Annotated in this window: 59 protein-coding genes and 2 tRNA genes (2 of these 61 cut by a window edge); 30 read left to right on the top strand and 31 right to left on the bottom strand. The window is 68.8% G+C overall.

The genetic code is table 11. The features are described from left to right. Positions 1 to 198 carry the 3' end of a helix-turn-helix domain-containing protein gene (locus MB1_RS15145; RefSeq protein ID WP_066908863.1) on the top strand. 819 nt of this gene lie to the left of the window's left edge, so the window shows 198 of its 1017 coding nt (coding positions 820–1017); its start codon lies off the left edge, out of view; its stop codon occupies positions 196 to 198. On the opposite strand, the gene MB1_RS15150 is transcribed toward MB1_RS15145, so the two are convergent. The 7 genes from MB1_RS15150 to MB1_RS15180 form a co-directional block, all read right to left on the bottom strand. Then, positions 146 to 838: an alpha-ketoglutarate-dependent dioxygenase AlkB family protein gene (locus MB1_RS15150; RefSeq protein WP_066908866.1), complete on the bottom strand. Its 693-nt coding sequence runs from the start codon at positions 836 to 838 to the stop codon at positions 146 to 148. The genes MB1_RS15145 and MB1_RS15150 overlap by 53 nt on opposite strands. Next, a complete protein-coding gene (locus tag MB1_RS15155) occupies positions 838 to 1380 on the bottom strand; it encodes a TetR family transcriptional regulator C-terminal domain-containing protein (RefSeq protein ID WP_066908869.1) in 543 nt (180 codons plus the stop codon). The genes MB1_RS15150 and MB1_RS15155 overlap by 1 nt, the downstream gene beginning before the upstream one ends. An 11-nt stretch (positions 1381 to 1391) precedes the next feature. Beyond that, complete coding sequence (locus tag MB1_RS15160; protein ID WP_157084095.1) at positions 1392 to 2606, bottom strand: low temperature requirement protein A; 1215 nt, start codon at positions 2604 to 2606, stop codon at positions 1392 to 1394. Beyond that, positions 2603 to 3241, bottom strand: a complete 639-nt coding sequence (locus tag MB1_RS15165) for an NAD(P)H-binding protein (protein WP_169801671.1) — start codon at positions 3239 to 3241, stop codon at positions 2603 to 2605. Before MB1_RS15165 ends, MB1_RS15160 begins: the two co-directional genes overlap by 4 nt. A gap of 100 nt (positions 3242 to 3341) precedes the next feature. After that, complete coding sequence (locus MB1_RS15170) at positions 3342 to 4262, bottom strand: alpha/beta fold hydrolase (protein WP_066908874.1); 921 nt, start codon at positions 4260 to 4262, stop codon at positions 3342 to 3344. 84 nt (positions 4263 to 4346) lie between these two features. Then, entirely contained in the window at positions 4347 to 5270 is a 924-nt protein-coding gene (locus tag MB1_RS15175) for an alpha/beta fold hydrolase (RefSeq protein WP_066908877.1), read from the bottom strand. Between the two features lie 61 nt (positions 5271 to 5331). Continuing rightward, on the bottom strand, positions 5332 to 6234 hold the full coding sequence (locus MB1_RS15180; protein ID WP_066908880.1) for an alpha/beta fold hydrolase: 903 nt from the start codon (positions 6232 to 6234) through the stop codon (positions 5332 to 5334). An 87-nt stretch (positions 6235 to 6321) separates the two neighbouring features. Between MB1_RS15180 and MB1_RS15185 the strand changes: the two genes are divergently transcribed. After that, positions 6322 to 6933 (top strand): TetR/AcrR family transcriptional regulator, encoded by a 612-nt coding sequence (locus MB1_RS15185; RefSeq protein WP_066908883.1) that lies wholly within the window; start codon positions 6322 to 6324, stop codon positions 6931 to 6933. A gap of 66 nt (positions 6934 to 6999) precedes the next feature. Here the strand turns inward: MB1_RS15185 and MB1_RS15190 are convergent, their stop codons facing one another. After that, positions 7000 to 7416, bottom strand: a complete 417-nt coding sequence (locus MB1_RS15190; protein ID WP_066908886.1) for a DUF302 domain-containing protein — start codon at positions 7414 to 7416, stop codon at positions 7000 to 7002. 248 nt (positions 7417 to 7664) lie between these two features. Here MB1_RS15190 and MB1_RS26065 point away from each other — a divergent pair, with 248 nt between their 5' ends. Next, entirely contained in the window at positions 7665 to 8540 is an 876-nt protein-coding gene (locus MB1_RS26065) for a TetR/AcrR family transcriptional regulator (RefSeq protein WP_084351845.1), read from the top strand. A gap of 110 nt (positions 8541 to 8650) precedes the next feature. Here MB1_RS26065 and MB1_RS15200 read toward each other — a convergent pair whose 3' ends face one another. Continuing rightward, positions 8651 to 9406, bottom strand: coding sequence for a CPBP family intramembrane glutamic endopeptidase (locus MB1_RS15200; protein WP_066909151.1), 756 nt, complete (start codon positions 9404 to 9406; stop codon positions 8651 to 8653). 161 nt (positions 9407 to 9567) lie between these two features. Here MB1_RS15200 and MB1_RS15205 point away from each other — a divergent pair, with 161 nt between their 5' ends. Both MB1_RS15205 and MB1_RS15210 read left to right on the top strand, forming a co-directional pair. Then, on the top strand, positions 9568 to 10866 hold the full coding sequence (locus MB1_RS15205) for a citrate synthase (RefSeq protein ID WP_169801672.1): 1299 nt from the start codon (positions 9568 to 9570) through the stop codon (positions 10864 to 10866). A 215-nt stretch (positions 10867 to 11081) separates the two neighbouring features. Continuing rightward, entirely contained in the window at positions 11082 to 11441 is a 360-nt protein-coding gene (locus MB1_RS15210) for an FKBP-type peptidyl-prolyl cis-trans isomerase (RefSeq protein WP_066908894.1), read from the top strand. A 51-nt stretch (positions 11442 to 11492) separates the two neighbouring features. On the opposite strand, the gene MB1_RS15215 is transcribed toward MB1_RS15210, so the two are convergent. Beyond that, positions 11493 to 13379 (bottom strand): propionyl-CoA synthetase, encoded by a 1887-nt coding sequence (locus MB1_RS15215; RefSeq protein WP_066908897.1) that lies wholly within the window; start codon positions 13377 to 13379, stop codon positions 11493 to 11495. Between the two features lie 200 nt (positions 13380 to 13579). Between MB1_RS15215 and MB1_RS15220 the strand changes: the two genes are divergently transcribed. After that, the gene (locus MB1_RS15220; RefSeq protein WP_066908900.1) at positions 13580 to 14422 is read left to right on the top strand and encodes an aldo/keto reductase; all 843 of its coding nucleotides are present in this window, start codon (positions 13580 to 13582) and stop codon (positions 14420 to 14422) included. A gap of 85 nt (positions 14423 to 14507) precedes the next feature. Here MB1_RS15220 and MB1_RS15225 read toward each other — a convergent pair whose 3' ends face one another. Then, a complete protein-coding gene (locus MB1_RS15225; protein ID WP_066908903.1) occupies positions 14508 to 14888 on the bottom strand; it encodes a hypothetical protein in 381 nt (126 codons plus the stop codon). Positions 14889 to 15166: 278 nt separating this feature from the next. On the opposite strand from MB1_RS15225, the gene MB1_RS15230 reads away from it, so the two are divergent. The 4 genes from MB1_RS15230 (at position 15167) to MB1_RS15245 (ending at position 19103) form a co-directional block, all read left to right on the top strand. Further along, positions 15167 to 16144, top strand: coding sequence for a siderophore ABC transporter substrate-binding protein (locus tag MB1_RS15230; protein WP_066908906.1), 978 nt, complete (start codon positions 15167 to 15169; stop codon positions 16142 to 16144). Between the two features lie 124 nt (positions 16145 to 16268). Next, positions 16269 to 17318 (top strand): ABC transporter permease, encoded by a 1050-nt coding sequence (locus MB1_RS15235; RefSeq protein WP_084351849.1) that lies wholly within the window; start codon positions 16269 to 16271, stop codon positions 17316 to 17318. Continuing rightward, positions 17311 to 18351 carry an iron chelate uptake ABC transporter family permease subunit gene (locus MB1_RS15240; RefSeq protein ID WP_066908912.1) on the top strand — a complete coding sequence of 347 codons (1041 nt, stop codon included), beginning with the start codon at positions 17311 to 17313 and terminating at the stop codon, positions 18349 to 18351. Before MB1_RS15235 ends, MB1_RS15240 begins: the two co-directional genes overlap by 8 nt. Further along, a complete protein-coding gene (locus MB1_RS15245; protein WP_066908915.1) occupies positions 18348 to 19103 on the top strand; it encodes an iron ABC transporter ATP-binding protein in 756 nt (251 codons plus the stop codon). The genes MB1_RS15240 and MB1_RS15245 overlap by 4 nt, the downstream gene beginning before the upstream one ends. A gap of 47 nt (positions 19104 to 19150) precedes the next feature. Here the strand turns inward: MB1_RS15245 and MB1_RS15250 are convergent, their stop codons facing one another. Beyond that, positions 19151 to 20329 carry an FAD-dependent oxidoreductase gene (locus MB1_RS15250; RefSeq protein ID WP_084351851.1) on the bottom strand — a complete coding sequence of 393 codons (1179 nt, stop codon included), beginning with the start codon at positions 20327 to 20329 and terminating at the stop codon, positions 19151 to 19153. A 102-nt stretch (positions 20330 to 20431) separates the two neighbouring features. Here MB1_RS15250 and MB1_RS15255 point away from each other — a divergent pair, with 102 nt between their 5' ends. From MB1_RS15255 to MB1_RS15285, 7 genes are all read left to right on the top strand, one after another. Beyond that, complete coding sequence (locus MB1_RS15255; RefSeq protein WP_066908918.1) at positions 20432 to 20623, top strand: antitoxin; 192 nt, start codon at positions 20432 to 20434, stop codon at positions 20621 to 20623. Between the two features lie 172 nt (positions 20624 to 20795). Beyond that, positions 20796 to 21530 (top strand): enoyl-CoA hydratase, encoded by a 735-nt coding sequence (locus MB1_RS15260; protein ID WP_066908921.1) that lies wholly within the window; start codon positions 20796 to 20798, stop codon positions 21528 to 21530. 105 nt (positions 21531 to 21635) lie between these two features. Continuing rightward, positions 21636 to 22763, top strand: coding sequence for an MBL fold metallo-hydrolase (locus tag MB1_RS15265; RefSeq protein WP_157084096.1), 1128 nt, complete (start codon positions 21636 to 21638; stop codon positions 22761 to 22763). An 85-nt stretch (positions 22764 to 22848) separates the two neighbouring features. Continuing rightward, positions 22849 to 23049, top strand: coding sequence for an antitoxin (locus MB1_RS15270; protein ID WP_066908930.1), 201 nt, complete (start codon positions 22849 to 22851; stop codon positions 23047 to 23049). Between the two features lie 8 nt (positions 23050 to 23057). Beyond that, a complete protein-coding gene (locus tag MB1_RS15275) occupies positions 23058 to 24341 on the top strand; it encodes an alpha/beta hydrolase (protein WP_066908933.1) in 1284 nt (427 codons plus the stop codon). A 124-nt stretch (positions 24342 to 24465) separates the two neighbouring features. After that, positions 24466 to 24846, top strand: coding sequence for a DUF485 domain-containing protein (locus MB1_RS15280; RefSeq protein ID WP_084351853.1), 381 nt, complete (start codon positions 24466 to 24468; stop codon positions 24844 to 24846). Then, complete coding sequence (locus MB1_RS15285) at positions 24843 to 26480, top strand: monocarboxylic acid transporter (RefSeq protein ID WP_066908939.1); 1638 nt, start codon at positions 24843 to 24845, stop codon at positions 26478 to 26480. The genes MB1_RS15280 and MB1_RS15285 overlap by 4 nt, the downstream gene beginning before the upstream one ends. A 65-nt stretch (positions 26481 to 26545) precedes the next feature. On the opposite strand, the gene MB1_RS15290 is transcribed toward MB1_RS15285, so the two are convergent. The 5 genes from MB1_RS15290 to MB1_RS15315 form a co-directional block, all read right to left on the bottom strand. Then, positions 26546 to 27283, bottom strand: a complete 738-nt coding sequence (locus MB1_RS15290; protein ID WP_066908942.1) for an energy-coupling factor transporter transmembrane component T family protein — start codon at positions 27281 to 27283, stop codon at positions 26546 to 26548. Further along, positions 27280 to 29586 (bottom strand): ATP-binding cassette domain-containing protein, encoded by a 2307-nt coding sequence (locus MB1_RS15295; RefSeq protein WP_245650210.1) that lies wholly within the window; start codon positions 29584 to 29586, stop codon positions 27280 to 27282. The genes MB1_RS15290 and MB1_RS15295 overlap by 4 nt, the downstream gene beginning before the upstream one ends. 48 nt (positions 29587 to 29634) lie before the next feature. Then, on the bottom strand, positions 29635 to 30249 hold the full coding sequence (locus MB1_RS15305) for a TetR/AcrR family transcriptional regulator (protein WP_169801673.1): 615 nt from the start codon (positions 30247 to 30249) through the stop codon (positions 29635 to 29637). Between the two features lie 73 nt (positions 30250 to 30322). Then, on the bottom strand, positions 30323 to 30484 hold the full coding sequence (locus MB1_RS15310) for a rubredoxin (protein WP_066908951.1): 162 nt from the start codon (positions 30482 to 30484) through the stop codon (positions 30323 to 30325). A 17-nt stretch (positions 30485 to 30501) separates the two neighbouring features. Beyond that, entirely contained in the window at positions 30502 to 31737 is a 1236-nt protein-coding gene (locus MB1_RS15315) for an alkane 1-monooxygenase (RefSeq protein ID WP_066908954.1), read from the bottom strand. A 151-nt stretch (positions 31738 to 31888) separates the two neighbouring features. Between MB1_RS15315 and MB1_RS15320 the strand changes: the two genes are divergently transcribed. Continuing rightward, complete coding sequence (locus MB1_RS15320; RefSeq protein ID WP_084351912.1) at positions 31889 to 32377, top strand: thermonuclease family protein; 489 nt, start codon at positions 31889 to 31891, stop codon at positions 32375 to 32377. Between the two features lie 55 nt (positions 32378 to 32432). On the opposite strand, the gene MB1_RS15325 is transcribed toward MB1_RS15320, so the two are convergent. Next, positions 32433 to 33023, bottom strand: coding sequence for a MarR family winged helix-turn-helix transcriptional regulator (locus MB1_RS15325; RefSeq protein ID WP_066908960.1), 591 nt, complete (start codon positions 33021 to 33023; stop codon positions 32433 to 32435). A 90-nt stretch (positions 33024 to 33113) separates the two neighbouring features. On the opposite strand from MB1_RS15325, the gene MB1_RS15330 reads away from it, so the two are divergent. From MB1_RS15330 to MB1_RS15350, 5 genes are read left to right on the top strand one after another with little or no spacing between them, the layout of a single operon-like run. Further along, on the top strand, positions 33114 to 34052 hold the full coding sequence (locus MB1_RS15330) for a VOC family protein (RefSeq protein ID WP_066908963.1): 939 nt from the start codon (positions 33114 to 33116) through the stop codon (positions 34050 to 34052). Next, positions 34049 to 34690: an alpha/beta hydrolase gene (locus MB1_RS15335; RefSeq protein ID WP_066908965.1), complete on the top strand. Its 642-nt coding sequence runs from the start codon at positions 34049 to 34051 to the stop codon at positions 34688 to 34690. Before MB1_RS15330 ends, MB1_RS15335 begins: the two co-directional genes overlap by 4 nt. Beyond that, entirely contained in the window at positions 34687 to 35853 is a 1167-nt protein-coding gene (locus tag MB1_RS15340) for an LLM class flavin-dependent oxidoreductase (RefSeq protein ID WP_084351859.1), read from the top strand. Before MB1_RS15335 ends, MB1_RS15340 begins: the two co-directional genes overlap by 4 nt. Next, positions 35850 to 36110 carry an AbrB/MazE/SpoVT family DNA-binding domain-containing protein gene (locus tag MB1_RS15345; protein WP_066908969.1) on the top strand — a complete coding sequence of 87 codons (261 nt, stop codon included), beginning with the start codon at positions 35850 to 35852 and terminating at the stop codon, positions 36108 to 36110. Before MB1_RS15340 ends, MB1_RS15345 begins: the two co-directional genes overlap by 4 nt. Positions 36111 to 36115: 5 nt before the next feature. After that, on the top strand, positions 36116 to 36508 hold the full coding sequence (locus MB1_RS15350; protein ID WP_169801674.1) for a putative toxin-antitoxin system toxin component, PIN family: 393 nt from the start codon (positions 36116 to 36118) through the stop codon (positions 36506 to 36508). Positions 36509 to 36588: 80 nt separating this feature from the next. On the opposite strand, the gene MB1_RS25165 is transcribed toward MB1_RS15350, so the two are convergent. Continuing rightward, entirely contained in the window at positions 36589 to 36978 is a 390-nt protein-coding gene (locus MB1_RS25165; protein ID WP_174531966.1) for a hypothetical protein, read from the bottom strand. Positions 36979 to 37240: 262 nt separating this feature from the next. On the opposite strand from MB1_RS25165, the gene MB1_RS25680 reads away from it, so the two are divergent. Beyond that, positions 37241 to 37753 (top strand): hypothetical protein, encoded by a 513-nt coding sequence (locus tag MB1_RS25680; protein ID WP_157084098.1) that lies wholly within the window; start codon positions 37241 to 37243, stop codon positions 37751 to 37753. A 439-nt stretch (positions 37754 to 38192) separates the two neighbouring features. On the opposite strand, the gene MB1_RS15360 is transcribed toward MB1_RS25680, so the two are convergent. From MB1_RS15360 to MB1_RS15390, 7 genes are all read right to left on the bottom strand, one after another. Beyond that, positions 38193 to 38265, bottom strand: a tRNA-Arg gene (locus MB1_RS15360). A gap of 32 nt (positions 38266 to 38297) precedes the next feature. After that, positions 38298 to 38777 carry a DUF4334 domain-containing protein gene (locus tag MB1_RS15365; RefSeq protein ID WP_066908977.1) on the bottom strand — a complete coding sequence of 160 codons (480 nt, stop codon included), beginning with the start codon at positions 38775 to 38777 and terminating at the stop codon, positions 38298 to 38300. Between the two features lie 58 nt (positions 38778 to 38835). Beyond that, a complete protein-coding gene (locus tag MB1_RS15370; RefSeq protein WP_066908979.1) occupies positions 38836 to 39576 on the bottom strand; it encodes a TetR/AcrR family transcriptional regulator in 741 nt (246 codons plus the stop codon). 397 nt (positions 39577 to 39973) lie between these two features. Then, positions 39974 to 40044, bottom strand: a tRNA-Cys gene (locus MB1_RS15375). Between the two features lie 76 nt (positions 40045 to 40120). Next, the gene (locus tag MB1_RS15380; protein WP_066908982.1) at positions 40121 to 40600 is read right to left on the bottom strand and encodes a hypothetical protein; all 480 of its coding nucleotides are present in this window, start codon (positions 40598 to 40600) and stop codon (positions 40121 to 40123) included. Further along, entirely contained in the window at positions 40597 to 41073 is a 477-nt protein-coding gene (locus MB1_RS15385) for a dihydrofolate reductase (protein WP_066908985.1), read from the bottom strand. The genes MB1_RS15380 and MB1_RS15385 overlap by 4 nt, the downstream gene beginning before the upstream one ends. Further along, positions 41070 to 41873 carry a thymidylate synthase gene (locus MB1_RS15390; protein WP_066909163.1) on the bottom strand — a complete coding sequence of 268 codons (804 nt, stop codon included), beginning with the start codon at positions 41871 to 41873 and terminating at the stop codon, positions 41070 to 41072. Before MB1_RS15390 ends, MB1_RS15385 begins: the two co-directional genes overlap by 4 nt. A 149-nt stretch (positions 41874 to 42022) precedes the next feature. Here MB1_RS15390 and cobF point away from each other — a divergent pair, with 149 nt between their 5' ends. From cobF to MB1_RS15405, 3 genes are read left to right on the top strand one after another with little or no spacing between them, the layout of a single operon-like run. After that, positions 42023 to 42820, top strand: coding sequence for a precorrin-6A synthase (deacetylating) (cobF, locus tag MB1_RS15395; protein ID WP_084351863.1), 798 nt, complete (start codon positions 42023 to 42025; stop codon positions 42818 to 42820). Beyond that, positions 42817 to 43686 (top strand): SGNH/GDSL hydrolase family protein, encoded by an 870-nt coding sequence (locus MB1_RS15400; RefSeq protein ID WP_084351865.1) that lies wholly within the window; start codon positions 42817 to 42819, stop codon positions 43684 to 43686. Before cobF ends, MB1_RS15400 begins: the two co-directional genes overlap by 4 nt. Before the next feature lie 43 nt (positions 43687 to 43729). Beyond that, positions 43730 to 44599: an Fpg/Nei family DNA glycosylase gene (locus MB1_RS15405; RefSeq protein WP_066908991.1), complete on the top strand. Its 870-nt coding sequence runs from the start codon at positions 43730 to 43732 to the stop codon at positions 44597 to 44599. Positions 44600 to 44615: 16 nt separating this feature from the next. Here MB1_RS15405 and MB1_RS15410 read toward each other — a convergent pair whose 3' ends face one another. Beyond that, positions 44616 to 46214 (bottom strand): carboxylesterase/lipase family protein, encoded by a 1599-nt coding sequence (locus tag MB1_RS15410; protein WP_084351867.1) that lies wholly within the window; start codon positions 46212 to 46214, stop codon positions 44616 to 44618. Between the two features lie 115 nt (positions 46215 to 46329). On the opposite strand from MB1_RS15410, the gene MB1_RS15415 reads away from it, so the two are divergent. Then, positions 46330 to 47085: an SDR family oxidoreductase gene (locus tag MB1_RS15415; RefSeq protein ID WP_066908994.1), complete on the top strand. Its 756-nt coding sequence runs from the start codon at positions 46330 to 46332 to the stop codon at positions 47083 to 47085. Positions 47086 to 47136: 51 nt separating this feature from the next. On the opposite strand, the gene MB1_RS15420 is transcribed toward MB1_RS15415, so the two are convergent. The 3 genes from MB1_RS15420 to MB1_RS15430 all read right to left on the bottom strand — a co-directional run bounded on the left by MB1_RS15420 (position 47137) and on the right by MB1_RS15430 (position 50755). After that, positions 47137 to 48681 carry a hypothetical protein gene (locus MB1_RS15420; RefSeq protein WP_157084099.1) on the bottom strand — a complete coding sequence of 515 codons (1545 nt, stop codon included), beginning with the start codon at positions 48679 to 48681 and terminating at the stop codon, positions 47137 to 47139. After that, positions 48678 to 50339 carry a glucose-6-phosphate isomerase gene (gene pgi, locus MB1_RS15425; RefSeq protein ID WP_066909000.1) on the bottom strand — a complete coding sequence of 554 codons (1662 nt, stop codon included), beginning with the start codon at positions 50337 to 50339 and terminating at the stop codon, positions 48678 to 48680. The genes MB1_RS15420 and pgi overlap by 4 nt, the downstream gene beginning before the upstream one ends. A 128-nt stretch (positions 50340 to 50467) precedes the next feature. After that, entirely contained in the window at positions 50468 to 50755 is a 288-nt protein-coding gene (locus MB1_RS15430) for a chorismate mutase (RefSeq protein WP_157084100.1), read from the bottom strand. 317 nt (positions 50756 to 51072) lie between these two features. Between MB1_RS15430 and pcrA the strand changes: the two genes are divergently transcribed. Continuing rightward, complete coding sequence (gene pcrA / locus MB1_RS15435) at positions 51073 to 53559, top strand: DNA helicase PcrA (protein ID WP_084351869.1); 2487 nt, start codon at positions 51073 to 51075, stop codon at positions 53557 to 53559. Positions 53560 to 53705: 146 nt separating this feature from the next. On the opposite strand, the gene MB1_RS15440 is transcribed toward pcrA, so the two are convergent. After that, a complete protein-coding gene (locus MB1_RS15440; protein ID WP_084351913.1) occupies positions 53706 to 54572 on the bottom strand; it encodes a M23 family metallopeptidase in 867 nt (288 codons plus the stop codon). Positions 54573 to 55643: 1071 nt separating this feature from the next. On the opposite strand from MB1_RS15440, the gene sucC reads away from it, so the two are divergent. Then, positions 55644 to 55929: the start of an ADP-forming succinate--CoA ligase subunit beta gene (gene sucC / locus MB1_RS15445; RefSeq protein WP_066909006.1), read on the top strand. Its footprint extends 878 nt past the window's final position; only the first 286 of its 1164 coding nucleotides appear in the window; its start codon is at positions 55644 to 55646; its stop codon lies off the right edge, out of view.

The following is a 55929-nucleotide window of genomic DNA, read 5'->3' on the forward strand; positions in this document are numbered from 1 at the left end:
GTCGCCGATATCGGCGAGACCCTCGGCTTCGACGACGCCGCCAACTTCTCCGGCTACTTCCGCCACCGCACCGGCATGAGCCCCGGCTCCTTCCGCCGCGCCCAATCCGGCGACGATCCGGAACGCGCAGCCGCGCTCAGCGCGGCTAACGGTGCCGGATCGTCGGCGCATCGGTCAGGCCGGTCATACGGAGGGTGAGGTTGATGCGGCCGCCGGGGAGGCCGCAGTCGGCGGGGGCGGTATGCGGAAAGATCTTGGGGACACCGTGATAGGCCAGGCGCGACGGGCCTCCGAAAACGAACAGGTCGCCGGACTCCAGACGGATATCGCGGTAGGGCCTGGTGCGCGTCTCGGTATTGCCGAAGCGGAAGGTGCACGCGTCGCCGATCGACAGCGACACCACCGGGGCGAGGGAGTCCTCGTCCTTGTCCTGGTGCATCCCCATCCGGGCGTCGACGTCGTACCAGTTGACCAGCACGGCGTCCGGTGTGTACGCGGCGACCACGTCATCCTCCCAACCGGCGGCCGCGAGCGCCTTGCGGCCGAGCCGCACCATCCAGTCCGGGACATCGAGGACCCGCCGGCCGTTCACGTCGACCGCGGTGCGGGTGTATTCGTAGGGGCGCCAATGCCATCCGAGGCAGACGGTCTTGACGCTCATCTCGTGGCCGCGCACCTTCGCCCCGCGCGGCGGCACCGGCCCGGCCACCCACTCGTGGAATCGGGCGACCAGCCACCGCTGGCCCGCGGCGTCGAGCCAGCCGGGCACCCAGTGCGAGCCCGGAGCGATCTCCTCGGGTGCCCGCTCGTCGGGCTCCGCATCGAACAGGGTGTCCATCAGCGGTGACGCTCGACCAGGGCGGCAAGCGCCGCGTCGGACATATCGCTGCCCAGGACGAACCGAGTGAAGAAAATCGGCCCGACCAGGGCGGCCAGACGTTCCGGATCGGGGTCGCCGCCGACCCGTTCGGCGAGGTGGCCGGCCCGGGCGAGCGAGAGGGCGACGAGCGCGTCGGCGGCCGCCGGGTCGCCCACCGCGGCATCGATCAGGTGGGCGAGCGCGGCGGACACCACCGGGTCGCGAAAGCTGTCCCGCACGTCGGTCACGAAGGCCATCAGCGGATCGGTGGCGACATCGGCCGATCGAACGGGGGCGGTGTGGTGGGCGAGCAGGAAATCGCCCACCATCCGCGCGGGGGTGTCCCAATGTGCGTAGAGGGTCTTGCGGGCGATCCCGGATATCCGCGAGATCACCGAGAATGTCGGCGCTTCACCCGGTGTGGTGCCCAGGATCTCCCGGAGCGCACCGAAGGCGTTGTCGCGCGTGCGGGTGATCCGCGGATCGGTGATGTCCGCTTCCGTTCCGCGTGGCTCCGACATAGCTCACGACCCTAGCCGGGCACCGCGGCGGTGCCTTCCGTGCGTGCGGTGCTCGTCGATGGGGCGCGGCGCCGGGTGGCTTCGAGCAGCAGGACCACCCCGACGCCGCAGGTCGCCACGACATATGCGGCCCCGGGCAGCAAAGCGCTTGCCGCCATCACGGCCGCCAGGGTCACCACGGCGGCGCTTGCCGCGGTGGGAAGGGTCGGGCGCAGCGCCAACCACCACACCCCGAGAAAGAAACAGGCGACCGGCACCGTCAGCGTCGCCCGCGCCGCCACCACGCCGAGCGAGCCGTGTTCGGCGAACGAGCCGACCGCCACCTCGATACCCGCCGAGAACGCCCCCGCCGCCGCGAAGATCACGTAGTGGAAGTACCCGAACACCATCGCCGGGCCGAGCCCGCGACCGATCCGCGACGACATCGGCCGTGCGAAGTAGGTCCACCACATCGTCGTGACGATGATCAGCCCACATACCGCCAGCGCCAACAGGTTCGGGACGTGCTCCCCGGAGTCGAGAGCCTCGATGATCGCGTTGGCCGACGCCAGGATCGACTCGCCCAGCAGAATCAGGGTGAACAGCCCGAAGCGCTCCGCGATGTGGTGCGGATGCAAGGGCGTCGCCCGCGCCCGCTCGGCGAAGGCGGGCACCGCCAGTTCGATCGCGATGATCGGCAGGAAGATCCACAGCCGCCCGGTCGCCTCCACGGTGACCAATGCGATCAACCAGAGCGTCTGCGCCACAGTGATTCCGATGATGTAGCGCACCGCGGTCCGGCGGTATCCCGGGTTGGTCGCCGCCACCCGCGCCCACTGCGGCAGTGCGGCCAGACGCATGATCAGGTAGCCGATCACCACCCGGGTCAGGTCGCCGTGCTCCATCGCCGCGGGCGCCCCGGCGGCGATCACCAGAGCGCCCGCCATCTGCACGAAGGTCGTCACCCGGTAGAGCCAGTCGTCGGTATCGAAGGATGTGCCGAACCAGGTGAAGGTCATCCAGGCCCACCAGATCGCCGCGAAGACGATGCCGTAGCCGAGCACCCCCTCCGCCAGGCGTCCCTCGGCCTCCAGGTGATGCAGCGTGACCGACGAGATCGACACCGCCACAACGAAGACCAGGTCGAAGAGGAGTTCCAGGTTGCTGGCGGCGCGGTGCGGCTCGGCCGGGTCGCGCGGCAACATCGCGGGCAGCCCGAATCTCCGCCCGGCGGTGGTTCCGCTCATGTGTAGAGGTGCACGACGGCGCCGACGTGGTCGCGCGAGGCGACATCGTCGAGCAGGAAGGCGGCGACGTCGGCGCGGGTCAACGGGCCCATCTTCTCCGTGCGCCCCAACTCGACCGCCGCCTTCACGGGGCGGTCCTGTGGCTTGGCCACCAACACCGCCGGGCGCACGATCGTCCAATCCAGCCCGGACGTCTCGATGACCTTCTCCTGACGCTCCTTGTCCGCGTAGACCCCACGCAGGATGGTGGGCCGCACCAGGGCGTCGTACCAGAGCGGACCGTGCCCCCGGCTCGAACCCGCGCCCATGCCGGTCACGCAGACCAACCGTCGACAGCCGGACCGCCGCATCGCCTCGACGACAGCGCGGGTGCCCTCCTCGAGCAGGTGCTTGTCGCCGCGGCCCGGTCGGGAACCGAGGACCGAGATCACCGCGTCCACCCCGTCGAGGGCCGCGAGCAGTGAGTCGCCGTCCAGGACGTTGCCCTGCGCCACATCATCGGTCACCCCGTCCAGTGCGGCGGGCGTGCGGGCGAAGGCGCGCACGGTCGCCCCGACGTCTGCGGCTCGTTTCAGTACCTCGCGGCCCATCGGACCGGTCGATCCGATCACCAGGGTGCGTCCGGGAACGCCCATCACCATCTCCATCTCTGCGTAACAAGTAGTTACTAAGTAACGGAGTGTAGCTTAATTGAGTGGTCGAGGGGAGGCGAATGCGGGTGGAGCGGGCGAGCGACTACCCCGCTTCGTGGTAGTCGATGAACGCCAGAACGCGGGTCATTTCCCGGTCCGGGTAGGCGTGGTAGAAGGAGTGGCCACCGGGCCGCATGTCGACCGTGACCCGCGGGATCGCCTGCTCGGCGCGGCGGGCCGCCTCGACGGGGTCGAACTGTATCGGGGCCTCACACAGCATCACGAGAGTCGGTGCGTGGATGCGGGCCAGTTCGCTGTCGGTCAGCATGCCGACGATCAGACAGTTCGACGCCACGGGAGTCACGAGCCGCTCCAACTCGAGGGTCTCGTCGACCTCGAGGTCCGGCAACTCGTAGTCGACCCCTCCGAGCCACCTCTGGAGGGCCCGCCTACGCTCGCGCCGGGCGGCCGGGTCCTTGGTCATGCGTATCCGCGCTTGCTGGTAGGCGATCCGCAGCAGGTGCTTCCGACGCATAGTGGCAAGCGACCAGCCGTCGTCCACCGTGGTCACCGTCGCCACCCGTTCGGGATGCTGTGCCGCGGTGAACAATGCCAGGTATCCACCGTCGATGAAGCCGACCAGGTGGACGCGATCCAGGTGAAGCGCGGCGAGCGTCTCCGCGAGCCAGACGCCGCGGTCGCGGGGAAGCCACATCGGCTCGGTCTGCACGCTCTTGCCGGGCGTCCCGAGGATGTCGATGGCAAAGACCGGGTGCTTCTGCGTCAGTGGGCCGACATACGGTGCGAGTCCGGCGGAGGCGCCGCCGATCGCCGGGTGCAGTAGGACGATCGGCGTGCCTTCGGCGGGCCCGGTCCGGTACACCCGAGTGCTCCCGAAGCGTCCCGGCAGATCCATCTCGGACCGAGCGCCGGGCCAGTCGCGTTCGAGGACTTTGTCGTAGAGCTGTTCGAAAGCCTCTGCTCTGCTCTTTTTTTCGAAGATCGCGTACCTGTTGTCGTCCACGCTGAAGCCCCCCGCCGGCGCCGGTCGTATCCCACCCTGTGCGGCGCAGCCTAGTGGGCGATCGGACCGGTCGGGAGCCGCCGGTCAGCGGGTGACGCGCCCGCGTTCGTGATCGGCGATGAACGCCAACACACGGGCCATCTCCTCCTCCGGGCGGGCGTAGCCGAAACCGTGTCCGCCGGGCCGGATGTCGACGGTGACCTCGGGGAGCAGTCGGCGGGCCCGGCCGGCGACCTTGTGAGCGTCGAACAGCCGTGAGGAGTCACCGAGCATCAGATGGGTGGGCATGGTGATGCGGCGCAATTGGTCATCGGACAGTTTCTTCGGCAGGCCGGTGGTCTGGCGGAAGGTCATCGCCAGCGGGACGAGGTCGAGAACGTCGTCCGTCGATTCGTAGCCGTCGCCGTTGAACCACCGGCTGAACTCGCGCATCCTCTCCTTGCGCTTCGCCGCGTTGCGCGCCGTCATCAGCGGAATCATCTTGATCAGCATGCCGACGAAGGACGACGTGCGCATCGTCGCCAGCGCGCCACCGGGTTCGAGCAGGGTCACCGTGGCGAGGCGTTCCGGGCGGGCGGTCATCGACGCGTTGAGCAGGGCCATGTAGCCACCCTCGGAGTAGCCGGCCAGATGCACCCGATCGAGCCCGAGGGCGTCGAGGGTCTCGTCCAGCCAGGTCACCCAGTCCTGCGGTGGTTGCATCGGCGCGGTTTGCACGCTGCGGCCCGGCGTTCCGATCACATCGGGGGTGTACACGCAATGGTGTTGTGCCAGTGGTCCGATGAAGGGGGTCAGGCCGATCGAGCCGCCCTGGGTCGGGTGGAGCATCACGATCGGCGTGCCTTCGGCGTACCCGGTGCGCCGGACCCGGGTGGTGCCGAAGCGTCCCGGAATGTCGATCTCCTCGTGCGCGATGGTCGGCCAGTGTTCTTCGAGAATGCGGTCGTAGAGCCGGTAGTAGGCTTCGGCGTCTTCGGGCTTGCGGAAGTCGGCGAGTTTGTCGGCCATGGTGCCTCCTCGGTCGGTGTCGGGGTGAAACCTGTGGGAACGCGGGTAGGGGTGTGCTCCGCTACCGGGTGGCGCGTCGGCGGTCGTGCCGGTCGATGAAGTCGAGCATTCGGGCCATGACCTGTTCGAGATGGTCCACGGCGAATCCGTGTCCGCCCGACCAGATCTCGACGGTCGGGTTCGCAAGCAGTCGCCGCGCCTGCCTGGCCACGGTGCGCGGGCTGTAGAGCCGGGATTGCTCGCCGAGCATCACCAGGGTCGGCATGGTGATGCGCCGCAATTGATCGTCCGAAAGCTTGGTCGGAGTGGGAATCTGGGTGGCGGTCGCCGCCATGATCACCATCTCCAAGGCTTCGCGCGGCAGATCGGTGGAGCTGCCGTTGAAGCGATGGCTGACCTTCTGCATCGCCGCCGGCTTGTCCCGAGCGGCGAGCACTTTCAGTCCGGCGACGATCATGAAGGGGATGACTCCGCGGCGGATTCTGGTGATCGCTCCACCGGGATCGAGCAGCGTCAGCGTCGCGAGCCGTTCGGGCCGGGCGGCGAGAACCGCGGCGATGAACCCGCCCTGCGAGTAACCGGCCAGGTGGACCTCGGCGAGGCCCAGCCCGTCGAGTGTCTGGTCCAGCCACGAGGCGAGGTCATCGACCGTCTGCATCGGCGCGGTTTGGGTGTTGTAGCCGGGACCGCCCATCGTCTCCGGCAGGTACAGGGTGTGGTCGCGCGTAGCGGGCCCGACGAACCCGTACAAGGCGGCCGAACTGCCGGGAAACGGGTGAACCATCACGATCGGCGTGCCGCCGGCGGTGCCGACGCGGCGTACCTGCGTTGTGCCATAGGAGGTTTCAACGTGGAGCGTCGTGCGCGGAACATCGGGCCATCGCATGTCGATCAGTCGTTCGCCCAGCGCGCGATAGCGCGCGGTTTCCTCCGGGGTGCGGAATCGGCTGATCGTGCGCTTCATGGACACTCCCTTCGTTGTACGAACGTACTATAAAACGATCGTAGTACGGTTGTACAGCGAACGAGGCGGGAGGAGTGCGCGGACGTCATGCCGAAGCAGGTCGATCACGATGAACGCCGTCGCGAGATCGCGGGGGCCGTGGCGCGGTTGGCGGGCAAGCGCGGCCTGGCCGCGGTCACCTTCCGTGAGGTGGCGGCGGAGGCCGGGATGTCGGTTGCCTTGGTGCAGCACTACTTCGGGAGCAAGCAGAACCTGCTGCTGCGTACCGTCGACATCGTGTCGGGTCGGATGGCCGAGCGCTTCGCCGCCCGATTGTCCGCGCTCGGGCCGGGGGCCGGGGCGATCGACCGGATGCGGGCGGTCGGGGTGTCGTTCCTGCCCACCGACGAGGACAGCCGCGAGATGATGGTGCTCTACCACGCGGTCGGCGCGGTCGGGCTGACCGATCCCGAGATCCGCGGCGCGCAGGCGCACCACAACCACGGGGCCTTGATCTCGCTGCTGGCCGGGTTGCTCGACGCCGGCCGGGCGGCGGGGGAGATCGCCGAAGATGTCGAGGCGGTCGCCGAGGCGCGGATGTTCACCGCGGCGGTCACCGGTCTGTCGGCGGCGGTACTGCTCGACGCGATGTCGGCCGACGAGGCGATCGACGCCATCGACGCGCACCTGCGCAGGTTGGCGGCAACGCCCCACCGCTGACGCGCGGCCGCCCCGCGGCGGACCCGTTGCAGGGAGTGGGCGATCGGCGGGGAGCGGGTGGGACGGTCAGGCGGTGAGGCCGGCGATCGCGGTGGTCAATCGGGTGCCGGCGTCGGCGGCCACGGCGGCGAGGGCTTCGTCGTCGGTGACGCGGACCATCAGGTTCGGGTTCATGGCCTCGACGTGGATCAGCGTCTCGTCCTGCGGGTCCTGTCGCACCACGACATTGCACGGCAGCAGTAGGCCGATCTGCCGGTTCGCGGTGACGGCGCGGTGGGCCAGCGGTGGGTTGCAGGCGCCGAGGATGACGTACGGCTCGACGTGCGCGCCGATCTTCGTCTCGAGGGTGCTCGACAGGTCGATCTCGGTCAGAATCCCGAAACCCTGCTCGGCCAACGCGGCGCGGGTGCGTTCTAGCGCGTCCTCCATCGAGGTCTGCAGGGCGGTGGCGATCGCCAGGGCGGTCGTGGTTTCTCCGGACATGGGGGCACCTTTCTCTGGGGCAATCCAGCGCCGATTGTATACCCCCATGGGTATATGGAGGATCTGCCGGCGTCGTCGCCTCGGGTGGGCGTCGGCTGGGTGCGGCCACAAACCGGCGCTCTCGGGCAGGCGGCGACAACTATCTCCTCGCACCCCTCCGAAACGGGGTGGTTGTGGACGCCGCGAGACGGGTCGCCGCTCCCGCCGATCTGCGAGCAGCGCTCTCGGAAAGCTCTAGACTGACCGGCATGACTACCGCGCGCGCCCGAGCCCGGGCGGAGATGACCGCCGACATCCTGGCCTCCGCGCGGGGGCAGTTGGCCGTCGTCGGCCCCGCGGCCCTGTCGCTGCGGGCGGTCGCCCGCGATATCGGGGTGGTCTCGTCCGCGGTCTACCGCTACGTCGCCAGTCGCGACGACCTGATCACCGCGCTGTTGGTGCAGTGCTACGGCGAACTGGGCCGGGCGGCGGAGGAGACGGACGTCGTCGCCCGCGGCCTCGACGCGGCCGAGGGGGTCGTCCCGCGCCGGCGCTGGCGCACCGCGTGTGCGACCGTGCGGCAGTGGGCGCTCGACCATCCGCACGAGTACGCGCTGCTCTACGGATCGCCCGTGCCCGGCTACCGGGCCCCGGCCGATACGGTGCCCGCCGCCTCGCGGGTGACCCGGGTGCTGGTGGGGGCGGTGGTCACCGGGTGGTTGGCCGGCGACGAGAAGCCGGCAACCCCGGCCGGGATGGATGCGAACCGGGGGACCCCAGCGGCGGAGGCGGGGCCGCCCGACGCGGACGGAGCGGACTCGGCCGACGTGGACGATTCGGACTCGACCGACGCGGTTGGGGTGGAATCGACCGAGGCGGTCGGGGTGGAATCGACCGACGCGGTCGGGACGGGGCTGACCGACGCGGTCCGGGAGTTCCTGCTCGAAGAGGCCGAGGGGAGGTCGCTGCGGCTGGACGAGCGTCGGATCGAGCAGGCCGTCATCGCGTGGAGTTCGGTCTTCGGGCTGGTGTCGTTCGAGCTGTTCGGCCACTTCGTCGGATCGGTCATCGACGCTCCGGCCTTCTTCGGCGCGGCCGTGGAGCGAATCGCGGACGATCTGGACCTCGCCCCCGACGGCCCTTAACTACGGGCCCTCAACTGCGGGCCGTCAAATACGACCGAGCGTTCGGTACGTACGCCGACGAGATGGCAACCGATCGGCGGAGGTGGCTGCGGCCCGATCGGCCGGCGGGATCAGGACATGGTCAGGTGCCACACCGCGACCGCGGCCAACGCCCCGGCGCCGTTGATCGCCCAGTGCAGGCCGATCGGTGCCAGGATGCTGCCGCCGCGCTGACGCAGCCACGAGAAGATGATCCCGGCGGTTGTGGTGGCCACCAACGCGACCGCCACGCCGGCGAGTTGCCCCGCCAGCCCGGTGCCCACCAGACGGCCGAATCCGACGTTGCCGGCGCTCATTCCGGTCGCGGTGGCGATGTGCCAGACGCCGAAGAGGGCCGACGAGCCGATTGTGACCCACTTCACGTCGAAGCGTCGAGCCATCTTGGCGTGCAGGACGCCTCGAAAGGCGATTTCCTCCGGAATGACCGTTTGGAGCGGAATCAGAACGAAGACCGCCAGCAGGGTCGCGCCGACGTTCACCCCGTACCGCTCGTTGAGGAAGGCCGGCTGGGCCATCGGCAGCAACGCGATCGCCGTGACCGCTGTGACGGTGATCGCACCGGCGACCAAACCGTGCTTGGCACCACGTGAGAGGTGACTGCGCGAAAAACCCAGCTCCGACCAGCGAACTCCGCGAACCCGGGCGTAGGCCAACACCAGCGCCGCGCCGACGGGAACCGCACCGATCGCAACCGCCGTGGGCGCGAATGTGGCAACCAGATTGGCACCCGCCAACGTCGCGATAACAACCACGATGTCGATCACCGTCGAGTCGATCCATCGTCGAGACTGTTGAGTCGCTGCGAGCGCACCAGCTTCAGTAGACATCGATTGCATAGTAGCCGGCGGAAATGGACACCCGGTGGCCCGAAGATGGCATCACAAGGCACAATCGGAAGGCCATCAGCCCGATAGGCTGCGGCGGAAACGCGCATTTACGACTAGATTTTGGGCAACACATTCACCGCGCTGCCGAGAGGGACAGAACTGTGTCCGATGACAACGACGCTCGAGCCACACTCACGTACCCCGGTGGGACCCTGGATCTGCCAATCGTCCACGCGACGGAAGGCAACGACGGAATCGAGCTGGGCAAGCTGCTTGCCGCGACCGGCCTGACCACCCTCGACAGTGGATTCGTCAACACCGCATCCACCAAGTCGGCGGTCACCTATATCGACGGGGCGGCGGGCATCCTGCGGTACCGGGGTTACCCGATCGAGCAGCTCGCGGAACGCTCGACCTTCCTCGAGGTCAGCTACCTGTTGATCTACGGCGAGCTGCCGACCGCCGATCAGCTCGAGACGTTCACCGACAAGATCCGCCGACATACCCTCCTGCACGAGGATCTCAAGCGGTTCTTCGACGGGTTCCCGCGCGACGCCCACCCGATGCCGGTCCTCTCCAGCGCGGCGAATGCCCTCTCGGCGTACTACCCGGACTCGCTCGACCCCGATGACCCGGAGCAGGTGGAGCTCTCGACGATCCGGTTGCTGGCCAAGCTGCCGACGATCGCCGCCTACGCCCACAAGAAGTCGACCGGACAGCCGTTCCTGTACCCGGACAACTCCAAGTCCTATGTGGAGAACTTCCTGCGCATGACGTTCGGTCTGCCCGCCGAACCCTACGAGGCCGATCCCGAGATCGTAGCCGCCCTCGACATGCTGTTCATCCTGCACGCCGACCACGAGCAGAACTGTTCCACCTCGACCGTGCGCCTGGTCGGCTCCTCGGACGCCAACCTGTTCACCTCGGTATCCGGCGGCATCAACGCGCTCTGGGGCCCGCTGCACGGCGGCGCCAACCAGGCCGTGCTCGAGATGCTCAACCAGATCAAGGCCAACGGTGGCAACGCCGCCGAGTTCGTCAACAAGGTCAAGAACAAGGAGGACGGGGTCAAGCTCATGGGCTTCGGCCACCGCGTCTACCGCAACTATGACCCGCGCGCCGCGATCGTCAAGAAGACCGCCGACACCATCCTGCAGAAGCTCGGCACCCAGGACGAACTGTTCGACATCGCCAAGGGCCTCGAAGAGGCGGCGCTGACCGACGACTACTTCATCGAGCGCAAGCTGTACCCGAACGTCGACTTCTACACCGGCCTGATCTACCGGGCGATGGGCTTCCCGACCCGCATGTTCACCGTGCTCTTCGCGCTCGGCCGGCTGCCCGGCTGGATCGCGCACTGGCGGGAGATGCACCAGGACCCGACCACCAAGATCGGCCGTCCGCGGCAGATCTACACCGGCTACACCGAGCGGGACTACGCGGCCCTCGAGGGTCGCTGATCTTCTCGACACACCACCGGCCGGGCACCCGAAGGTGCCCGGCCGGTGGTGTGTCCGGGCCGTCCCGGTCGAACGAGGCTGCCGGCGGCACGATTCCGGGCCGGGACCCGTACCGCCCGATTGCGGTCCCGACCGTGCCGACGCATTAGAGTGACGCGCGCAATGCAACGCCGCTGTCGTCTCGGCCGCGGCCCGATGCAAGAGGGAGTTGGACAATGACCAAGCCCGAGGTCGATGCACCGGTGGGCCCCGCCCCCGCGCAGCTCGAAATTCTCGATCTGGTCGAGGGAGACGGCCCGGAAGCCGTGCCCGGAGCCACCGTCGAGGTGCACTACGTCGGCGTCGAATACGACACCGGCGAGGAGTTCGACTCGTCCTGGAACCGCGGCGAGTCGATCACGTTCCCGCTGCGCGGCCTGATTCAGGGCTGGCAGGAGGGCATCCCGGGAATGAAGGTCGGCGGACGTCGCCGCCTGACCATCCCGCCGGAGCTCGCCTACGGACCCGCGGGCGCCGGACATCACCTGTCCGGCAAGACCCTGGTCTTCGTGATCGATCTGCTCGCGACCAACTGACGGTCGCGGTCGGGGGAGCCGGGCCCGCATCGGGCCCGGCATCGCCCCGACTCAGGAATCGAGCAACTGGTCGCGCAGCGCGTCGAGCACGGCCGGGTCCTCGATGGTCGACGGCACCGCGTACTGCTCGCCGTCGATCATCTGCCGCATCGTCTTGCGCAGCAGTTTGCCGGAGCGGGTCTTCGGCAGCGCCTGCACCACGGTGACGTCCTTGAACGTCGCCACCGCGCCGATCTGATCGCGCACCATCGTGACCAGCTCCTTGCGCAGCTGATCCTCGGTGATGTCCGTACCGGCCTTGAGAACGACGTAGCCGCTGGGCTTCTGGCCCTTGAGCGCGTCGTGGATGCCGATGACGGCGCACTCTGCCACCGCGGGATGCGATCCGACGACCGCCTCGATCGCGCCGCTCGACAGGCGGTGTCCGGCAACGTTGATCACGTCGTCGGTGCGGCCGATCACCGTCAGGTAGCCGTCCTCGTCGAGGATGCCGGCGTCACCGGTCAGGTAGGCGCCGGGGAAGGCCGACAGGTACGACGAGATGTACCGGTCCCGATCGCCCCAGAGCCCGGCGAGGGTTCCCGGCGGGAGCGGCAGATCGATGATGATGCTGCCCTCCTGCCCGGCGGGGACGTCGACACCCATCCCGTCGACCACGCGCACCCGATAGCCGGGCACCGGCACGGTCGGCGAGCCCGACTTGATCGGCATCGGTTCGAGCCCACGCAGATTCGCGCAGATCGCCCAGCCGGTCTCGGTCTGCCACCAATGGTCGATCACCGGGCGCTGCAGGATCTCGCTGGCCCACTCGTAGGTGGCCGGGTCGAGTCGTTCGCCGGCCGCGAAGAGGGTCGTCAGGCTCGAAATGTCGTACTTGGAAAGGAATTCCGCGTCGGGATCGACCTTGCGGATCGCGCGCAGCGCGGTCGGGGCGGTGAACATCGCCTTGACGCCGTACTGCGAGATCACCCGCCAGAACGCGCCGGCGTCCGGGGTGCCGACCGGCTTGCCTTCGTAGACAACGGTTGTGGCGCCGACCAGCAGCGGGCCGTAGACGATATAGGAGTGGCCGACCACCCAGCCGACGTCCGAGGCGGTCCACATGACGTCGCCGGGCCCGATGTCGTAGATGTTTTTCATCGACCACGTCAGCGCGACCGCGTGGCCGCCGTTGTCGCGGATGACGCCCTTCGGCTTACCGGTGGTGCCCGAGGTGTAGAGGATGTACAGCGGATCGGTGGCGGCGACGATCACCGGATCGGCGGGCTGCGCGCCGGCGATCTCGGTCGCCCAGTCGAGCCAGCCGAAGTCGGCGGCCGAGCCGGGGATCTGCTCGCGATCGACGACGATCACCGTCTCGGGGCGTACTTCCGACTGCTCGATCGCCGAGGCGACGATCGGGAGGTATTCGATGACGCGGCCGGGCTCGAGGCCACCGGAGGCGGTGATGATCGCGACCGGCGCGGCGTCGTCGATGCGGGCGGCGAGTTCCTTGGCGGCAAATCCGCCGAAGACCACCGAGTGCACGGCGCCGATGCGCGCGCAGGCGAGCATCGCGATCAGTGCCTCGGGGATCATCGGCAGGTAGATGACCACCCGGTCGCCGGCGGTGACGCCCTGCGCGGCCAGCACGCCGGCGAAGCGGGCGACCAGGTCGAGCAGCTCGCTGTAGGTGAAGGTCTTCGACGTGCCGGTCATCGCGGAATCGGCGATCACCGCGACCCGGTCGCCGTTGCCGGCCTCGACGTGGCGGTCGAGCGCGTTGACCGAGGTGTTCAGTCGGCCGTCGGGAAACCAGCGGTAGACCGGGGCGTCGGAGTCGTCGAGCGCCCGCGTGGGAAAGTGCTCCCAGGTGACCGCTTCCGCCGCACTGAGCCAGAATGCTTCGGGATCGGTGGCTGCTTGGTCGAAGGCCGTGCGATAGGCGCCGGTAGTCATGTCTCAATTACACCAAGTCGACGGACGTGTCATGCGCTTCTGGCCGGAAACGGTCCGATCGGCCGGCGCATATGTGCCCGACCGAGCGGTGGCGGTCCCGCAGGTTTCGCATCTCCCCGCCGTCGCTGGGAATGGCAAGCGTTCGCGGGTGTGATGGTCGCATCGGAACATCGACGTATCGGCCGGTGTTGCCCACGGATATGACAGCCATCGATACCTCGGTAACCCCGCCCGTCGTCACCCTGAACGACGGCGTTCGCATCCCGCAGCTCGGCTTCGGCGTCTGGCAGGTGCCGGACGACCAGGCGCAGCCGGCCGTCGAGACGGCGCTGCGGGACGGTTACCGCAATATCGACACCGCGCGGATCTACGGCAACGAGGTCGGCGTCGGCCGCGCGATCGCCGGGTCGGGGATCGCCCGCGACGAATTGTTCGTCACCACCAAGCTGTGGAACGACGACCAGGGGTACGACTCGACGCTGAAGGCCTTCGACGCCTCGCTCGAACGCCTCGGCCTGGACTATCTCGACCTGTACCTCATCCACTGGCAGCAGGTCGACCGCGGCGCCTACCTCGACACCTTCCGCGCCTTTCAGAAGCTGCAGGCCGACGGTCGGGTCCGCTCGATCGGCGTGTCCAACTTCACCCAGCCGACGCTGACCACGTTGATCGACACCCTCGGGCAGGTGCCGTCGATCAACCAGATCGAGGTGCACCCGTACTTCCAGCAGCGCGCGCTGCACGCCTTCGACGTCGAGCACGGCATCGTCACCGAGGCGTGGAGCCCGCTCGGTTCCGGGGCGGTCCTCGGCGACCCGGCGATCGGCGCGATCGCCGCCGAGTTGGGCGTCAGCCCCGCGCAGGTCATCCTGCGCTGGGATATCCAGAAGGGCTTCGTGACGATCCCGAAGTCGGTCACCCCGGAGCGGATCGCCCAGAACTTCGACATCTTCGGCTTCGAGCTGTCCGAGGAGCAGATCGCGCGCATCGACGGGCTCGACCGGGCGGACGGCCGCACCGGCCCGAATCCCGACACCTTCTGATCGGAACCGACCGATAGCGACCCTCCGGGATCCCCGGTCGCGGTCGCGGTCGCGGTCGCGGGCGCCGGGTGGTCCGACGGTCCGCTCAGGTGCCCGCGTCGACGATGCGGCAGGGGATCTCGGTGTTTTCGCTGACGTACCAACCGGCGCAGATGCGGTGGTAGCCGTCGGCGATCTGGGCGTCCACGCCCCGGCCGAGGTCCCCGCGGACCACCAGCACGGGAGAGAGCGGCTCGCCGTGATGGACCTTGGCCAGGTCGGCGGCCACGGCCGGGTTGTCCATCTCCAGCAGCGTCAGGCGGGTGGCGCGCAGGAGGTCCTTCGCCTTCTTGCGCACCGTGGGCGCGGTGCGCAGTGCCGCGACGATCGCGCGGACGTGATCCGGTGTGGCGATCAGTTCGAGATAGTCTGCGGCGGCCGGAAAGTCGTGTTCGTCCGGCTCGTCCTTCCAGATGGGGTGAGGCATCGCTCCATCGTGCTCCTTCGGGCGGTCGTCGCGTCGCCGGAGCGCTGTTGCCGGACCCCGGGCGACCGATATGTCGCGTTCTGCCGAAAGTGACCGCGGTCGACATCACAAGGGGCCGACGTCGACGCTTAGCCAAGGCTCGCCTATAGTCGTTCAGCGATGCATGGTTAACGCATCGTAAAGCTCCAACCAACCGGTTGCCGGGAACCCCCGCGTGTCGCTGCTGCGCGACCGGAGCGATTCGTTGCGCGACAAGGCTATTCGGGAGGAACATTCATATGCGTGGAATCGGTCGTTATCCAGCGGTGGCGCTGCTCGCGGCGTCGGCGTTGGTGCTCGGAGCCTGTAGCTCGAGCGGTACCGACAGCTCCGCCTCCGGGTCGGAGACGATCGAGGTCGAGGACAACTTCGGCACCCAGACGGTGACGGTCCCGCCGACTTCGGTTGTCGCGACGGACAACCGCACCTTCGAGACGCTCGACAGCTGGGGTATCCCGCTGACCGCGGCCGCCGTCGCGCTGATGCCGGACACGATCGGCTACGTCAACGACGACTCGATCGTCGACATCGGCAACCACAACGAGCCCGATCTCGAGGCGATCGTCGCCGCCGATCCCGACCTGGTGATCAACGGCCAGCGCTTCCAGCAGTACCGCAGCGACATCGTCTCGCTGGTCCCCGACGCCGCCGTGGTCGAGCTCGACCCGCGCGAGGGTGAGCCCTTCGACCAGGAGCTCAAGCGTCAGGTGACCGTCCTGGGCCAGATCTTCGACCGCGAGTCGGAGGCCACCGAGCTCGGCGACAACCTCGACGAGCAGATCGAGCGCGCCCGCGCCGCCTACGACCCGTCCCAGACCGTCCTGGCGATCAACGTCTCCGGCGGCGAGATCGGCTACCTGGCACCGGGAGTCGGCCGCACCCTCGGACCGGTCTACGACATCCTGGACCTGACCCCGGCCGTGCAGGTCGACGGCGCCACCGAGGATCACCAGGGCGACGACATCTCGGTCGAGGCGATCGCCGCCTCCAACCCGGACTGGATTCTCGTGCTCGACCGCGACGCCCCGCTCGCCGGTGAGGATTCCGCCCCGGCCGCCGAGGTGATCACCGGTTCGCAGGCGCTCGCCAACGTCACCGCCGTGCGCGAGGGCAACATCGTCTACCTGCCCGCGGACACCTACACCAACGAGGGCATCCAGACCTACACCGAGTTCTTCGGCTCCTTCGCCGACGCGCTCGAGGGCTCGCAGGCCTGATCGGGCCGCTCGACCCACAGCCGCCCGGCGACGGGACCGCACCCGCGGTTCCGTCGCCGACGGCCGTTCCACCACCCCCGCCGCGGCCGACCTCGCACCGCCCCGACTTCCACAGGACGCCACGATGACCGCACCCCCCGACGCACGTCGGTCCGGGGATCCCGACGAAGGTCGGCCCGGGGATGCCGACCCGGTTCGGCCCGGCGAAGGTGCCCGCCGGTCGAAGGGGCGGTTGTTCGACCCCAAACTGCTGATCGGGATCCTGCTGGTGGCCGCGCTGCTGGTGCTCTCCTTGTTCACCGGCGTCTACGACATCTTCGGGGCCGAGGACGGCGCCGAGATGTTCGCGATCACCCGCATTCCACGCACGGTCGCCCTGGTCCTGGCCGGGGCGGCGATGGCGATGTGCGGGCTGATCATGCAGTTGCTCACCCAGAATCGCTTCGTCGAGCCGACGACCACCGGTACCACCGAGTGGGCCGGACTCGGCCTGCTGCTGGTGATGATCCTGATGCCACAGCCGACCATCATGGAACGGATGATCGGCGCGGTGATCGCCGCGTTCATCGGCACGATGGTCTTCTTCCTGGTCCTGCGGCGGGTATCGCTGCGTTCGTCGCTGATCGTGCCGATCATCGGCATCATGCTCGGCGCGGTCATCGGCTCGATCTCGACGTTCATCGCATTGCAGACCGACATGCTGCAGAACCTCGGCGTCTGGTTCGCCGGCAGTTTCACCTCGGTGCTGCGCGGCCAGTACGAGGTGCTGTGGATCGTCGCGCTGGTCGTCCTGGTGGTCTTCTTCGTCGCCGACCGCTTCACCGTCGCCGGACTGGGCGAGGACATCTCGACCAATGTCGGACTCAACTACAACCGGATCATCCTGCTCGGCACCGCGCTGATCGCGATCGCCACCGGCGTGGTCACCGTCGTCGTCGGCAACCTGCCCTTCCTGGGCCTGATCGTGCCGAACATCGTGTCGATGGTGCGCGGCGACGATCTGCGCAGCAACCTGCCGTGGGTCTGCCTGCTCGGCATCGCGATCGTCACCGTCTGCGACCTGATCGGCCGCACGATCATCGCGCCCTTCGAGGTGCCTGTATCCCTGGTACTCGGCGTCCTGGGCGCCGCGGTGTTCATCTTCCTTCTCCTGAGGCAGCGGCGTCGTGTCTGAATCCGTCGCGGCGCGCGTGACGCCGCAACCCGAACGTTCGTCCGGCCCGCTGCCCGATGCGCGGTCGCGACGACGCTATCGAATCGCGCTGGCCGTGCTGATCGTGCTCGCGGTCATCTTCGCCATCGGCTTCCTCACCTGGAACAACCCGGCGCCCTTCGGCACCGCCGGTTTCTGGCGGATCGCCGAGTTGCGGGTGAACAGTCTGATCGTGATGGTCGTGGTCGCGATCTGCCAGGCGATCGCGACGGTCAGCTTCCAGACCGTCACCAACAACCGCATCATCACCCCGTCGATCATGGGTTTCGAATCGCTGTACGTGGCGGTACAGACCTCCGCGGTCTACTTCCTCGGCGCGGCGGGGATCGTCATGCTTCAGGGCCGCGTCCAGTTCGTCCTGCAATTGGTGCTGATGGTCGGCCTCGCGGTGGCGCTCTACGGGTGGTTGCTGTCCGGCAAGTACGCCAACCTGCAGGTGATGCTGCTGATCGGCATCATCATCGGCGGCGGCCTGGCGGCGGTATCGAACTTCATGCAGCGCCTGCTGACGCCGAGCGAGTTCGACATCCTGCAGGCCCGCCTGTTCGGGTCGGTGTCGAATGCCGACTTTGGCTATCTGCCGATCGCGATCCCGCTCTGTCTGGTGGCCGCGAGCCTGCTGTGGATGCGCACCCGGCGGCTCAACGTGCTGGCCCTCGGCCGGGATATGACCACCGGCCTGGGCATGGACCACCGCCGCGAACTGATGCAGGTGCTCTTCCTGGTCGCCGTCCTGATGGCGGTGTCCACCGCGCTCGTCGGCCCGATGACCTTCTTCGGCTTCCTCGTCGCGACCCTGGCCTACCAGTTCGCCGACACCTACGACCACCGCCGAATCTTCCCGATCGCCGTGCTGTCGGCGTTCGTGGTGCTCGTCGGTGCCTACGTGATCCTGCGCAATATCTTCTACGCCGCGGGAGCGCCGTCCATCATCATCGAGCTGATCGGTGGCTCGGTATTCCTGCTCGTGATTCTCCGAAAGGGGCGGCTGTGATCTCCCTGACCGATGTGCAGAAGCGGTACAGCGACGAGGTCGCCATCGGGCCGGTCGATCTGCAGATCCCCGCCGGCGGAATCACCACCCTGATCGGGCCCAACGGCGCCGGCAAGTCGACCCTGCTGACCATGATCGGTCGACTGCTGGGCCTCGACGAGGGCACGATCACCATCGCCGGCTACGACGTGTCGAGCACCCCGTCGAAGGATCTGGCGAAGATCGTCTCGATCCTGCGGCAGGAGAACTCGTTCATCACCCGGCTGACCGTCCGTCAGCTCGTCGGCTTCGGTCGCTTCCCGTACAACAAGGGCCGGTTGACCGTCGAGGACGAGAAGGTGATCAGCCGGGCGATCGATTTCCTCGAGTTGACCGACCTCGAGGGGCGATACCTCGACCAGCTCTCCGGCGGCCAGCGCCAGCGCGCCTACGTCGCGATGGTGCTCTCCCAGGACACCGAGTTCGTGCTGCTCGACGAGCCGCTGAACAACCTGGACATGAAGCACTCGGTGCAGATGATGAAGCACCTGTCGCGGGCGGCGGACGAGTTGGGGCGCACGATCGTCACCGTGCTGCACGACATCAACTTCGCCGGGCGCTACTCCGACTACATATGCGCGGTCAAGGAGGGCAAGGTCGTCGAATTCGGCACGCCGGCGGAGATCATGGACGGCGACGTGCTCACCCGGGTCTTCGACACCCCGGTCAAGGTGATCGACGGCCCCGACGGCCCGCTCGCCGTCTACTACTGACCGGCCGCTGATCGACCACCGGCCCGGCGGTCTCGGTGCCGGGCCGCTCAGACCCCGGCGGCCAGTTCGCGGAGCAATTCCACCGCGGCCGCTCGGCCCGCCCGATTGGCGCCGACCGTGCTGGCCGATGGGCCGTAGCCGACCAGATGCAGGCGTGGCCGTTCGGCGACCTTGGTCGCCAGCTGCCCGGTCATCGTGATCCCGCCGCCCGGACCGCGCAGCCGCAGGGGCGCCAGATGGTCGAGGGCGCTGCGGAACCCGGTCGCCCAGAGGATCACGTCGACGTCCCGCGTGGTCCCGTCCGCCCAGCGCACCCCGGTCTCGGTGATCTCGTCGAACATCGGATGCCGATCGAGGGCGCCGCGCGCGGCCGCGCCGCGCAACTCCGGGGTCCACCGCAGCCCCGTCACCGACACCACCGAGCCGGGCGGCAGACCGCGCCGCACCCGGTCCTCCACCAGAGATACCGCGGCGCGCCCCAATTCGGGGCTGAAGTCGCCCTCGACGAAGGTCACCGGTCGCCGGGTGACCCAGAGCGTCTCGGTCACCTCGGACAGCTCGGTGAGGAACTGCACCGCGGAGACCCCGCCGCCGACCACCAGAACGCGTTGTCCGGCAAACGTTTCCGCCCTGGTGTAGTCCTTGGTGTGCAGCTGGCGGCCACGGAAGCGCGCAATACCGTTGACGTAGGGGACAAATGGATGCTCCCAGGTCCCGGTCGCGTTGATCAGGCCGCGCGCGACGATCGCCCCCCGTTCCTGCCCGGCCGAGTACTCGACGCGGTAGGCACCGTGGTCGGCATCGGGTGAATCGGGCACGGAGACGGGGCAGACCACCTGGACGGTGCGTGGCCGCAGCACGTCGAGGCCGAAGCGCTCCTCGTAGTCGGCGTAGTAGCGGGGGACCGCCTGCGCGGCGCGGACCGCGGCCGGATCCTCGCCCGGCACCAGGGAATCGGTGAACGCCAGACCCGGCAGATCGTGCACCCCGTTGACCGTCTCGAGGGTCAACGACGGCCAGCGGTACTGCCACGCCCCGCCGGGTTTCGCGTAGCGATCGAGGACCACATAGCGCGCCCCGAGCCGCTGCAGGTGATACGCGGACGACAGGCCTGCCTGCCCGGCTCCGATCACGACGATGTCGGTGTCGATCCGCGGGGGATCGGTCGCGACCGGGCTGACGTCGGTGGTCGGCGCGGCGTGGTGGCGGGTGTCGGCCGGCTGCATGGGTCGAGTAGATCATCCGCGTACCGTGGACGCGTCGAGGCGGCCCGCCCCGACGAAGTGATCGATGTCGGCACGTACCGACCAGCGGAAAGGGTTCGACCAATGGGATTTGCGGACAACCTCAAGGGCGCCGTCGACAAGGGGCTCGAGTACGCCAAGGACAACGCCGACAAGGTGGACGGTCTGGTCGACAAGGCCGGCGACGCGATCGACGAGAAGACCGGCAACAAGTTCTCCAGCCAGGTCGACCAGGCGCAGGATGCGGCCAAGAAGACCTACCACGCCGGCGAATAACCACCGCCGTGCCGCGGCGCCCGCCCGGGTCGGTCGACCGGCCCGGCGGGCGGTCGCGAAGCCGGCGGGGCGACCCCGAGGGTATCCGGGACGGCCTTTCCGAGGTATCGAAGATCACATCGGCACGGCGGGCGGCCGCAACCGCCGCCCCGGCCGGTAGATTTCCGGAACTGTGACGGTCGAGTACAGCCGCGACGGTGATATCGCGAGCATCGAATTGCAGCGTCCGGACAAGCGCAACGCGTTGAACACCGAGATGTGTCGGCAGATCCTCGACGGCATCGAACGAGCGCCCGAGGACGGTGTCCGGGTGGTGGTCATCTCGGGCGTCGGCTCGGTCTTTTGCGCCGGCGCCGATCTGGGCGGCGACCGCTTCGCCGCCGACTTCATTCCCACCCATACGCGGATGCTGCGTGCGATCTGCGCCGCCCCGATCCCGGTGATCGCCGCCCTCGGCGGTCCGGCGATCGGCGGGGGATGCCAGCTCGCCCTCGCCGCGGATCTGCGGATCGTGGTGCCCGAGGCCTACTTCGAGGTTCCGTCGACCAAGATCGGAATTCCGGTCGATCCGTGGACCATGCGCCGCGCGGCGGCCCTCGGCGGCGGCGGTATCGCCCGCGGGCTGCTGCTGGGCGGTCAGCGGATCACCGGCGAGCAGGCCTTCGCCTGCGGTCTGGCCAACCGGCTGGGCGATCCGGCCGAGGGGAAACTGTGGGCGCAGTCGGTCGCCGAGCGGGCCCCGCTCGCCCTCCGGCACGCCAAGGCGGTCCTCAACGACGACGCCAGCGATCGCGAGCCGACCGATCGGCTGCGCGAGCTCGCCGATGCCGCCTGGGCCAGCGAGGACCTGCGCGAGGGCTATCAGGCGTTCCGTGAGAAGCGCGTCCCGCGGTTTCGTGGGGTCTGAAACGGTGTCGCAGCCGATCGCCCCTGCTCCGGCCGCCGCCCGACACTCGATCCCAGCGGCCGGCGGTGCCGGGCCCGCGGGCCCCCGACCCGTACCGTTGTCGAGGTGAACGCATGGAAGGTAGTGCCCGCGGCTGTGGCGGCCGCGAGCGTCGGGGTCGCGACCGCCCGATCGGCCGCCGGTCTGCCCAAGCAACTCGGCGCGCACCCGGACGCGATCGGTAACTACGCCTCGAAGTCCGCCGCCTGGCGGGACGGGAAGTTCCACAACGTCGAGCCCGCGGGCCAGGTCGATCCGACCGAGCAGATGTCGACATTGCGCGACATGCTGTCGGGTCGCGCCGGTCGCAAACCGGCCAAGCCGATCCCCGTCGAGGTGCCCCGTTTCCCCGAGCAGGTCGACGACCTCGGCGTCACCTGGTTCGGCCATGCGACCGCGCTGATCGAGATCGACGGTATGCGGGTGCTGGTCGACCCGGTCTGGGGTAAGCGCGTATCCCCCTCGCCGACGATCGGCCCGTCCCGGCTGCACCCGGTGCCGCTGGTACTCAGCGCGCTGCCGCCGCTGGACGCGATCGTGCTCTCCCACGACCATTACGACCACCTCGATATGGCGACCGTCGTCGAGCTCGCGCAGGTACAGGAAGCGCCGTTCGTGGTGCCCCTGGGTGTCGGGGCCCATCTGCGCAGCTGGGGGATCGCCGGCGACCGGATCACCGAACTGGACTGGGGCGAGACCCACGCGATCGGCGAGCTGAGCTTCGGCTGTTGTCGGGCCCGGCACTTCTCCGGGCGCGGGCTGCGCCGCGACACCACCCTGTGGGCGTCCTGGGCGCTGATCGGGCCGCGCCACCGCGTCTACTTCGGCGGTGACAGCGGCTACTCGACCGGCTTTTCCGAGATCGGCACCCAGTACGGACCGTTCGACCTCGCGCTGATTCCGATCGGGGCCTACGACAAGCGTTGGCGCGATATCCACCTCGACCCGGAGGAGGCGATCCTCGCCTTCGTCGACGTCCAGTCGGGGCGGTCGAAGTACGGGGTGATGCTCCCGATCCACTGGGCGACCTTCGTGCTCGCCCCGCACGGCTGGGACGACCCGATCGAGCGCGCGGTCGCTGCCGCGGAGCGCGCCGGGGTCAACCTGTGGACGCCGCCGCCGGGCCGTCGGCTCACCGCCGACACCGCCCGCGAGCAGACCACTGCGCGCTGGTGGAGCGCCGTCGCGCAGTGAGCGCGCACCGGCGCGGACCAGCGTCGATCGGTAGGGTTGAAGGCTCCGGGGAGTTCCCGCGAGGGGGCACGAGAGGAGTCGCTCCATGGGTCTGATCGACAGGATCAAGAACGTGGTGCTCAACCTGATCGGCTCGGGGCGTCAGTACGCCTCGAAGAACGCCGACACGATCGACGGCTACGTCGACAAGGTCGGCGACGCGGTCGACAAGGGCACCGGCAACAAGTACACCGAGCAGATCACCAAGGCGCGCAACGCGACCAAGAAGGCCATCCGGGAGGAGTAATTCGCGGGGTGGGGGGTGCGCGAGCGGTACTGCTCGCCGCAGTACTGCTCGTCTCGGGCTGCGCGGCGGGGCAGAGCACGCCGTCCGAGTCCGAGTCGGCGACGGCGTCGGCCGGGCGGCCGTCCGACGACGTGATCATCGCGCAGCCGCCGGGCACCCTGCTCGGCGCCGAACAACTCGCGTCGGTGGACCCGGCCCTGCGCGAACGCGGCGCCACCGTCCAGCGCATCCGCTACGTGGCCTCGTCGGTTGACTCCACCTCCGACGACGCGTCCGCCGACTCCGGTTCCGGGGGCACCGCCGGCGACGCGACCGACGCCACCGGGGTGGAGGTCACCGGGGTCGTCGTCGTTCCGGCCGGACCGGCACCGGCCGGCGGATGGCCGATCGTCGCGGTCGGACACGGAACCACCGGCCTCGCCGACGAATGCGCCCCCTCGCTCTATCCGAACCTGCTCGGCACGATCACCCCGGTCACCGCGGCGCTCGATATGGGCGCGGTGGTCGTCGCCACCGACTATCGCGGCCTGGGTACCCCCGCCGCACATCCCTATCTCGACGCCCGGGCGTCGGCCCGCGACCTGATCGACTCGGTCCGCGCGACCCGAGCCCTCGTCCCCGATACCGCCCCGCGCTGGGCCGGTCTGGGCATCTCCCAGGGCGGGCAGGCGGTCTGGGCGGCGGCCGAACTCGCCGACGACCTCGCGCCCGACCTCGACTTCGTCGGCGGCGCCGCGCTCTCCCCGGTGGCCGACCTGACCGGATGGTTCGACCCGTCCGGTGGCCTCGCCCTGACCGGGCCGCAGCGGTCGCTCTACCCCTTGGTGGTCACCGGGGCCGCGGTCGACGACCCCGAGATCGACCCGGCCGCCTTCCTACCCGATCTGCCGCCGGAGACGCTGGCCGGCCTGACCGGTTGTGCGGGTGCGATGTCGCTGGACAAGTTCGCCGCCTTCGCACAATTCGCCGACGCCGACATCACCCCGCGCACCCCGGAGGCGGCCGACGCGCTGCGCCGTTGGCTGGCCGCCGGCGCCCTCCCGCTGCGGCCCGCGGGCGGGCCGCTGCTGGTCATCGTGGCCGGTCGCGACGATCTGATCACCCCGGAGTCGACGATCGGTGCCGTGCGTCGCGCCTGCGCGCAGGGGTCGCCGCTGAGCTTTTTGCTGCGCCCGGACGACCCGCACGCGGACGCCGCGGCGGTCACCGACGCGGTCGCCTGGTTGACGCCGGCGCTGGCCGGCCTCGGCCCGGGTGCCGTCGGCGTCGATTGCTCCGGCGTTCCTGCCTGATCGGGTAGTTCGGTCACGCCGGCAAGGTGCTTGACTATGGATGATATGCGTCACATTGGGCGACGCCTGCGATCGGAGTCATGTGGATCCGGCCGTCGCAATCGATAGTCAGGAGGCTGAGGCGATGGCCGACACTTCACGGCCCGGGGCTGAATCCGTCGCTCACGGGCCGGACGAACCCACCACCCGGGTATCCGGTCAACAATTTCTGGAAATGAGCACGGACCCGGAGTTTCTCGCGCTGCGCAAGAAGCTGTTCGGGTTCCTGCTGCCGATGTCGGTTGCGTTCCTGAGCTGGTATCTGCTGTACGTGCTTCTGGGTGTGTTCGCCCACGACTTCATGTCCACGCCGGTTCTCGGCAACATCAACCTCGGCCTGATCCTCGGTCTTCTGCAGTTCGTGACGACCTTCCTGATCACCGGGATCTACGTGAAATTTGCCGGCGGCACCATCGACCCGATGGCAGCCAAGGTTCGGGATCGACTCGAAAGTGAGGCGAAGTGAGTCAACCGACAGTGCTCGCGGCCGAGGCGGTAGGCAATACCGCGGCCAACTTCGCGATCTTCGGGATCTTCGTCCTGGTGACGATGATCATCGTCATCCGGGTCGGTCGGAACAACTCGACCAGCGCGGACTTCTTCACCGGTGGTCGGTCCTTCTCCGGCACCCAGAACGGCGTCGCGATCGCCGGTGACTACCTCTCGGCGGCGAGCTTCCTCGGCATCGCCGGCGCGATCGCCATCTACGGCTACGACGGCTTCCTCTATTCGATCGGCTTCCTGGTCGCGTGGTTGGTGGCGCTGCTGCTGGTGGCCGAGATGCTGCGCAATACCGGCAAGTTCACGATGGCCGACGTGCTGAGCTTCCGCCTGAAGGAGCGCCCGGTGCGCACCGCCGCGGCGACCTCGACGCTGACGGTGTCGTTGTTCTACCTGCTCGCCCAGATGGCCGGCGCCGGCGGTCTGGTCGCGCTGCTGCTCAACATCACCGACCGCACCGGGCAGTCGATCGTGATCGCCGTCGTCGGCGCGGTCATGATTCTCTACGTCCTGATCGGCGGCATGAAGGGCACCACCTGGGTGCAGATCATCAAGGCGGTGCTGCTGATCAGCGGCGCCGGCCTGATGACGATCATGGTGCTGGCGAAGTTCAGCTTCAACCCGTCGGAACTGCTCGGCAGTGCCCAGGCCTTCGTGTCGTCGTCGGCCGATCCGACGGTGGCCGATCGCAACGTCCTGGCTCCCGGCGCACAATACGGTGGGTCGCTGACCAGCCAGATCAACCTGATCTCGCTCGGCTTGGCCTTGGTGCTCGGTACCGCCGGTCTGCCGCACGTGCTGATGCGCTTCTACACGGTGCCCACCGCCAAGGAGGCGCGGCGCTCGGTGGTCTGGGCGATCGGCCTGATCGGTGCGTTCTACCTGTTCACCCTGATCCTGGGCTACGGTGCGGCGGCGATCGTCGGACCGGACCGCATCCTGGCCGCCGCCGGCGGACAGAACTCGGCGGCACCGTTGTTGGCGTACGAGCTCGGCGGCGTCTTCCTGCTCGGCATCATCTCCGCGGTCGCCTTCGCGACGATCCTCGCGGTGGTGGCCGGTCTGACGATCACCGCCTCGGCGTCGTTCGCCCACGACATCTACGGCAGCGTGATCAAGCGCGGCAACTACAAGGACGAGGAGCAGGTGCGGGTCTCCCGGATCACCGCGGTGGTGATCGGTATCGGCGGCATCATCCTGGGCATCCTGGCCAACGGGCAGAACATCGCCTTCCTGGTCGCTCTGGCCTTCGCGATCGCGGCGGCGGCCAACCTGCCGACCATCCTGTACTCGCTGTTCTGGAAGCGCTTCAACACTCGCGGCGCCCTCTGGAGCATGTACGGCGGCCTGGTCTCGACGATCGTGCTGATCATCTTCTCGCCGGCGGTTACCGGTTCGCCGACCTCGATGGTGCCGGGCGTCGACATCGCCTGGTTCCCGTTGACCAACCCCGGAATCGTGTCGATCCCGTTGGCCTTCCTGCTCGGCATCGTCGGCACCCTGTCGACGCCGTCGGACAAGGGCGACCCGGTGATCAACGCGGAGATGGAGGTGCGCGCCCTCACCGGCGTCGGCGCCGAAAAGGCCGTCGTCCACTAGTGCCACCACGATTCGGTCCCCGAAGCCGCGCAGGCCGCGGCTTCGGGGACCGACGTATGTGCGGGTCAGATCAGATGGGCCAGACCGATGCCGAGGGCGCACATCGCGACGACCACGCCGAGGGCGATCGCGTCGGCGCGGCGGAAGCGCACCTTGCGGCCGGTCAGGGTTCCGGTGCCACCGCGGGCGGCGATCGCGTCGCCCATCTGCGCGCCGCGGGTGATCACCACCGCCATCACCGCGCTGACCGGGTCGACCGCCCGATCCCCGGCCGCGGTGGTCGCGCGGATCTTCGGACGAAGGCGGTGGGCCGCCCACAGGGTGCGTACCTCGTCGATCACCGTCGGCAGCACCCGCAGGCACAGCGCGGTGGCGACCGCCCATTCGTCGACCGGCAGCCGCAGTTTGCGCAGCGGCGCCATCAGGGTCGCGACCGCCGGGGCGATATCCGCCGCCGGTGTGGTCCAGGTGACCAGGAACGACGCCCAGAGCAGGACCACGCCGATCAGGGTCGTGCGCAGATAGGCCTCGATGCCGGTCATCCCGGCGACCGCGTTGATCAGGCCGCCGTAGGCGAACAGCAGCCAGATCCACCAGGGTGGCCGCGGGAAGGCGCGCGGTCCGATGCGGGCGATCGCCGAGGCGGCCACCAGCAGCACCACCAGCGCGCCGAGGACCGGCCACATCGGCTGCGCCATCGTGGTGATGCCCATGATCAACACGGCGAGCAGCTTCGTGCCCGCCCACAGTCGATGGACCGGGGTGGTGCCGGGGATCTGCCGCAGCAGCGTTCCGGTGCTCATCGCCGGGGCTCGCGGGTGGTGCCCTGCGCCTGCGGTGCGGTGCCGTGATGCGCCTGCGGCGAGGAGCCGTGGTGCGCGGCCGGCGCGGTGTCGGTGCGCGCGCCCGGCGCGGTGTCGTCGAGGTAGTGGACCATCCCGTCGCGCAGCGCGACCCGGCAGTCGACGATCGAGCGCAGCTCGTCGGTGTCGTGCGAGACGATCACCAGCGTGGTGCCGCGTTGCCGCAATTCGCCCAGCAGCGCGGTGACCTCGGCGCGGGCGCCGGGATCGAGGCCCGCGAGCGGTTCGTCGAGCACCAGGACCTCCGGATTGCGGGCCAGCAGACCGGCCAGGGCCACGCGGCGCAGCTGCCCGCCGCTGAGGCGGGTGATCGGCGAGGCCGCCAGCACCCGATCGAGCCCGACCGCATCGAGCGCCGCGGACACCTTGCCGGTGGTCATCTCCTCGCCGCCGGCCGCCTCGATGTCCTCGCAGACCGTCGGCCGCACCACCTGGAGGCGGGCGTTCTGGAAGGCCAGGGCGACCGAGCCGAGATTCTTGTGGACCGGTTCGGAGTTCAGCGTGCAGGTGCCCTCGGTCGGGGTGATCAGGCCGGCGAGAATCCACGTCAACGTCGACTTTCCGGAACCGTTCTCCCCGGTGATCAGGATCGCCTCGCCGCGGCGCACCACCAGGTTGATGTCGGTCAACGCGCGATGCTCCCACGGCGTGCCCGCCGCGTAGCGGTGTCCGACGTGTTGCAGGACCAGCACCGGATTGCCGGGCGTGGGCCGATAGCCGCCCTGTCCGCCCTGGCCGACCTGCCTCCCCACGCCGCCCCGGAGACCCGGGCCGCCGGGTCCGAACGGGCCCGGTGCGCCGCGACCGGGCGGGGGCGCGAAGCCGGCGGTCGGGCGCGACCGGACCGGCACCGCCGGCTCGAGATGGATGCGTCGTTGCGCGGCCTCGGCCTCCTCGCGGCGGTGGGTGATCGTCACCACCGCGGTGCCGCGTGCCGGCAGCCGGCCGAAGACCTCGACCAGATCGGCGCGACCGGCCGGATCGATCATCGCGGTCGCCTCGTCCGCGATCAGCAGGCGCGGGGAGCGGGCCAGCGCGGCGGCGACAACGAGGCGCTGCTGCTGCCCGCCGCTGAGCGCATTGGGGTGTTGATCGCCCAGGCCGCCGAGGCCGACGACCTCGAGTAACCGCTCGACCTGTTCCGGCTCGGGAACCGAATCCGCGGGCAGCCCCCAGACCACCTCGTCGGCGACCCGGGTGCTCAGGATCTGCGAGTCCGGACTCTGCATGACCATCGCCGTACCGGCCGCGGCGCCGAGCCCGGCGCGACCCGGGCGCGTCACCCGACCGGAGGTCGGTTCCATCCCGGCGAGCAGCCGCGCGAGGGTCGACTTGCCCGATCCGTTCGCCCCGGTGACCGCCACGAATTCGGCCGGATCGATCCGCATCGACAGGTCGTTGAGCGCGATCCGGTCGACACCCGGATAGCGGTAGGAGACGTGGTCGAAGACCACCGGGAGAGGCTGCGCTTCCGCGACCCGCGCCGGGTCGGCGGGGTGCGGCTGCCCCGGGTGGGCGGGCGGGGCGGTATTGGACAGGGCGTCGAGCGGATCGTGTTCGCTCAGGCCCGCCAACCGTCCGAGCATGCCGCGCAGCAGCCACCAGGCGACGATCGCGGTCAGCAGCATGCTGAACGTGCCGGAGATCAGCAGCAGCGGAGCCCACTGCCGGGTCACCACGTCGCCGAGCCCGCGCAGGACGGTTGCGGCACCGGCGACGGCATCGGGTGATCCGGCGTTTCGGGCGGCCCACTCCATCGATCGGGTGGTGCCCTCGAGGCTGCTGCGCATGACCAACAACACCAGCTCGCGCAGCGGCCGCAGGATCCACAGCAGGATCACCCCGACCGCCGAACTGGCCAGCCCGACCAGCAGCGCGGAGGCCAGCACCATCAACAGTCCGCCGCCGCGGCGATGGACCGTGCCGACCACCCCGCCGACCAGGGCGCAACTGATCACCGCGGTCGCCGAGGTCCACCCCGCCACGGCGAAGGCGACCACCGTCGTCGCGACCGCCGAGGTGGTCACCGCGCGGGCGCGGTAGCGCTGAGCGATCAGGGCGAACGGAGCCGCCGCCAGGACCTGCGCGGCGGTCAGCGCGGGGATGACCGAGGCGATCACCGTCAGCGCGACGACGGTGGTCCCCAACGTCGCGCAGGTCGCCATCTCGGTGGGGCTCAACGGCCCGGTGATGCGGCGGGCCGCGGTGCGGTCCGCGGCCGGTCGTGCTGTCCTGCCCTTCACCGCGACCAGTCTGCCAAAAGTCGCGGAAGGCACGGCGGTCGCCGCCGGTCAGCGGGAGATCGTGGATTCGAGGTAGGGCGCGAAGAGGTCGGCGAACTCTTCGGCAGGGTCCTGCCCCGCGTCGGGCGGCATCGAGACGTAGCTGAGTGCGAGGCGCACGATCGTGCGGCTGACCGCGGTCGCGGTGGCGTCGTCGAGTCCGACCCAGCCGGTGCGCAGGGTATCGGCGAGGATCGCGCCCGCACGGTCGCGGATCGTGGCGCTCTCCACCGTGACCAGCCGCAACAGGTCGGGTGTGGACTCGGTCGCCAGCGAGATCACCAACGGTTCGGACGACATGGTCAGCACGAAGGCGCGGAACCCGGCGAGCAGAGCGCCGCGAACATCGTCCGGGTGGGCGTGCAGGGCCTCGGCGACCAGGGCGGCGAACCGTTCGCCCAGCCGCACGGCGTATTGGGTGACCAGACCGTGCCGGTTGCCGAATTCGTTGTAGACCGTCTGCCTGCTGACCCCGGCAACCCCGGCGACATCGGTCATCGTGATGCTCGACCATCTGCGCTGCCGCAAGAGCGCGGACACGGCGTCGAGCACCAGATCGCGGGTACCGCGGGCCGCCCCGGACGCGGTGGCCGTGGTGTCGGTGATGGTCGGGTCGGCGGTCATTGCTGTGAGGGTACCGACCGACGGATCGGACCACCGGGGGCCGGAAGGGCGCCACCGGTGGTCCGTCGTCCGCTCAGACCGGTTCGAAGTCGACCTTCTCCCGCACTCCGCAGTCGGGGCAGGCCCAGTCGTCCGGGACATCCGCCCAGGCGGTGCCGGGCGGGAAGCCCTCGCGTGGATCGCCGGCGGTCTCGTCGTAGCGGTAGTCGCAGACCGGGCAGCGCTGGATGGTCATCGTCTTCTCCCGTGCGGTCATTCGGTCGCCGCGACGCCGTGGGCGGCGAGGATCTTCGCCCGCTTCGACGGCTGGATATTGGCCTTGGTCACGTCGCCGTCGAAGTGTTCGAGGACCCGATGGTCCATCACCTTGCGCCACAGCGGAGGGAAATAGGCCAGACCGATCATGCTCGCGTAGCCGCTGGGCAGATTCGGGGCACCGTCCATACTGCGCAGGGTCTGGTAGCGCCGGGTGGGGTTGGCGTGATGGTCGCTGTGCCGCTGCAGGTGATAGAGGAAGATATTGGTCACGATGTGGTCGGAATTCCAGCTGTGCTCGGGGGTGGGGCGTACGTAGCGCTTGCCGGCCTTGGCGCGCAGCAGACCGTAGTGCTCGAGGTAGTTGACCGTCTCGAGCAGTGCAAAGCCGTAGACCGCCTGGATGATCAGGAAGGGCAGGACCATCCAGCCGAAGAGCGCGACCAGCACGGCGTAGAGCACCACCGACATCAGCCAGGCGTTGAGCACGTCGTTGTGAATGCTCCAGACCCGTTCGTTGCGGCGGCGCAGTCGGGTCGCCTCCAACTCCCAGCTCGACTTCAGCGAACCCCATACCGATCGCGGCAGGAACGCCCAGAACGATTCGCCGAGACGCGAGCTCGCCGGATCCTCCGGGGTGGCGACGCGGGCGTGATGGCCGCGGTTGTGCTCGATGTAGAAGTGGCCGTAGAACGTCTGCGCCAGGGTGATCTTCGACAGCCAGCGCTCGAGATTCTCCTTCTTGTGGCCGAGTTCGTGGGCGGTGTTGATGCCGACCCCACCGACGACGCCGATGCTCAGCGTCAGGCCGATCTTCGAGATCAGCCCCAGCCCGCCGTCGATCCCCAGCCAGCTCAGGTCGCTTGCCGTGAGCAGGTACGCGGCGAAGAACAGGCTCGCGTACTGGAAGGGGATATAGGCGTAGACGCAGTACCGGTAGTACTTGTCGTTCTCGAGATAGTCCATCACCTCGTCGGGAGGGTTCGAACCGTCCGGCCCGAAGAAGAGGTCGAGGACCGGCAACAGCCCGTACACGATGATCGGGCCGATCCACCACAGGATCGGACTGGCCGGGGCCAGCGGCGTCTGGTTGACCGCCCACACCAACCCGGCCGCGATGAACAGGGCGGTCGGGGCGATCAGGCCCAGCAACCATAGGTAGCGCTTCGGATCGCGCCAATGCAGCGGATCGATGGCCGAACTGTCCGCCGATGGGTCCAGATGTTGTGTCATTCCAGTCGCCTCCAACCCTGTGACCTACTTCACGAGCCGAGGATGACCATAACCCGTAGACACAGACACTGTCTATACATCGGACCGTATTTTGTAAAGTTGATACGCCCCGAGGTGTCCGAAACGACCGCTATCCTCACCACTCGTGTCGATGCGGGTGAAGGCGTTGGTGGCGCTGGTGGTGGTCCTTGTGATCGCCGCCGTGGTCGGCTTCGGGGTGGCGGCCCGGGATCGGGCCGCCGATGTCACCACCGTCGTGACCCGCGTGGTCGACGGAGACACGATCGATGTCGCCGACCCGATCGCCGGGGCCACGCGCATCCGCATCCTGGGGATCGACACCCCGGAGACCTACGGCGCCGAGGTGCAGTGCTTCGGCCCGGAAGCGTCGCGGTGGGCGACCGATCAGCTGCTGGGACGCACGGTGACGCTCGTCCCCGACCCGAGCCAGGCGGACGTCGACCGCTACGGGCGGGCGCTCGCCTACGTGACCGACGGCGACTGGGACTACTCCGTCGAGGCCGCCCGGGCGGGGATGGCGCGTTCCGACGACTACGGGGTCCGGCGCGAACGGTTGATCAAGACGGCGGAGGCCGAGGCGCGTGCGGCCGATCGCGGACTCTGGGCGGTCTGCCAGTAGCCGAGTGCCTCGGCCGCCGGTGGCGTGGGGGCGACTGTCGGGCGAACGGGTCGGGTCAGCTGCCGACGTCGACCGGGGTCGGCCGGATGATCGGTACCGGATCGGCGGCGCAGGTTGTGGGGGCGGGGTCGGCTGCGCAGGTCTTCGGTGCCGGGTCCGCCGCGCAGGGGGATTCGGCCGTGACGGCCATCCGGCGATCCGGATCGAGCCGCGACAGGATCGCGAAGGTCAGCCGCGACAGACCCGCGACGTCAGCATCGTCCAGATCGGCCAGCACGAAGGTACGCACCACCCGCTCGTAGACCGGCCGCGCGTCGAGATGGACGCGCTCACCGCTGTCGGTGAGAACCGCGTTGGTCGCGCGACCGTCCTCGGCGCACGCCGCGCGCACGACCAGTCCGCGCTTCTCCAGGCCGGTGACCACCCGTGACAGGCGTGGCAGCGTCGCATTGGTGCGCGAGGCCAGCGCGCTCATGCGCAGGCGATGATCCGGCGCCTCGTGCAACGCCTCGAGCAGCGTGAACTCGAACGAGGTGAGCCCGACCTCGGCCATGCCCTGGTCGAGCACCCGGGGGAGCAGCTCGAGCAGGGCGTGCAGACGCGCGACGGAGACGCGCTCCTCGTATCGCAATCCACCCTCGGTCATGGACCCATCGTAGCAGTTGGTTGCATCTACAACTAAAGTCGTCTAGGTTGGTAGTTGCACATACAACTAGTTCTCGGGAGAGATGAGGACATGACCGACAACACCACGGCGACCGCTTCCGCTGTCGTCGACGAGCGCATCATCAACCCGGCCGCTCATATGGACGCCGTCACGCTGCGGGTCGGCGATCTGGCCGGGATGACCGACTACTACACCAACGCGTTCGCTCTGGAGCCGCTCGAGGAGCGCGCCCGCGGCCGCGAGGTCCACCGCGTGCTCGGCCGCGGCACCGTCCCGATGGTCCGCCTGGTCGATACCCCCGACCTGCCCGCCGTCGACCGTCGCCAGGCGGGCCTGTTCCACACCGCGTTCCTCTTCGAGGATCAGGCGAGCCTCGCCGCGACGGTGCTGGCCGCCGCCCGCACCCCCGGCAACCGGTTCGTCGGCTCCAGCGACCACCTGGTCAGCGAGGCCTTCTACTTCACCGATCCCGAGGGTAACGGCGTCGAGCTCTACACCGACCGCCCGCGCGAGCAGTGGGTCCGCGAGCGTGGCCAGATCATGATGACCACCGTCTGGCTCGACCCGCAGGCGTACCTGCGCGATCACCTGACGCAGGACTCCGTCGACGCGGGCCCGACCCTCGCCGGCACCGTCGGCCACGTCCACCTCCAGGTCGGCGACCTGGAGCGGGCGAAGAAGTTCTACGTCGACGGCATCGGCTTCGAGGCGACGCTGCACGAGTACTCCGGCGCGTTGTTCGCCTCCGCCGGTGGATACCACCATCATGTCGCCATGAACGTGTGGAACAGCTACGGCGCCGGCCCGCGGGCGGCGACCCTCGGCCTCGGTGACGTCGCCGTGAGCGTGCCCGACCGCACCGATCTCGACGCCCTGGTCGGCCGCCTGCGCAGCGCGAAGCTGCCGTTCTCCGACAACGGCCGGTCCGTCGTCGTCAACGATCCGTGGGATACCCGCGTCACCGTGTCGGTGGCCGGGGCCGATGTCGAAGAGGTGCTCGCCCGATGACCATTCCGCACGTACTCGCTTCCGCCGATCTCGGGACAGGCGACGACGCGGTCGACGCGCCGACCCTTATCGTGCTGCTGCACGGCTTCGGGTCGAACGAGGCCGACCTCGCCGGCATCGGCCAGGTGCTCGACGTCCTGCCGTGGGTGTCCCTGCGCGGACCGCTCACGCTCGGGCCGGGTGAATACGCCTGGTTCCCGATTTCGACACCGGGCAGCCCCGACCCGGCACCCGTCGCGGTGGCGACCGACGCGATCTGGGGCTGGATCGACGAGCACGTCTCGCCCGAGACGCGGATCGTGCCGATCGGCTTCTCGCAGGGTGGTCTGATGGCGACCCAGCTGCTGCGCACCCGGCCCGACCGGGTGGCGGCGACCGTGATCCTGGGCGGCTTCGTCCAGGGAGCGGAGCAGCCGGGAGACCAGCAGCTGGCCGAGTCCAAGCCCGCGGTGTTCTGGGGGCGCGGCGCCGAGGATCGGGTGATCGCCGCGCATGCGATCGAGCGCACGCAGGCATGGTTGCCGGCGCACGCGACCCTGACCGCGACCCTCTATCCGGGCCTGGCGCACAGCGTCAACGCGGCCGAACTGGCCGACGTGCGTACCTTCCTGCAGACCATCGGTGTGGCCGCGGAATGACGGAGTCGGATGAGGTGCCGGGGTTCGAACTGGGGATCTTCACCTTCGGCGAGCTGACCTCGGACGCCGACGGCACCCCGATCCCCGCCGACCGGCGGTTGCAGGAGGTGCTCGCCTGGGCGACCACCGCCGACCGGGCGGGCCTCGACGTCTTCGGCGTCGGGGAGCACCACCGGCCGGACTTCGCGATCTCCTCACCGCAGGTCGTGCTCGCGGCGGTCGCGCAGGCGACCGAACGCATCCGGCTGACCAGCACGGTCACCGTGTTGTCGAGCGCCGATCCGGTGCGCACCTTCGAGGACTTCGCGACGCTGGATCTGCTCAGCGGTGGGCGCGCGGAGATCACCGCCGGACGCGGGGCGTATATCGAGTCGTTCCCGCTGTTCGGGCAGGACCTCGACCGATACGACGAGTACTTCGAGGACCGCCTCGACCTGCTGCTGCGGGTGCGCGACGAGAACCCGGTGACCTGGTCGGGGACCACCCGGCCGCCGCTCGCCAATGCGGGGGTCTGGCCGCGACCGGTGCAGTCGAAGCTGCCGGTATGGATCGCCGTCGGTGGCACCCCGGAATCGGTCGAACGCGCCGGACGCCTGGACCTGCCGCTCTACCTGGCGATCCTCGGCGCCCCGGAACGATTTGCCCCATTGGCGCGGCTCTACCGCGACACCGCCCGGGCCGCCGGGCACACCCCGGGCCGGATCGGCGTGACCTCGCACGTGCACGTGGCGAAGACGAGCCGGGCCGCGCGCGACACCTTCTATCCGTACTACGCCGGTTATATCGGCCAGAACATGCCGCGGATCGGCCGTCTCGGCCGGGACGCCTTCGACGCCTGGGCCTCCCCGCGCGGCGCCCTCTTCGCGGGCAGCCCCGCGGAGGTGGTCGACAAGATCCTGTGGGAGCACGAGATCCTCGGGCACAGCCGCTTCCTCGCCCAGGTCGGCCTCGGCGGCCTGCCCCTGGCCGACACCCTCTCGTCGATCGAGTTGCTGGCGACGGAGGTTCTGCCCGAGGTGCGCCGCAGCCTCGCGACAAGCACGAAGCAAGCCGTCGAGGCCGGCGTTCACAGGGAGTCGTTCGACTCTGGAGCGAGGCTGCTCGCAGCGGTATCCTTGAATCTCAAGAATTCTTGTGTTCTAGAGAATCGAGTGAATCGATGAATCTTGCGAAGCTCTCGGCCAACGGGCAGATCACCGTGCCTGTGGAGGTGCGTCGGCGACTGCGGCTGGTACCGGGTGACAAGGTGCTGTTCATCGAGAAGCCCAACGGTGAAGTCGTGGTCGCCAACGCTGCTCTGTCGGCACTGGTCGATGCCCAACAGGCGTTTGCCGGTGCCGCCGACGACTTCGGCGTCACCGACGAGGAGGACGTACAGTCTCTGGTCGACGAGGTGCGTGACCGCGGCCGCGCCTCGTGATGCGGGTGCTGGTCGACACCAATGTCGTCATCTCGGCGTTGTTGTTTCCGAGCTCCACGCCCGGTGCGGTGGTGGCGGAGGTGTTGACCGGCCACCGGATGGTCGTGACCCGGTGGATCATCGACGAACTGTACGAAGTTGTCGGCCGCAAACGACCGGACTTGGTTGCGGCCCTCGAGACCTTCCTATCCCATTGCGACTACGAACTGGCGGAACCCGGTCCGGCCGGGCACCACGACACGACGATTGCGGACAAGGATGATCAGCCGATTCTCGACGCGGCGTTGACGGCGAACGCGGACGTTATCGTCACCGGCGACAAACACTTCCTCTCGCTCGACCTGTCCCGGCCGCGAATCCTGACCCCTCGTGCCTACCTGGACGCCTACGGAGGTTGATCCGAGGGGCGTGCAGATGGGATCAAGGGTCCGGTCTTGGGCGTATCCATATCTTGTACGGGCATGACGTGATCGCTTCGTCAATCGGATTGATCGTGGTCATGGCCTGATGGATTCTCCGTACGCCGAAGGCGCGGAAAAGGAATGAATCCCACTTTGGGATGACCCGGAAGATGTATCGGCGGAAGATTCATGTTTTCCCTACGTTCGTTGATCGAAAACACGTACTTCGCGAACGCCGGCTTCACGTGAACCTCAGGAAAACGCGCGCGAAGCTCCCTGACGATACGGTAGCCCTCGTCGTACCAGCCGTAGACGTTGGCTCCCGAACGCCAATTCGGCCGGGCATCGAAGTCATCTACCTCTTCTATGAAGTAATCATGAAAGTACCGAGTCCAGCCCAAAATCTCCTGGCCAAAAACATCGTCGATCCCCATTTCGTCAGGAAGGACGTAAGGCTGTAGCGGCACCGGTTTGATTATCAGCTCTCCCGATGGCCACAGCGAACTAGGATGACCGTGCTCCGGGAAGACTCTGATTACTAACACAGATCCCCTCTATGACCAGAACAAATATAGAACGACGCCCGGGACGTACTCTGCATTGAAGGTATCAAAGGTAATAGCCCCCGGAACTACCGGCCAGCCGGCCATTCCGGGACGCGCACAGCGAGTAATGGGACGACGGTAACCGAGCGCTCATCAACATGGGCCGCATCATCAGGGGAGACATGTGATCGGACGGACCCGGATCGGCCCGGGCATCTTGGTCGCCGTCGTGTTGGTCAGCGGAGCAGGGTGTGGCACCGAACGCCTTGCCGACGACCTGACAACACCGGGGCTGACTAGGCAGTCAGCGTTCGACACCCTCGTCAGGTACATCGAGGAGACCGCGAGCGCGCTGCCTGCTGCTGCGAGTTTGCGTCTGCCAACGGGTAGTTCTTCGAAGGTGCCGTGTGTGTCGCCGCCGGTGGAGAACGGCCCTGTCCGTACCGGTGTCCAGAACGTTCCGATCAACGTTCGGGGCGACGCCAACGCCGACGACGTTCTCGACAGCGTGGCCGGAATCTGGGTCGATGATCGAGGGTGGACAGTTGAGGTCGACTCCCGGAAAGAACCCGACCCCGACCTTCCCCTGGTTCAGGTCGATACCGCGGACGACTACAGCCTCACTATTCGGAACGAGCCAGGAATCGGGCTGATGCGGTCCGGGTCGACACCCTGCTTCGCCGCGAACGCCGGCTGACAGGACCGGCGAGCCTTGTCGTTGATCAGCGGGCGCACCCCGAAAACGAGAGCGTCGGACGTGGTCGTCGGGGTGTCCAACCGGGTGGTGACGTCTTGCGGCGACGAGAGGTGGAGCAGGAGCTGGACCAGGCGAAGTGGGACCGCGGGTACGACGACCCGCGGGTGATGCTGCGTCACGGTCAGTCGTCGATCGCAGCGGACATTTACGGGCATCTGGCCCCGGAGACGGCGCGGGCGCGGCGGAAGCGTTGGACGGGTGTTGGACGCGGCGGCCGCGGAGAACCTGGCGTTGGAGGGGTTGCGGGAACTCGACGGTGGGACTTCTCAGCCGGCGTAAGACCACATCGAGACCACAAAGGGCGGGTTGGGGCACCTTCTCACGGGTGACCACAACCCGCCCTTACGTGTTTGTGCAGGTTGAAGCGTTTTCTTCGGTGTGCCCCCAGCAGGATTCGAACCTGCGACACCTTCTTTAGGAGAGAAGTGCTCTATCCCCTGAGCTATGGAGGCCGGAGGCCGCGCACGGCCTCCGGGGACCGAGTTTAGCGGGTCTCCTGGGCGTCGCGCTCCAGCAGGAAGTAGTAGTACGAGTCTTTGGCTCGCTGGTACTTGCCGTTCATGATCCCCATGACGGTGTTGTCGTCGACGCGCTTGAAGTGATCAAAGATCGGTTGGCCGTCGTAGACCATGGTGGCGGTCACCTCGCCCCGGAACTCGATATTCCACAGGGTCGCGCCGCCCTTGCTGAGTTCGTCGTTGTTCGCGAGGGTGCCGTCCTCGCCGCGACAGACGATCGGCTTGACGTCGTTGATCGAGTCGAAGAACTTGCCGTACCACCCGGCGGCGGCGAGTTGGCCGTTCATCCGATTCCCGGTCTGGAACTCGTCGCCGGTCCAGTGGCCGAGCATCTCGGCGCTCTCTATCGGCTCGAGCGCCGCCCAGATCTCATCGAGCTCCGCCGGGTCGACATAGGACAGCTCCCGGGCCTCGGCGAACCTCTTGCGTGCTTCGGTGATGTCCACGGGCGTCCTTTGCGGTCGGAATCGGCGGGCAGGGGGCTTCTCGCCCGGTCGCTGCGGTTCAGGCCCCGGCGCGAGCGGGCAGCAGGGTGGCGATCGGCGTATCCGGAGCGACGTCGATACCGAGCGTGGTCAGCGCGTCGACCAGGATGTGATCGACCGACGTCACCAGGAAGGTGATCAGCACCTCGGTGCCCGGTTCGGGATCGGACTTCGTGCGGGCGAGCCAATGGTTGACCGTGCCGTCGACGAAGCCGATCAGCCCGAAGGCCACCGACTCGGCCATCCGCCCCACGGCCGGATCGACGTCGACCAGCCGCAGCAGGTCGGTCAGCCGGTAGGCGAACTCCTTGCGGGAGCCGGAGACGGCGGGGGAGTTGGTGGTGCGGTTGCGCGCCGAGCCGACCGACAGGAATTGGTGCAGCCGCGGGTTGGCGACGATCCAGCCGACGTAGGTGCGGATCGCTCGATCGACCGCCCCGGAGATCGTGCCCTCCGGTTCCATCGCCGGACCCAACTCGGCGGTCAGGTCCGCCAGGATGCCCGACCGGATCTGCTCGTCGAGGTCACTGCGATCGGTGAACACCCGGTAGACCACCGACCGCGGCAGACCGGCGTGCGAGGCGATCTGCTGCACCCCGACGTCGATCCCGTCCGAGCCGATCAATTCGATCGCGGCGGCCACCAGATCGCGGCGACGCCCGGCCTTGTGATCGTTCCAGCGGGTCGTGCGCCCGTCGACCTGGTCCGCTTTTCCGCGCTGCGCGCGTCCGGATTCCCGGGTCGAAGAGGAGGCGGCCATATGTCGACAATACCGGTGACACGCCGTCACACGGCCCGGGTCGGCCGCATTCCCTCGGCCTGTCGCCCGGGGCCGGCGGCTGCCCGGAGGCGACCTGCGCGCACGGGGTCGCGCGGCGAGAGAGCCCGACGGCGAGGCGGGATTCGTCGAGCGGGTATCCGCATATTCCGTGGAAATCCGGCGAATCGTCGTAGCCTGGTGGACAGGGTCATCCGTATGCTGGGCAACGGATGATCCGGGCCCACAGTGGCCCGATTGTCTCGAGTCACCGGTGAGGTATTTGCCGGGCCACTCGTGGGGCCGGTCGATGTGCGGCCGATCGGCCCCACGAGTTGGATCCCCACCACGGGTCTTTCCCCGCGAGCCGGATGGATCCGACCCGCGGAGCGGCCTGGAGAGCGAGTGGCGGGATTCGAACCCGCGTGAACGGCTTTGCAGGCCGGTACCTAACCTCTCGGTCACACCCGCGAACGCCCTGGAGCTTGCCGGATCGACGTCCGCCGGACGATCTTTTGGATCAGAGTGATTGCGTTCCGGCGTGGCGTTACTCGGGGGAGTCGGCAACCCCGTCGATCAGGATCACCCGCACCATCCGGCCGCCGACCTCGATCGGTTCCACTGGTTCGATCGGAATCGAGTCGACCGCCAGGTACTCGACGACCACCGACGAGTCGTCGGGCCAATGCACGTGCAACCCGTAGGTGCCGTAGTGGCTGTCGCCGGTTCGCAGGGCGCCGTGCAGCCGCGCGGCGGGCCGCTGACCCTCGGGCGGGAACTGCCCGGCCGGGACGATGTGCACGTCGTATCCGATCGATGTATCGATCACCGCCGCCGACTCGAAGATCACCGCATCGAGGACGTGGTCGGGCGAGGCGACCCGGAATCCCTCGAACCGGTCGACGACGTCGGCGAAGACCACGGCCCGGAAGATCCAGATCACGACGATCGCCAGACCGCCCAGCACCACGAGCGCGCCGCCGGCGAACAGGCCGCCGCGCAGGGCGCGTCGCCCCCGGTCACTCATATGCGGCGATAGGACACGAATCGGAAGCCGGTTCCGGCGGTCGACTCCCGCCAGTCGGATGGCTCGGCGGTCCACTCCGGTCCGATCGGCGGCGCGTAGGTATCGCCGGCGACGTCCAGGTCGACCTCGGTGACCTCGAGGATGTCGGCGCGGTCGATCGCGGCCGCGTAGATCTGCCCGCCACCGATCACCCAGATCGGGTCCGCCCCGGTCAACGCGGCATCGAGGTCGCCGACCACGCGGGCCCCGTCGAGCCGCAATTCGGGGTCGCGGCTGATTACCACGTTCTCCCGATCCGGCAGGGGGCGGAACCGCTTCGGCAACGAGTCCCAGGTGCGACGTCCCATCACCACCCGACCACCGGTGGTGATCTCACGAAACCGCTTCATATCCTCCGGGACCCGCCAGGGAATCCCGCCGTTCGCGCCGATCACCCCACCGCGGGCCTGCGCCCAGATCAGCCCGACCGTCATACGGCCACAGGGGCTTTGATCGCCGGGTGGTGGGTATAGCCGTGCACAGTCACGTCGTCGAAGGTGTAGTCGAAGATGCTCTCGCGCGGCTTCAGGGTCAGCGTCGGCAGTGGATAGGGTTCGCGGCCGAGTTGCTCGCGGACCTGCTCGAGGTGGTTGGTGTAGATATGGCAGTCGCCGCCGGTCCAAATGAATTCGCCGACCTCGAGGCCGGTCTGCGCGGCGACCATATGGGTCAGCAGCGCATAGGACGCGATATTGAACGGCACGCCGAGGAACATGTCCGCGCTGCGTTGATAGAGCTGGCAGGAGAGCGTGCCGTCGGCGACGTAGAACTGGAAGAAGGCGTGGCAGGGCGCGAGCGCCATCCGCGGCAGATCGGCGACGTTCCAGGCCGAGACGATCATCCGCCGCGAATCCGGGTCGGTGCGCAGCGTCTCGATCACGCCGGCGAGTTGGTCGATGTGCTCACCGGACGGGGTCGGCCAGGAGCGCCACTGCACCCCGTAGACCGGGCCGAGTTCGCCGTCGGGCGCCGCCCACTCGTCCCAGATCGTCACCCCGTGGTCGCGCAGCCAGCCGACGTTCGAGTCGCCGCGCAGGAACCACAGCAGTTCGTAGACCACCGATTTCAGGTGCACACGCTTGGTGGTGATCAGCGGGAATCCCTCGGCCAGGTCGAAGCGCATCTGATGGCCGAAGAGGCTGACCGTACCGGTGCCGGTGCGGTCGGATTTGGCGGTTCCCTCGTCGAGCACGCGCCGCAGCAGGTCTTCGTACGGGGTGGCAAGGGTCGACACCACGACAGTCTGACACGGCGGCGCTGCCCGGGGCCCGGCGCGGGCATCGGCTGCCACAAGCCCCCCGGTTTCGGCAGGGCCGCCACAATAATCGTCGCGGCGCACCGCTGGGGCCGCTTTTGTGGCGGCCGGACCGATACGCTGCCAGCGTGCGGCGACTGCGGGTGATCGGGATCGGGCCGGGCGGGATCGACCAGATCACCATCGCCGCGGTCGAAGCGATGAACACCGTCGACGTATTCCTGCTGCTCGACAAGCCGAACGGGCCCCGCGACCTGCGCGCCCGCATGCTCGAGCGCTACGTCGACCGGCCGTATACGGTCGTCGCGATCCCGGATCCGCCGCGCGACCGCACCCCGAGCGACTACACCGACACCGTGGCGCGGTGGCACCACCGGCGTGCGGAGCTGATCGCGGAGGCGATCGCCGCGCAGCCCGCCGACGCCGTGCTGGGCATCCTGGTCTGGGGCGATCCGGCGATCTACGACAGCACGCTGCGCATCATCGGGCTGGTCGAACAACTCGGGACGCTCCTCGAGGTCGACGTGATCGCCGGGCTGATGTCGATCAACACCCTGACCGCCGCGCACCGGCAGGTGCTCAACAGTGTCGGCGGCGCGGTGCACGTCACCACCGGCCGCAACCTGCGCGACTCCGGGATTCCCCCCGGCGTCGACGCGGTGGTGGTGATGCTCGACGCGCACTGCGCCTTCCTGGGCTTCCCCGATTGGACGCTGTTCTGGGGCGCCAATCTCGGCACCGCGGACGAGGTGATCCGCAGCGGTCCGGTTGCCGGGATCGGCGACGAGGTGGTTCGGTTGCGGTCGGAATTGCGCGAACGGGTCGGGTGGGTGATGGACACGTATCTGCTGCGTGCGCCCGATCCCGCCGAGCCGGTGGCGCCGAGTCCGGTCCCGGGGTTCGCCCGGCCCGAAGGAGAACGATGACAGCGCGTACGGCCCGATGGTGGGCACTGGCGATTCCGGTGGTCCTGGCGATGCTGGTCGGCGCCCAGCCGGCAACCGCGCAACCGGTGACGGCGCAGGAGGTGGCGGCGCCGTACGTCAGCCTCGGTGACAGCTTCGCCGCCGGATCGGGCGGACTGCCGCTTGCGCCCGGCTCCGATCCGCGGTGTCTGCAGTCCGCCGCCAACTACTCCCGCCTGGTGGCCGCCGACCTCGGCCTCGGCCTGACCGACGTCAGCTGCGTGCAGGCCGACACCGAGTCGTTCCACGTCGAGCAATTCCCCGGCACCGCGCCACAACTCGATGCGGTCTCCGACACCACCGAATTGGTGACGGTCATGATCGGCGGCAACGACAACAGCATCTACGGCAACCTGGCGCGGACCTGCGTCGCCGCCTACGTGCTGCGGCCCGAGGCGACCACCCCCTGCCTCGACGCTCTCGGCGGCAGCCCGCCGCGCATCGACGTGATCGAACCGAATATCGCGACCGTCCTGTCCGAGGTGCACACCCGCGCCCCCGCGGCGCGCGTCGTCATCGTCGGTTACCCGTGGCTGCTGCCGCCGACCGTCGGCTGCGCCCCGGCGATCCCGATGGCGGACGGCGATCTGCCCTTCCTGTACGAGGTGCAGACCCAGCTCAACGCGACCATCGAACGGGCGGCCCGCGCCACGGATACAACATTTGTCGACATGGCCGAGGTCTCCCGCGGCCACGACGCGTGCGCCGGACCGGACCAGCGGTGGATCGAACCGGCGATCGGCTTCCGGGACCTGTCGATCCTGCATCCGAACGCGGCGGGGGAGCGGGCGATCGCCGAGCAGGTGCTGGCGGCCATCGGATCCTGATCGCAACGCCCCCGCGGCTCAACTGCGCCGGTAGCCTCGAATCATGCCCGAGTTACCGGAGGTCGAAGCCCTGGCGGGGTTTCTGCGCGACCACGCGGTCGGCGCGGTCATCGGTCGGATCGACATCGCCGCGCTGTCCGCGGTGAAGACCTTCGATCCGCCGATCACCGCGGTCCAGGGAGCGGACATCACCGACTCCCGCCGCTTCGGGAAGTTCCTCGGGATCCGGGCGGGCGAGCTGTGGCTGATCACCCACCTGTCGCGCGGGGGCTGGCTGCGCTGGGTCGACGAGCCCTCGCCGACGCCACCGAAGCCCGGCGGCAAGAGCCCGCTGGCGCTGCGCATCCACCTGTTCACCCCCGATGCGACCACCCCGGCGATCGACCTGACCGAGGCGGGCACCAAGAAGCGCCTGGCGGTCTACCTGGTCCGCGACCCGCAGGAGGTACCGGGCATCGCCCGCCTGGGCCCGGATGCCCTCGACCTGACCGCCGAGACCCTGGGCGGCATACTCGACGGAACCTCGTCGCGTCTGAAAACCGTTCTGGCCGACCAGAATCTGATCGCGGGCATCGGCAACGCCTATAGCGACGAGATCCTGCACACCGCGAAACTCTCGCCCTTCGCCGCGGCCAAATCGCTTCCCGCGCAGGACCGGGAGCGGTTGCTCGACGCGATTCACGCCACCCTGACCGACGCGATCGCACGGTCGGTCGGCCAGGACGCTGCTCGGCTCAAGGGCGAGAAGCGATCCGGGCTACGGGTACACGCTCGCACCGGTCTGCCGTGCCCGGTGTGCGGCGACACGATCCGCGAAGTGTCCTACGCGGACAAGTCCTTCCAGTACTGCCCGACCTGTCAGACCGGCGGCCGGGTGCTGGCGGATCGGCGTCTGTCCCGTTTGGTCAAGTAGCCGATCCGCCCACCGGTCAGAGCGTCGCCCGGATGCCGACGGGTGCGGGGATGGTGCGGTCGACCACCAGCGTCTCGTCCGGCAGCAGCGGCGCCTGGTGGTAGCCCCGATAACCGCTCCACGCCAACCGCTTCGCACGATCCGGGTCGTTCTCGACGACGGTGTGACGGTCGATGATCAGCGTCGCCCGACGATCGGTGTCGTAGGCCGGCCAATCGGGGCGGGTCGCGCCGGTGCGCGCGAAGGTCACCCACTGCTCCTGGATCAGCCGGGTGACCCGCTCGGCGGAGAACTGGTCGCCCAAGAGGGTCAGCGGTTGCCCGAGCAGCCGCCGGAAGAAGCCGAAGACCGCAAGGAGTTCCGAGGCGTGGGTGGCGCCGAGGCCGACGAGTCGGGAGGTGCGCGGCGCGTAGTCGTAGCGGTACATATACGTCGGCGCGTGGTGGCTGTGCGACGCCGCCACCGCGACCGCCGGGGCCCAGAAGGTGTAGTCGCCGGCGATGCGGATCGCGGCGGAGCGGGCCGGATAGCCCGGATACTGCGTGACGACGCGGCCCTCGCGGGTCGGTTCGGTCGCCGCGAACAACCGTCGCAGCCGGTTCGGCCGGGTCGGCAGGAACTTCAGGACGTACTCGAAGAGGGTGCCCTCGTCGCGGTTGGTGCCGATGATCAGCGGCACCCGGTGGGCGGTGCCCTCGGCGCAGGCGGTGATCGGATGGACCGGCAGGAACGACCCGTCGACCGAGGGGGAGTACAGAAAGCGGCCCGCCTGATCGCGCAGCAGGGTGCGCGAGACCCGGGCGGCGGCGCGGGCCAGATCCTCGAAGGAGGCGTCCTCGAGGGTGGCGGCCACCGCCCGCGGATCGCCGTCGACGTCGGCGCCGAGTTGCGCGGCGACCTGTCGTCCCCAGTCGCGGGCGACGTCGCCGTCGACGAAGAGGTCGGCGACCGGGCTCTGGGCGATCGCCCGGTGGAACAGGCCCGCCGCCGCGGGGATCGCGAGCAGGGCGACCACCGAGCCGCCGCCGGCCGATTCACCGAAGACGGTCACATTGTTCGGGTCGCCACCGAAGGCGGCGATATTGCGGGAGACCCATTCGAGGGCGGCGACCTGATCGCGCAGTGCCGGGTTGGCGTCGATCGGGCGGTCGGGGGTGGAGAAGGCGCTGAAGTCGATGACACCGAGGACGCCGAGACGGTAGTTGATCGATACGTAGATCACGTCGCGGCGGGCGAGGTCGGCTCCGTCGTACATCGGCGAGGCGGACGATCCGGCGATGTACCCGCCGCCGTGGATGAACACCATCACCGGCAGCGGCGTCTCGCCACGGTCGGCGGGAGCGGTCACGTTCAGACTCAGGCAGTCTTCGCTCATCGACTGACCCAGCCAGGGGCCGACCGGCGGCGAGGAGATCGATTGTGGAGCCGCGTCGCCGAATTCGCCCGCATCCCGCACCCCGACCCAATACTCCATCGGCTGTGGGGCGCGCCAGCGCAGAGAGCCCGTCGGTGCCACGGCGTAGGGGATTCCTCGCCAGATATCGATCGTTCCGGCACGTCGACCCCGAACCATGCCCTCAACCGTCGAGACGATCGTTTCCTGCGTCCTACCCATACCGTGCAGACTACTGACTCTTCGGTAGGGAAGGAACGTGTTCTTTTTTGGGTCGGCCGGCCGGAGCGGGTGCGGGCCGCTGGTCGGCTCCGGCGCATATGCCAGAGTGTCCGGCATGTCACGTCGTCGAATCATCATCAGCGGTGCCAGTTCGGGCCTCGGCGCGGAGATGGCCCGACGCTTCGCGGCGATGGATCGCGACCTCGGGCTCTGCGCCCGCCGCCTCGACCGACTCGAGGACCTGCGCGACCGGTTGCGCGCCGAGGGGGCCCGCGGCGAGATCGCGGTACGCGCGCTCGACGTCACCGACCACGAGGCCGTCGGCACGGTCTTCGGTGAACTGCGCGACGAGATCGGCGGACTCGATCGGGTGATCGTCAACGCCGGGCTCGGCAAGGGCGCGTCGCTCGGCACCGGTCGCGCGGACGCCAACCTCGCGACGATCCGCACGAACCTGCTCGGCGGCCTCTCCCAGATCGAGGTCGCGCTCGAGCATTTCCGCGCCGGCGGAGACGGGCATCTGGTCCTGGTGTCGTCGATCAGCGCCGACCGGGGATTGCCCGGCGCGATGGCCGCCTATTCCGCGAGCAAGGCCGGGATGTCGGCACTCGGGGAGGGCCTATCGGTCGAACTGGCCGGCACGGGGATCGCGGTGACGACGCTGCTGCCCGGATTCATCGCGACCGAGATGGCCGGTCGGGCCGGTGGGCGGTCGATGGCGACGCTCGACGACGGGGTCGACGCGATGATGGCGGCGATCGAGGCCGAGCGCTCGCGGGTGGCGCTGCCGGGATTTCGCTGGCGGGTGACCGATATGGCGCTGCGCTATCTGCCGCTCGGCGTGACCGCTCGCATGATCCCCCGCCGCTGACCGCAGGTCGCCGGTGGTGCCGGCGGCAGGCCGCCGGTGGTGCCGGCCGGCTCACCAATACCGCAGGGCGGGGCCGATTTCCGCGTCCACGAGGGTGGTCAGGGTCCCGGTGGGTGTGCCCGGCCGAGCGGTGACCGTCACGCAGTAGCGTTCCCCGACGCCCAGCACGAATACCGACGCCCACCGTCCGGTGGGGCCGAGGGCGCGGCCGGCGATCCCGCGGGCGGGGATGTCGCCGATCGCGTACAGGTCGGCCGGGGCCTCACCGAGATTCGAGCAGAGCACGTCGTATCGGCCGGGGGAGGGGACCATGCGGTCGACGATCGGATCGGGCAGCACCTGGACGAGTTCGGCGGGGAAGCCGGCGGGAGCGGCAACCGCGCCGCGATAGGCGCCCCGGCAGCGATCCCGCACGGTGCGCTGCCCGTCGATCAGTCGGACCGGGACCGTCGCCATGGCCACCGCATTGGCCGCGGTCGGTGGTGGTGAGTCGGCCGCGGCTGCACCCGGCGGTGGTGCGTCCGTCGGGATGGAACCCGGCGGCGGTGGGTCGGCCGGGGCTGGACCCGGTGGCGAGTTCGCCGGGAGGCGACCCGCCGCTGGGGAGTCGGCTGCGGCTGAACTCCGCGAGGGGGTAGTCGGCCGGTCATCGATAGTCGCGGCCGGTCGGCGGTCCGACCGGGCATCGACGGCCACACCGACCGTCACGAGGTCGCGGCCGGACAGCGCCAGCCCGATCCGCCCGGCGGCGCGCACGAACGCGGTATTCGGTGTTCCCCCGCCGTCCCGAGCGAGACGATCCCACCGCGCCCGATCGATCTCGACGATCAGGCCGGCAGGCGTCGGATGGAGCGTCGCCGGAACGTCGGGACGAGCGCCGACCACCGCAACGTCGGGGGAGGCGTCCGCGTCCGTTCGCGTCGATGTCGGCATCGGCGTCGGCGCAGCGGCCGGGTCGGCGGCGCGCGGAGGCTGCAGGGCGCGGTAGTCGCGCAGTTGTCGGCGTCGTCGCTTCGAGACCACCAGACCGCCGATCGCGCGCAGGGTTCCGTACCCGACGGTCGCCCACTGGCGCAGCGCGTCGCGGGCATCGGTCTCGGCGACGACGGGATCCGGCACGGCGACGAGTCGTCCCGCCGGTACCCGCTCGGCGAGCAGGCGCAGCAGACCGCGCCCGTCGACCAGAGCGTGCGAGCAGGTCACCGCCAGAACGCAGCCGCCGGACGCCAGATCGGCCACCGAGAGCCGCCACCCCGGCCCGGCCGCGGGTTCGAGATCGGCGCGGGGCCGACTGTCGGCCCACCGCACCAGGTCTCGGTCGTCGATCGGGTCGGTGCGGTCGATCGGATACCGCGCATCGGCGGCGATCCACTCCCGACGTGCCCCGGGCAGGCCGGTCGTTCGTACCCGATAGCCGAGCCGGCTGGTCGCGAGCCGATGATGAACCCCGGCGACAACCAGATCCGACATCGCCCGATCGCCCACCCAGATCCCCTGGATGACAACAGGATCCGATGAGCGGCGATGGTCGCGAAGCAGCAGGTCATCGACCACGGTCAGCCGCCCCATCGGGCGGCCGACCGGGCGATCACTCATCGACCGAGATGATCCCGGTACCAGATGATCTCGTTCTCGGTGGAGGAGTCGAGCTCCGAGAGCTTCTGCGGGTCACCGGATTCCAACAGCGGTTCGAGAGCGCGCGCCTGGGTCTTGCCCAGCTCCACACCCCACTGATCGAACGAATCGATCCCCCAGATGACGCCTTCGACGAAGACCTGATGCTCGTAGAGGGCGATCAGCTGCCCCACGACCGAGGGGGTCAGCTTGGGGGCGAGAATCGTTGTGGTCGGCCGATTTCCGGGCATCACCTTGTGCGGGACGACCGCGGGATCGGTGCCTTCGGCGGCGATCTCCTCGGCGGTCTTGCCGAATGCGAGCACCCGGGTCTGAGCGAAGAGGTTGCTCATCAGCAGGTCCTGCATGCTGCCGGTACCGTCGGCCGTCGGCAGGTCGTCCGTGCTCTGCGCGAAACCGATGAAGTCGGCCGGCACCAGTCGCGTCCCCTGGTGCAGCAGCTGGTAGAACGCGTGCTGACCGTTGGTACCCGGTTCGCCCCAGAAGATCTCGCCGGTGGTGGTCGTCACCGGGGTGCCGTCGACGCGCACGGACTTGCCGTTCGACTCCATCGTCAACTGCTGCAGGTACGCCGGGAAGCGGGCGAGGTCGTTGGAGTACGGCAGGACCGCGTGGGTCTGGGCGCCGAAGAAGTTCGAGTACCACAGGCTGATCAGGCCGAGCAGCGCCGGCGCGTTCTGCTCGAGCGGCGCTTCGGCGAAGTGGGTGTCGACACGGTGGAAGCCGTCGAGGAATTCCGCGAAGCCCTCCTTGCCGATCACCAGCATGATCGACAGCCCGATCGCCGAGTCGACCGAGTAGCGCCCGCCGACCCAGTCCCAGAAGCCGAACATATTGGCCGTGTCGATGCCGAAGGCGGCCACCCGCTCCGCATTGGTGGACACCGCCACGAAGTGCTTCGAGACCGCCTCGTCGCCGAGCGCGTCGACCAGCCAGCGGCGGGCGGCGGTGGCGTTGGTGAGGGTTTCGAGGGTGGTGAACGTCTTCGAGGCCACCACGACCAGGGTGGTCTCGGGGTCGAGGCCGTCGAGGGAGGCCACCAGATCGGTCGGATCGACATTGGAGACGAAGCGGGCGGTGATACCGGCGTCCGCGTAATGGCGCAGCGCCTGGTAGACCATGACCGGTCCGAGGTCGGAGCCGCCGATACCGATGTTGACGACGGTGGCAATCTTCTTGCCCGTGGCGCCGAGCCACTCGCCGGAACGCACCCGATCGGCGAAGTCGCCCATCCGGTCGAGCACCTCGTGCACATCGGCGACGACGTCCTGGCCGTCGACGGTCAGCGCGGCGTCGCGCGGCAGCCGCAGCGCGGTGTGCAGGACGGCGCGATCCTCGGAGACGTTGATGTGATCGCCGCGCAGCATGGCATCGCGCGCCTCGGGGACTCCGGCCGCGCGGGCCAGATCGGCGAGCAGGCCGATGGTTGTCGCGTCCAGACGATTCTTGCTGTAGTCGATGAACAGATCGCCGACGGTGATCGTCAGAGCGCGTCCACGTTCGGGGTCGCCGGCGAACAACTCCCGCAGGGTCGTCTCGCCGATCTGCGCGTAGTGCTCGGCGAGTTGCTTCCACGCCGGGCTGTTGGTGATGTCCCTGCCTTCGGAGGTCACGGTCATGCCGGCAACACTAGTCGGCGAACCGGGGGTCCGGAGGGGTGACGAGGCCACCCGCAGACGCGTGGTGACCGAGGTCGCGGCGGGTGGCGTCGCAGGCGCCCGCGATCGGGGATCGCGGGCGCTGACGATCAGTGGCCGAGGCGTCCGCGGCCGAGCCGAAGCAGCAGCATCGCCAGCGTGTGGCCCTCGTGGCCGAGCTCGCTGAAGCGCTGCAGGACCTTCATCTCCCGGCTGTGCACCAGGCGCGGGCCGCCGGAGGCCATCCGGGTGCGTCCGATGATCTGGGAGATCTCGGTGCGCCGCTTCACCGCGGCCAGGATCTCCGCGTCGAGGCGGTCGATCTCCTTGCGCAGCTCGTCGATATCGGCTTCCGACGTGGGGAGATCCCAATCGGTGGGCGACGATGAAGACTGCACTGAAGCGCTCCTTACTGCTCCCCGATCCGATTCGAGGATTCCGTTCTGATCACGCCCGAAGACAGGGTTGTCGGCATTGGCGGTCACGGGGGTCTCCTTCTTGCTGTGCTCCCAGCCCGACGCTGGTGCGGCGCCATCGTGTCCGCTCGTGCCGGTCGCGGGGGCCGTGAGAGGCCGAACCCGGATCGAGCATCGTGCCATTGTGCCACGCGGACCGGCCGACCGACGATGCCGGTTTGCAGGATTGTTCCCGCGATCGTCGACGACCGTACCGCCTCGTGCAGTTCTGTCGGTGGTCGACGGTAGTCTGTCCCGAGATGCGCACACACATAGACGGCCCTGTGACCAGCAGAAACGTGACTTCCGACAAGACTGTGATCCCCTCGCCCCCCACCGCGACCTCGACCGACCGGTCGGCCGCGGAGTCGGATGGTGCCGCGGATCCGTTGCTGGCGGGGTTGAATCCGCAGCAGCGCGAGGCGGTCGTCCACGTCGGATCGCCCCTGCTGATCGTCGCCGGCGCCGGTTCGGGCAAGACGGCAGTGCTGACCCGTCGCATCGCCTATCTGCTGGCCCACCGTCGGGTTTCGCCGGGGCAGATCCTCGCGATCACCTTCACCAACAAGGCCGCCGCCGAAATGCGCGAACGCGTCGCCCAGTTGGTCGGGCCGCGGGCCGCCGCGATGTGGGTCTCGACGTTCCACTCGAGCTGCGTGCGCATCCTGCGGACCCAGGCGGGGCTGATCCCCGGTCTGAACTCGAACTTCTCCATCTACGACGCCGACGATTCGCGCCGGCTGATCGCGATGATCTCCCGCGACCTCGAGCTCGACCCGAAGAAGTACTCGGCGCGCATGCTCGCGACGCATATCTCCGGGTTGAAGAACGAACTGATCGACCCGGCGCGGGCGATCGCGGACGCCGAGTCCGAGGGTGGCCCGGTCGCGTCGATCGTCGCGCGCGTCTACGAGCGGTACAACCGTCGCCTGCGCGAGGCGAACGCGATGGACTTCGACGATCTGATCGGCGAGACGGTCGCCCTGCTGCGCGACCATCCGGACATCGCGCAGTACTACCGGCGCCGCTTCCGGCACGTCCTGGTCGACGAGTACCAGGACACCAATCACGCCCAGTACATGATGATTCGCGAATTGGTCGGCCCCGAGGAGGGGGTCGACGGGGTCGCGCCGCCGGAGCTCTGCGTCGTCGGTGACGCCGATCAGTCGATCTACGCCTTCCGCGGCGCGACGATCCGCAATATCGAGGAGTTCGAGCGCGACTACCCCAATGCGCGCACCATTCTGCTCGAGCAGAACTACCGCTCCACCCAGACGATCCTGGCGGCGGCCAATGCGGTGATCGCCCGCAACTCCGGCCGCCGCGAGAAGCGGCTGTGGACCGACTCCGGTGACGGCGAGTCCCTGGTCGGCTACGTCGCGGACAACGAGCACGACGAGGCGTCCTTTGTCGCCGCCGAGATCGACCGCCTGCACGACACCGGCGATGTCTCCTACTCCGATGTCGCGGTGTTCTACCGGACCAACAACTCCTCGCGGCCGTTCGAGGAGATCTTCGTGCGGCTCGGCCTGCCGTACAAGGTCGTCGGCGGCGTGCGCTTCTACGAGCGCAAGGAGGTCCGCGATGCCGTCGCCTATATGCGTGTGCTGGAGAACCCGGACGACACCGTCTCGTTGATGCGCATCCTCAACACCCCGCGTCGTGGCATCGGCGATCGGGCCCGCGCGTGCGTGGAGGTGCACGCGGAGGCCCGCGGTATCGGCTTCCACGCCGCGCTCGAGGATGCCGCCGCCGGCACCGTTCCGATGCTGAATACCCGCTCGGCCAAGGCGATCGCCGCATTCGTCGAACTGCTCGCCGAACTGCGCGCGTTGCTGTCGGAGACCGACGGCGACGGCAACCCGGTCGCGGATATCGGCCAGGTGATCGACGCGGTCCTCGACCGCACCGGCTATCGCGCCGAGCTCGAGGCGAGCAGCGATCCCCAGGACGGTGCCCGGCTGGACAATCTCAACGAATTGGTCAGCGTGGCGCAGGAGTTCAGCTCCGACGCGCGCAACTCCGATATCGAGCCGGGGGAGGGCGAACCCGATCCGGGCTCGTTGGCGGCCTTCCTCGAGCGGGTGTCGTTGGTCGCCGACGCCGACCAGGTGCCCGACTCGCAGGACGGCGTTGTCACGTTGATGACGCTGCACACCGCCAAGGGGCTCGAGTTCCCGGTGGTCTTCCTGACCGGTTGGGAGGACGGCCAATTCCCGCATATGCGGGCGCTGGGCGATCCGGCCGAGTTATCCGAGGAGCGTCGCTTGGCGTACGTCGGGATCACCCGGGCGCGGCAGCGGCTCTATCTGACCCGGGCGCTGCTGCGTTCGGCGTGGGGGCAGCCGATCCAGAACCCGGAGAGCCGCTTCCTGCAGGAGGTCCCGCAGCACCTGATCGAATGGCGTCGCGAGGATCCGGGTAACTCGATCGGCCGGGCCATCGGTGGCGGGCGACGTCGCGAATACGGTTCGAGCTACGGCGATTCCGGCTTCCGCGAATCGACCCGGGGTGGATCGAGCCGCGGCCGGGAGCCGGGGCGTCCGCCCTTGTCGTCGGCGCGCGGGCGGGGCAACTCGACGCTGGTCCTCGCCGTCGGAGACCGCGTCAGCCACGACAAGTACGGTCTGGGAACGGTCCTCGAGTCCGAGGGAGCCGGCGCGCGGGCGATGGTGCTGATCGACTTCGGGTCCGCCGGGCGGGTGAAGATGATGCTGATCGGCGGCGTGCCGATGGTCAAGCTCTAACCGGAAAGGTCGCGATGCCCGTCTCCGAAGGGAGACGGGCCTTCTTCGCGTGGGCGGTCGCATTGCGGCCGCGGGGAGGGGACCGAACACAAGGGGGTCCCACCTCCGGCGATGTGGTGGTTCGCCGGAGGTCGTCCGAAAAGGAATCAGTCGGTCAGGCTGCCGAGCGCGATCCCGCGGGTGGCCAGCCAGCCCACCGGATCGATCTTCTGGTCGCCGTTGAGGTGCACCTCGAAATGCAGGTGCGGGCCGGTGGAGAAGCCGCGGTTACCCATGGTGGCGATCTGATCGCCGGCCATGACCCGCTGCCCGACCTGGACCAGGGTGGTGTCGATGTGGCCGTAGACGGTCACGGTGCCGTCGTCGTGCAGCAGCCGTACCCACATACCGAATCCGGACGCGGGGCCCGAATCGATGACGGTGCCGTCGGCGACCGCGAGGATCGGGGTGCCGATCTTGTTGGCGATGTCGACGCCACCGTGCAGCGTCCCCCAGCGGGAACCGAAGCCGGAGGTGAAGTTGCCGGAGGCCGGGAGCACGAACAGCGGACGCAGCGCCTCGGCGGCAGCCGCCTCACGGGCGTCCGTCAGACGCTGGCCCTTGGCGAGCAGTTCGTCGAAGTGGTTGAGACCCGACGTCACACTGCCCAGCAGCTGCGGTGCGGTGGTGAGGTTCGCGGTGTCGAGGACCGGCGTGACGGCCGCATCGCTCGTTACAAACGACGCGGTCTGCGTCGTGGCGGCCTCGGCAGCGCCGGCGAGGGCGATCTCCGAGGTGTCCGTGGTCGACGGCGCGGACTGGCCGTGGGTCGAGACCGAGGCCTGGCCGGCGGCCACCACGGCTCCGGCGGCGACCGCGAGCATCGCGGCCCGGCCGCGCAGGGCGGAGGGCGGCGACGGCAGGCGATGGAAGCCACCGGTGCGGTGCGGCGGGCGATCGGAGATGGTGGGCAGCGGTTCGGCGACCGGGTGGGTCGGCTCGATGCTGCGGTAGGTCGGCTCGGCCGGGTACATCGGGTCGGCCGGGTAGGTCAGCTCCGCGGCATCGGTCTCGGGGACCGAGCGGGGATCGACCGGCGCGGCGATCGAGGCGGCGGGCGCCCATGCGGTGGACGGAAGGTCGAAGGCGTCGACCCGAGGCTCGATGATCTCCTGCTCCGGCCCACGGAATCCGGTGGGGGCGGGGCGGTTGTAACGATTTGCCGGGGTCGGCCGGTAATCCTCGCGAGACGTCGAGCGCGGGCGGCGGGTCAAGGCGGTGGGGCGCCGTTCGGGAAGGGCGCGTCCGTTGCCGTAGGCCTCGGGCCGGGCGACCGCGAGCGGGTCGCGACCCTGCATCGGTCGCGGGGCGGAGGTCACGAGCTTGCTGTCGAAGGCAGCCGGCTCGTTGGCGGGGCGGAAGGTGGGGCTGTTCGTCGGCGGGAGGATGGAACTGCGGTCCTCGGCTGGTGTCAGCGCCCGGTGCGGCTCTCGGGGAAATCTGTTGGCCGCGTTGGGAGTCCGGTAATGCTGCAAGGCTGCGCCGTCCTCCATTTCTTTGTATCCGTTGACCATCGCGGGAAGCCCCGTGACGGTGAGACTGGCTGACGGTAACGAAACGATTGCGGGGCGCGCAACCCGACCACTCAGGGGAATCTCAGATGTGACATTAGTCACATGACCGCTCCGGATCGTCAAAGCGGTCCCACCAGCGGTTTTATCGAATCGAACCCGAACGGGTGCCGGTTCGTCCGTTTTCAAAACGTGTCATTGATCGCGCGGGTTCCCCGACTCGGCGAGCGTCGTCGCTCCGAGGGTCGGTTTTCCGAGCGTCTACACCGACCGGAGGTCCGCTCGCCGGCTCCGATCCCTGTCGCGTCGTCCGCCCGCGGCCGGCCTATGAGTACCGGTGCCGGGCTCGGGGACGCTCGAGCGGTGGAGATTGGCACTACCCGCCGGTAACGTTGGTGGATTCCGTCCGTGGCGCCGGTGAGATACCGCACAGTTGATCGGACCTGGCCGAACGTGCCCCGGGGAGGTCGATAGTGTTCCCGATGACCCGCACGACCCGCAGGCGGGCGTCGACGCAGACGAGACGGTGATGTGATGGATCTTTTCGAATATCAGGCGAAAGAGCTGTTCACCAAACATGGCGTACCTTCCACCCCCGGCCGGGTTACCGACACGGCCGAGGGCGCCAAGGAGATTGCCGAGGAAATCGGCAAGCCGGTGATGGTCAAGGCTCAGGTGAAGGTGGGCGGCCGCGGTAAGGCCGGTGGCGTCAAGTACGCCGCGACCCCCGAGGACGCGTTCACGCACGCGCAGAACATTCTCGGCCTGGACATCAAGGGCCACGTGGTCAAGAAGCTTCTGGTGGCCGAGGCGAGCGATA

It is taken from the genome of Millisia brevis NBRC 105863, from assembly GCF_001552615.1.
Lineage (GTDB): Bacteria > Actinomycetota > Actinomycetes > Mycobacteriales > Mycobacteriaceae > Millisia > Millisia brevis.

Bases quoted from the DNA above. Each gene is read 5' to 3' on its own strand.
- MB1_RS15310 (WP_066908951.1), bottom strand. From the start codon at position 30,484: ATGACCATCCAGCGCTGCCCGGTCTGCGACTACCGCTACGACGAGACC.
- MB1_RS15335 (WP_066908965.1), top strand. From the start codon at position 34,049: ATGACCATTCCGCACGTACTCGCTTCCGCCGATCTCGGGACAGGCGAC.
- MB1_RS15230 (WP_066908906.1), top strand. From the start codon at position 15,167: ATGCGTGGAATCGGTCGTTATCCAGCGGTGGCGCTGCTCGCGGCGTCG.
- MB1_RS15250 (WP_084351851.1), bottom strand. From the start codon at position 20,329: ATGCAGCCGGCCGACACCCGCCACCACGCCGCGCCGACCACCGACGTC.
- MB1_RS15305 (WP_169801673.1), bottom strand. From the start codon at position 30,249: ATGACCGCCGACCCGACCATCACCGACACCACGGCCACCGCGTCCGGG.
- MB1_RS15235 (WP_084351849.1), top strand. From the start codon at position 16,269: ATGACCGCACCCCCCGACGCACGTCGGTCCGGGGATCCCGACGAAGGT.
- MB1_RS26065 (WP_084351845.1), top strand. From the start codon at position 7,665: ATGACTACCGCGCGCGCCCGAGCCCGGGCGGAGATGACCGCCGACATC.
- MB1_RS15180 (WP_066908880.1), bottom strand. From the start codon at position 6,234: ATGAAGCGCACGATCAGCCGATTCCGCACCCCGGAGGAAACCGCGCGC.
- MB1_RS15325 (WP_066908960.1), bottom strand. From the start codon at position 33,023: ATGACCGAGGGTGGATTGCGATACGAGGAGCGCGTCTCCGTCGCGCGT.
- pgi (WP_066909000.1), bottom strand. From the start codon at position 50,339: ATGACCGTGACCTCCGAAGGCAGGGACATCACCAACAGCCCGGCGTGG.
- MB1_RS15330 (WP_066908963.1), top strand. From the start codon at position 33,114: ATGACCGACAACACCACGGCGACCGCTTCCGCTGTCGTCGACGAGCGC.
- MB1_RS15255 (WP_066908918.1), top strand. From the start codon at position 20,432: ATGGGATTTGCGGACAACCTCAAGGGCGCCGTCGACAAGGGGCTCGAG.
- MB1_RS15225 (WP_066908903.1), bottom strand. From the start codon at position 14,888: ATGCCTCACCCCATCTGGAAGGACGAGCCGGACGAACACGACTTTCCG.
- MB1_RS15200 (WP_066909151.1), bottom strand. From the start codon at position 9,406: ATGTCTACTGAAGCTGGTGCGCTCGCAGCGACTCAACAGTCTCGACGA.
- MB1_RS15220 (WP_066908900.1), top strand. From the start codon at position 13,580: ATGACAGCCATCGATACCTCGGTAACCCCGCCCGTCGTCACCCTGAAC.
- MB1_RS15415 (WP_066908994.1), top strand. From the start codon at position 46,330: ATGTCACGTCGTCGAATCATCATCAGCGGTGCCAGTTCGGGCCTCGGC.
- MB1_RS15160 (WP_157084095.1), bottom strand. From the start codon at position 2,606: ATGAGCGGAACCACCGCCGGGCGGAGATTCGGGCTGCCCGCGATGTTG.
- MB1_RS15270 (WP_066908930.1), top strand. From the start codon at position 22,849: ATGGGTCTGATCGACAGGATCAAGAACGTGGTGCTCAACCTGATCGGC.
- MB1_RS15190 (WP_066908886.1), bottom strand. From the start codon at position 7,416: ATGTCCGGAGAAACCACGACCGCCCTGGCGATCGCCACCGCCCTGCAG.
- pcrA (WP_084351869.1), top strand. From the start codon at position 51,073: ATGCGCACACACATAGACGGCCCTGTGACCAGCAGAAACGTGACTTCC.
- MB1_RS15150 (WP_066908866.1), bottom strand. From the start codon at position 838: ATGGACACCCTGTTCGATGCGGAGCCCGACGAGCGGGCACCCGAGGAG.
- MB1_RS15315 (WP_066908954.1), bottom strand. From the start codon at position 31,737: ATGACACAACATCTGGACCCATCGGCGGACAGTTCGGCCATCGATCCG.
- MB1_RS15400 (WP_084351865.1), top strand. From the start codon at position 42,817: ATGACAGCGCGTACGGCCCGATGGTGGGCACTGGCGATTCCGGTGGTC.
- MB1_RS15290 (WP_066908942.1), bottom strand. From the start codon at position 27,283: ATGAGCACCGGAACGCTGCTGCGGCAGATCCCCGGCACCACCCCGGTC.
- MB1_RS15210 (WP_066908894.1), top strand. From the start codon at position 11,082: ATGACCAAGCCCGAGGTCGATGCACCGGTGGGCCCCGCCCCCGCGCAG.
- MB1_RS15420 (WP_157084099.1), bottom strand. From the start codon at position 48,681: ATGAGTGATCGCCCGGTCGGCCGCCCGATGGGGCGGCTGACCGTGGTC.
- MB1_RS15370 (WP_066908979.1), bottom strand. From the start codon at position 39,576: ATGGCCGCCTCCTCTTCGACCCGGGAATCCGGACGCGCGCAGCGCGGA.
- MB1_RS15175 (WP_066908877.1), bottom strand. From the start codon at position 5,270: ATGGCCGACAAACTCGCCGACTTCCGCAAGCCCGAAGACGCCGAAGCC.
- MB1_RS15215 (WP_066908897.1), bottom strand. From the start codon at position 13,379: ATGACTACCGGCGCCTATCGCACGGCCTTCGACCAAGCAGCCACCGAT.
- MB1_RS15410 (WP_084351867.1), bottom strand. From the start codon at position 46,214: ATGGGTAGGACGCAGGAAACGATCGTCTCGACGGTTGAGGGCATGGTT.
- MB1_RS15345 (WP_066908969.1), top strand. From the start codon at position 35,850: ATGAATCTTGCGAAGCTCTCGGCCAACGGGCAGATCACCGTGCCTGTG.
- MB1_RS15440 (WP_084351913.1), bottom strand. From the start codon at position 54,572: ATGTACCCGGCCGAGCCGACCTACCGCAGCATCGAGCCGACCCACCCG.
- MB1_RS15405 (WP_066908991.1), top strand. From the start codon at position 43,730: ATGCCCGAGTTACCGGAGGTCGAAGCCCTGGCGGGGTTTCTGCGCGAC.
- MB1_RS15185 (WP_066908883.1), top strand. From the start codon at position 6,322: ATGCCGAAGCAGGTCGATCACGATGAACGCCGTCGCGAGATCGCGGGG.
- MB1_RS15380 (WP_066908982.1), bottom strand. From the start codon at position 40,600: ATGAGTGACCGGGGGCGACGCGCCCTGCGCGGCGGCCTGTTCGCCGGC.
- MB1_RS15165 (WP_169801671.1), bottom strand. From the start codon at position 3,241: ATGGGCGTTCCCGGACGCACCCTGGTGATCGGATCGACCGGTCCGATG.
- MB1_RS15320 (WP_084351912.1), top strand. From the start codon at position 31,889: ATGCGGGTGAAGGCGTTGGTGGCGCTGGTGGTGGTCCTTGTGATCGCC.
- MB1_RS15385 (WP_066908985.1), bottom strand. From the start codon at position 41,073: ATGACGGTCGGGCTGATCTGGGCGCAGGCCCGCGGTGGGGTGATCGGC.
- MB1_RS15340 (WP_084351859.1), top strand. From the start codon at position 34,687: ATGACGGAGTCGGATGAGGTGCCGGGGTTCGAACTGGGGATCTTCACC.
- MB1_RS15155 (WP_066908869.1), bottom strand. From the start codon at position 1,380: ATGTCGGAGCCACGCGGAACGGAAGCGGACATCACCGATCCGCGGATC.
- MB1_RS15280 (WP_084351853.1), top strand. From the start codon at position 24,466: ATGGCCGACACTTCACGGCCCGGGGCTGAATCCGTCGCTCACGGGCCG.